The sequence below is a fragment of the Algoriphagus terrigena DSM 22685 genome (assembly GCF_000429445.1).
Classification (GTDB): Bacteria; Bacteroidota; Bacteroidia; order Cytophagales; family Cyclobacteriaceae; genus Algoriphagus; species Algoriphagus terrigena.
The window spans coordinates 1-57,671 of the sequence record NZ_AUBW01000020.1 but is presented as its reverse complement, the minus strand read 5'-3'; the positions used below and the strand labels follow the sequence as shown (position 1 = coordinate 57,671).

At 47.8% G+C, this 57,671-nt stretch carries 46 protein-coding genes (1 of these 46 running past the window's edge); 25 read left to right on the top strand and 21 right to left on the bottom strand.

Going from position 1 to position 57,671, the window contains the following annotated elements:
* The 13 genes from chrA to G459_RS0117725 form a co-directional block, all read left to right on the top strand.
* Positions 1–960 carry the 3' portion of a chromate efflux transporter gene (gene chrA, locus G459_RS0117800; protein ID WP_026968851.1) on the top strand. Its footprint begins 240 nt before the window's first position, so only the last 960 of its 1,200 coding nucleotides appear in the window; the start codon falls outside the window, past its left edge; the stop codon is at positions 958–960.
* A gap of 81 nt (positions 961–1,041) precedes the next feature.
* Entirely contained in the window at positions 1,042–1,707 is a 666-nt protein-coding gene (locus G459_RS0117795) for a CBS domain-containing protein (protein WP_026968850.1), read from the top strand.
* Between the two features lie 180 nt (positions 1,708–1,887).
* Positions 1,888–2,763, top strand: a complete 876-nt coding sequence (locus G459_RS0117790) for an NAD kinase (protein WP_026968849.1) — start codon at positions 1,888–1,890, stop codon at positions 2,761–2,763.
* Between the two features lie 91 nt (positions 2,764–2,854).
* Entirely contained in the window at positions 2,855–3,616 is a 762-nt protein-coding gene (porG, locus tag G459_RS0117785) for a type IX secretion system protein PorG (RefSeq protein WP_026968848.1), read from the top strand.
* 81 nt (positions 3,617–3,697) lie between these two features.
* Positions 3,698–4,435 (top strand): undecaprenyl pyrophosphate synthase, encoded by a 738-nt coding sequence (locus tag G459_RS0117780; protein ID WP_026968847.1) that lies wholly within the window; start codon positions 3,698–3,700, stop codon positions 4,433–4,435.
* A gap of 213 nt (positions 4,436–4,648) precedes the next feature.
* Positions 4,649–7,339, top strand: a complete 2,691-nt coding sequence (locus G459_RS0117775) for a BamA/OMP85 family outer membrane protein (RefSeq protein ID WP_026968846.1) — start codon at positions 4,649–4,651, stop codon at positions 7,337–7,339.
* A 91-nt stretch (positions 7,340–7,430) separates the two neighbouring features.
* Complete coding sequence (locus tag G459_RS0117770) at positions 7,431–7,961, top strand: OmpH/Skp family outer membrane protein (protein ID WP_026968845.1); 531 nt, start codon at positions 7,431–7,433, stop codon at positions 7,959–7,961.
* Between the two features lie 13 nt (positions 7,962–7,974).
* Positions 7,975–8,532 (top strand): OmpH/Skp family outer membrane protein, encoded by a 558-nt coding sequence (locus G459_RS0117765; protein ID WP_026968844.1) that lies wholly within the window; start codon positions 7,975–7,977, stop codon positions 8,530–8,532.
* A gap of 649 nt (positions 8,533–9,181) precedes the next feature.
* Positions 9,182–9,637, top strand: coding sequence for a hypothetical protein (locus tag G459_RS0117750; protein ID WP_157373372.1), 456 nt, complete (start codon positions 9,182–9,184; stop codon positions 9,635–9,637).
* A 79-nt stretch (positions 9,638–9,716) separates the two neighbouring features.
* The gene (locus tag G459_RS0117745; RefSeq protein ID WP_026968841.1) at positions 9,717–10,433 is read left to right on the top strand and encodes a hypothetical protein; all 717 of its coding nucleotides are present in this window, start codon (positions 9,717–9,719) and stop codon (positions 10,431–10,433) included.
* 732 nt (positions 10,434–11,165) lie between these two features.
* Entirely contained in the window at positions 11,166–11,471 is a 306-nt protein-coding gene (gene trxA, locus G459_RS0117735) for a thioredoxin (protein ID WP_026968839.1), read from the top strand.
* A 163-nt stretch (positions 11,472–11,634) separates the two neighbouring features.
* The gene (locus G459_RS0117730) at positions 11,635–12,792 is read left to right on the top strand and encodes a helix-turn-helix domain-containing protein (protein WP_026968838.1); all 1,158 of its coding nucleotides are present in this window, start codon (positions 11,635–11,637) and stop codon (positions 12,790–12,792) included.
* Positions 12,793–12,893: 101 nt separating this feature from the next.
* Positions 12,894–15,782, top strand: a complete 2,889-nt coding sequence (locus G459_RS0117725; protein ID WP_026968837.1) for a M1 family aminopeptidase — start codon at positions 12,894–12,896, stop codon at positions 15,780–15,782.
* A 169-nt stretch (positions 15,783–15,951) separates the two neighbouring features.
* On the opposite strand, the gene G459_RS27860 is transcribed toward G459_RS0117725, so the two are convergent.
* The 7 genes from G459_RS27860 to accD all read right to left on the bottom strand — a co-directional run bounded on the left by G459_RS27860 (position 15,952) and on the right by accD (position 23,514).
* The gene (locus G459_RS27860; RefSeq protein ID WP_084454564.1) at positions 15,952–17,700 is read right to left on the bottom strand and encodes a pseudouridine synthase; all 1,749 of its coding nucleotides are present in this window, start codon (positions 17,698–17,700) and stop codon (positions 15,952–15,954) included.
* Between the two features lie 220 nt (positions 17,701–17,920).
* A complete protein-coding gene (gene murQ, locus G459_RS0117710; RefSeq protein ID WP_026968836.1) occupies positions 17,921–18,733 on the bottom strand; it encodes an N-acetylmuramic acid 6-phosphate etherase in 813 nt (270 codons plus the stop codon).
* A gap of 197 nt (positions 18,734–18,930) precedes the next feature.
* Positions 18,931–19,773 carry an N-acetylglucosamine kinase gene (locus G459_RS0117705; protein WP_026968835.1) on the bottom strand — a complete coding sequence of 281 codons (843 nt, stop codon included), beginning with the start codon at positions 19,771–19,773 and terminating at the stop codon, positions 18,931–18,933.
* Between the two features lie 3 nt (positions 19,774–19,776).
* A complete protein-coding gene (locus G459_RS0117700; protein WP_026968834.1) occupies positions 19,777–20,004 on the bottom strand; it encodes a cytochrome b5 domain-containing protein in 228 nt (75 codons plus the stop codon).
* The gene (locus G459_RS0117695) at positions 20,004–21,155 is read right to left on the bottom strand and encodes a formimidoylglutamase (RefSeq protein WP_026968833.1); all 1,152 of its coding nucleotides are present in this window, start codon (positions 21,153–21,155) and stop codon (positions 20,004–20,006) included. The genes G459_RS0117700 and G459_RS0117695 overlap by 1 nt, the downstream gene beginning before the upstream one ends.
* An 81-nt stretch (positions 21,156–21,236) precedes the next feature.
* Positions 21,237–22,538: an NADH:ubiquinone reductase (Na(+)-transporting) subunit F gene (gene nqrF / locus G459_RS0117690; protein WP_026968832.1), complete on the bottom strand. Its 1,302-nt coding sequence runs from the start codon at positions 22,536–22,538 to the stop codon at positions 21,237–21,239.
* Between the two features lie 133 nt (positions 22,539–22,671).
* The gene (gene accD / locus G459_RS0117685; protein WP_026968831.1) at positions 22,672–23,514 is read right to left on the bottom strand and encodes an acetyl-CoA carboxylase, carboxyltransferase subunit beta; all 843 of its coding nucleotides are present in this window, start codon (positions 23,512–23,514) and stop codon (positions 22,672–22,674) included.
* A 212-nt stretch (positions 23,515–23,726) separates the two neighbouring features.
* On the opposite strand from accD, the gene G459_RS0117680 reads away from it, so the two are divergent.
* Complete coding sequence (locus G459_RS0117680; RefSeq protein WP_026968830.1) at positions 23,727–25,358, top strand: carbon starvation CstA family protein; 1,632 nt, start codon at positions 23,727–23,729, stop codon at positions 25,356–25,358.
* A gap of 36 nt (positions 25,359–25,394) precedes the next feature.
* Here the strand turns inward: G459_RS0117680 and G459_RS0117675 are convergent, their stop codons facing one another.
* From G459_RS0117675 to G459_RS0117610, 13 genes are all read right to left on the bottom strand, one after another.
* Positions 25,395–25,943 (bottom strand): carboxymuconolactone decarboxylase family protein, encoded by a 549-nt coding sequence (locus G459_RS0117675; RefSeq protein ID WP_026968829.1) that lies wholly within the window; start codon positions 25,941–25,943, stop codon positions 25,395–25,397.
* The gene (locus tag G459_RS0117670; RefSeq protein ID WP_026968828.1) at positions 25,931–26,497 is read right to left on the bottom strand and encodes a carboxymuconolactone decarboxylase family protein; all 567 of its coding nucleotides are present in this window, start codon (positions 26,495–26,497) and stop codon (positions 25,931–25,933) included. The genes G459_RS0117675 and G459_RS0117670 overlap by 13 nt, the downstream gene beginning before the upstream one ends.
* A 3-nt stretch (positions 26,498–26,500) precedes the next feature.
* The gene (locus G459_RS27855; RefSeq protein ID WP_051315291.1) at positions 26,501–27,754 is read right to left on the bottom strand and encodes an MFS transporter; all 1,254 of its coding nucleotides are present in this window, start codon (positions 27,752–27,754) and stop codon (positions 26,501–26,503) included.
* Complete coding sequence (locus G459_RS0117660; RefSeq protein ID WP_026968827.1) at positions 27,754–30,519, bottom strand: TonB-dependent receptor; 2,766 nt, start codon at positions 30,517–30,519, stop codon at positions 27,754–27,756. Before G459_RS0117660 ends, G459_RS27855 begins: the two co-directional genes overlap by 1 nt.
* Complete coding sequence (locus G459_RS0117655) at positions 30,516–31,100, bottom strand: carboxymuconolactone decarboxylase family protein (RefSeq protein WP_026968826.1); 585 nt, start codon at positions 31,098–31,100, stop codon at positions 30,516–30,518. Before G459_RS0117655 ends, G459_RS0117660 begins: the two co-directional genes overlap by 4 nt.
* Before the next feature lie 7 nt (positions 31,101–31,107).
* Positions 31,108–32,256 (bottom strand): DUF3179 domain-containing (seleno)protein, encoded by a 1,149-nt coding sequence (locus G459_RS0117650; RefSeq protein WP_026968825.1) that lies wholly within the window; start codon positions 32,254–32,256, stop codon positions 31,108–31,110.
* 102 nt (positions 32,257–32,358) lie between these two features.
* The gene (locus tag G459_RS0117645) at positions 32,359–33,459 is read right to left on the bottom strand and encodes a hypothetical protein (protein WP_026968824.1); all 1,101 of its coding nucleotides are present in this window, start codon (positions 33,457–33,459) and stop codon (positions 32,359–32,361) included.
* 141 nt (positions 33,460–33,600) lie between these two features.
* Positions 33,601–35,142 carry a vanadium-dependent haloperoxidase gene (locus G459_RS0117640; protein ID WP_026968823.1) on the bottom strand — a complete coding sequence of 514 codons (1,542 nt, stop codon included), beginning with the start codon at positions 35,140–35,142 and terminating at the stop codon, positions 33,601–33,603.
* 12 nt (positions 35,143–35,154) lie between these two features.
* Positions 35,155–36,075 (bottom strand): hypothetical protein, encoded by a 921-nt coding sequence (locus G459_RS0117635; protein ID WP_051315290.1) that lies wholly within the window; start codon positions 36,073–36,075, stop codon positions 35,155–35,157.
* Between the two features lie 326 nt (positions 36,076–36,401).
* On the bottom strand, positions 36,402–36,947 hold the full coding sequence (locus tag G459_RS0117630; RefSeq protein WP_026968821.1) for a hypothetical protein: 546 nt from the start codon (positions 36,945–36,947) through the stop codon (positions 36,402–36,404).
* A gap of 384 nt (positions 36,948–37,331) precedes the next feature.
* The gene (infB, locus tag G459_RS0117620) at positions 37,332–40,256 is read right to left on the bottom strand and encodes a translation initiation factor IF-2 (protein ID WP_026968819.1); all 2,925 of its coding nucleotides are present in this window, start codon (positions 40,254–40,256) and stop codon (positions 37,332–37,334) included.
* Between the two features lie 61 nt (positions 40,257–40,317).
* Entirely contained in the window at positions 40,318–41,562 is a 1,245-nt protein-coding gene (gene nusA / locus G459_RS0117615; RefSeq protein ID WP_026968818.1) for a transcription termination factor NusA, read from the bottom strand.
* Positions 41,563–41,567: 5 nt separating this feature from the next.
* Positions 41,568–42,041 (bottom strand): ribosome maturation factor RimP, encoded by a 474-nt coding sequence (locus tag G459_RS0117610; protein WP_026968817.1) that lies wholly within the window; start codon positions 42,039–42,041, stop codon positions 41,568–41,570.
* A 472-nt stretch (positions 42,042–42,513) separates the two neighbouring features.
* Between G459_RS0117610 and G459_RS0117605 the strand changes: the two genes are divergently transcribed.
* The 5 genes from G459_RS0117605 to rodA all read left to right on the top strand — a co-directional run bounded on the left by G459_RS0117605 (position 42,514) and on the right by rodA (position 48,284).
* Positions 42,514–43,542 (top strand): rod shape-determining protein, encoded by a 1,029-nt coding sequence (locus tag G459_RS0117605; protein WP_026968816.1) that lies wholly within the window; start codon positions 42,514–42,516, stop codon positions 43,540–43,542.
* Positions 43,543–43,549: 7 nt separating this feature from the next.
* Positions 43,550–44,389 (top strand): rod shape-determining protein MreC, encoded by an 840-nt coding sequence (mreC, locus tag G459_RS0117600; protein ID WP_026968815.1) that lies wholly within the window; start codon positions 43,550–43,552, stop codon positions 44,387–44,389.
* Positions 44,379–44,900: a hypothetical protein gene (locus tag G459_RS0117595; RefSeq protein WP_051315289.1), complete on the top strand. Its 522-nt coding sequence runs from the start codon at positions 44,379–44,381 to the stop codon at positions 44,898–44,900. Before mreC ends, G459_RS0117595 begins: the two co-directional genes overlap by 11 nt.
* A gap of 307 nt (positions 44,901–45,207) precedes the next feature.
* Positions 45,208–47,010, top strand: coding sequence for a penicillin-binding protein 2 (mrdA, locus tag G459_RS0117590; protein ID WP_026968813.1), 1,803 nt, complete (start codon positions 45,208–45,210; stop codon positions 47,008–47,010).
* On the top strand, positions 47,010–48,284 hold the full coding sequence (gene rodA, locus G459_RS0117585) for a rod shape-determining protein RodA (RefSeq protein WP_026968812.1): 1,275 nt from the start codon (positions 47,010–47,012) through the stop codon (positions 48,282–48,284). Before mrdA ends, rodA begins: the two co-directional genes overlap by 1 nt.
* A 127-nt stretch (positions 48,285–48,411) precedes the next feature.
* Here the strand turns inward: rodA and G459_RS0117580 are convergent, their stop codons facing one another.
* Positions 48,412–49,524 (bottom strand): hypothetical protein, encoded by a 1,113-nt coding sequence (locus G459_RS0117580; protein WP_026968811.1) that lies wholly within the window; start codon positions 49,522–49,524, stop codon positions 48,412–48,414.
* A 33-nt stretch (positions 49,525–49,557) separates the two neighbouring features.
* On the opposite strand from G459_RS0117580, the gene G459_RS0117575 reads away from it, so the two are divergent.
* The 6 genes from G459_RS0117575 to G459_RS29910 form a co-directional block, all read left to right on the top strand.
* Positions 49,558–49,884, top strand: coding sequence for a 2Fe-2S iron-sulfur cluster-binding protein (locus G459_RS0117575; protein ID WP_026968810.1), 327 nt, complete (start codon positions 49,558–49,560; stop codon positions 49,882–49,884).
* A 3-nt stretch (positions 49,885–49,887) separates the two neighbouring features.
* Positions 49,888–50,472, top strand: coding sequence for a thymidine kinase (locus tag G459_RS0117570; RefSeq protein WP_026968809.1), 585 nt, complete (start codon positions 49,888–49,890; stop codon positions 50,470–50,472).
* A 123-nt stretch (positions 50,473–50,595) separates the two neighbouring features.
* Positions 50,596–51,285, top strand: coding sequence for a DNA repair protein RecO (recO, locus tag G459_RS0117565; RefSeq protein WP_026968808.1), 690 nt, complete (start codon positions 50,596–50,598; stop codon positions 51,283–51,285).
* Between the two features lie 379 nt (positions 51,286–51,664).
* A complete protein-coding gene (gene rho / locus G459_RS0117560; protein ID WP_026968807.1) occupies positions 51,665–53,530 on the top strand; it encodes a transcription termination factor Rho in 1,866 nt (621 codons plus the stop codon).
* A 1,187-nt stretch (positions 53,531–54,717) separates the two neighbouring features.
* Entirely contained in the window at positions 54,718–56,085 is a 1,368-nt protein-coding gene (locus tag G459_RS30640; protein WP_425393749.1) for a glycine-rich domain-containing protein, read from the top strand.
* Between the two features lie 612 nt (positions 56,086–56,697).
* Positions 56,698–57,671 (top strand): glycine-rich domain-containing protein (locus G459_RS29910; RefSeq protein ID WP_425393747.1); only part of this gene is annotated, 974 nt, incomplete at its 3' end.

The following is a 57,671-nucleotide window of genomic DNA, read 5'->3' as shown; positions in this document are numbered from 1 at the left end:
GCCTATCTGGCACTTTTTGTATGGATTCTCCCCGCGACTCTGATCATGACGGCGACGGCTGTTTTGATTCAATTTTTGCAGGAAAATACGCCGGGAGCTCTTGGTTTTGCCCGGTTTATCCAGCCGATGGCGATTGGGTTTATCATTTTTGCTGCGCAAAAAACCATTACCAAGATGGTCAAAAGTACCGAAGCAATGATACTGATGCTCATATCGGCCTTTGTCTCATTCTTCTACAGCTCTCCTTACATCTTTCCGGTGATGCTGGTACTCGGCGGCTTGAGCACCTCGATCAAATACAAAAACCAGCCCAAGGCGGAGGAAGAAAAAGCGTTGGTAATCAAGTGGGCAAATTTCTACCTCTGGGGCGGAGTCCTGATCTTGGCTGCGGTCGCTGGTGCTATTACCAACTATCAGCCGATCCTCCTTTTTGAGAACTTCTATCGAAACGGCAGTTTGATATTTGGAGGTGGACAGGTACTCGTCCCCTACCTCTACACCGAGTTTGTCGACTTCAAGCACTTCCTGAGTTCTGAAGAGTTCCTGACCGGATACGCGATATCCCAGGGCATTCCGGGGCCGACTTTTTCCATTTCATCCTACATAGGCGCCCTTTCTATGAGAGAATTTGGATTGAGTGGATTCTTGATGGGCGGACTGATCGCGGCGGCGGGGATATTTCTCCCAGGCATTTTTCTGATATTCTTCGTGATCCGTTTTTGGGATCAGCTCAAGCTCTATCGGCCGGTGCGTGCGGCGCTCGAAGGCATCAATGCCGTATCCTGCGGGATGTTGATTGCGGCGGCATACCTCCTTTTTGAGCCCTTAGAAGCAAATGCGCTCCACATTGTGTTCATCTTGGGCACCTACTCGGTCTTACAGTTTTCCAAGATTTCCTCACCGGTGATTATCCTGGCGGGTATCGTTTTGGGCATCGCAGCCAATTACTTTTCGCTCTAATCATTGGGCCAAAAAACGAAAAGGAACAAGAATACCCAGAAAAGCGTTTTGTGTTCTAAATTCATTTCCTAAATTTCTCTCATGCAAGCCTACGAGTTCATCAATAATCTGATCCCCCCGCTCAAGCTCAGCGACCGAGCCGGGATGGCATTGGCTTGGATGGAAGAAATCCGCACCGATTCGCTCCCGGTATCCGATCAGGGAAGATTTTTGGGGTTTATTGGAGATGAGGTGATCTTTGAGCTGAACAATTCGGATCAACTGATTGGCACGATTGAACTGGAAGCGGGCGACTGCTGGGTCTATTCCGACAAGCATATCTACGATGTACTACGAGTAGCCTCCGAAAATCAATCACATCTGGTCGCTGTGCTGGATCGGGAAAAATCGTACCTCGGCGTGATCACCATGGAAGATGCAATTGCAGCCTTTGCAGACAGTCTGTCGATCAAGTCTCAGGGAAGCGTGCTGATCCTGTCGATGAACATGACAGACTATCATCTCTCCGAAATCTCGCGCCTCGTAGAGTCGGAAAACACCAAAATCCTGAGCTCCTTCATCACCACTGATCCGCTGGACGACAGCAAGATCAAGCTTACGCTGAAGCTGGACAAATTGGAGCTCCGCCATGTCAAAGCCACCCTCGAGCGATTTGGCTATCGGGTGATTGACCACTATCAGGAGGAGTCCGGAATCACCAACGAAGAAGACCGAATCGGTAACTTGCTGAGATTTTTAGATATTTAAGGCATGAAATGCCCCATGAGAATGGCAGGTTACACGCGGGAATTTTTAAGCAGGGCATTCCACGTGACCGCTAAAAACCACTTATAAACACATGAAATGCCCATGAGAAAACCTTTCTCACTCACGGGGATGATTATAAAGGGCATTCCATATGGCCTTTAAAAGACAAATTATAGTCATATGAAAATAGCCTTGCACGGCCTTGTTTTTAAGCCGGAACACATTCCCGACATCGATCGACTCTTTCAGGAACTCGAAAAACACCAGATCGAAATTCTGGTCACCGAACCCATGGATCGGGCATTGAAGATGCTGGGCAAAGCACGGCACACCTACTGGCTCATTGAAAATCAGGAAGATCTTGAGTCAGTTGATTTTTTGATTTCAATCGGAGGGGATGGCACCTTGCTGGACGCCGTCTGCCTGATAGGTCATCTGGAGATCCCAGTATTGGGATTGAATACGGGGCGACTGGGATTCCTCGCCACAGCGGTCACTGACCGGATCGGCGAAGTCATCGAAAATCTGGCTTACGCAAACTTCCAGATCGAAACCCGCTCACTCATTTCACTGGAGTGTAGCCGAAAACTCTTCAACGGGATCAATTTCGCCCTCAATGAATTCACGATTCATAAGCGTGACACCTCCTCGATGATCACCGTCCACACTTACATAGACGGAAAATACCTCAACTCATACTGGGCTGACGGACTGATTGTCTCCACCCCGACTGGATCGACTGGCTACTCACTGAGCTGTGGCGGCCCTTTGATCACTCCGGATACTAAGAGTTTTGTGATCACTCCTGTAAGTCCGCACAACCTAAACGTCCGGCCTATCATTGTGTCAGACGACTGCGAAATCAGCTTTGAGATAGAAGGCCGGTCCGAAAAATTCCTGATTTCACTCGACTCCAGATCTACTTCCATTTCTTCGGAGATAAAACTCAGCGTCAAAAAAGAGTTGTTTTCGGCAAAATTGGTCAAATTGCCTCACTTTCATTTCTTTGACACCTTGCGCCAAAAGCTCAACTGGGGTTTCGATATGAGAAACTGAAAAAACCTACTAAATGAGCTTAACATTAATTAACCCGTCAAATACAAAACGGCGTTTTTTAAACGTTGGGTACTTCATAACTTGCACCGTCTTGAAAAAGGTCAATTTTAAGATTATCAGACACTTACTCGTATTCACCCTAGTTTTGATCGGCTATCTTGGCCCTGTCAACGCACAGAAATATGAGGTAGGTGGAGGTCTCGGTGCAGCAACATACACCGGGGATATAATCCGCAAAGTTGACCCCCGTCAAATTGGACTTCAAGGCACGTTGTTTGGCAAGAGAAATTTTGACAATGTGTGGAGCTTGAGAGTCGCTATCAGCTCTTCCATCCTTCAGGCTGAGGATAGCCTCAGGCCTTTGGACCGCGCAGCTCAGGTTAGAGATGGCAGGTTTAGGGGCGGAGTGATTGAGGGGAGCGCAGTGATGGAATTCAACTTTCTGGATTTCCTGCGCAATGATTCCGAGTTCAGATGGTCGCCGTACGCCTTCTTTGGATTGGGCTATTCCCATTTCATGATGAAAGGCAACACTTACGCGTACCTTCCATCGGAAAAGTACAGCTTGAGTTCTGTGGTCATCCCGTTTGGCGGAGGCGTGAAATACCGGCTGAGCGACCAATGGACTTTGGCGGCTGAACTCGGGTTCCGGCCGACGATGACGGACTATCTTGATAAGATCGACAGCAGCCTGCCGGCGATCCCCAGATACCAGCCGCCGACCGATCCTTCTACCGGACAAATACCTCCCTACGGGATCAATTTTGGCAACCCAAACACCAAGGATTGGTATTACTTCGCGGGGCTGACTATCAGCTATACAATTGCCAATGTGAGGTGCTACGCTTATTAATAAATTGATAGCTAGGGCTGATAATTGGAAAAGAAATAGCATTTTTGTACCTCCAAAAAATTAGGTACCCAAGCCATTGGAATGAAGGAAAAACTAGACCTAAGCAACACCCCAAAACATATTGCAATTATCATGGACGGCAATGGCCGTTGGGCCAAGAAGAAAGGCGCCATGAGGATCTTCGGACATCGACACGCGATTCAGGCGGTCAAAGATGCCATCGAAGGAGCAGATAATCTGGGGGTAAAATACCTGACGCTATTTTCATTTTCCACTGAAAACTGGTCCCGTCCAAAGGACGAGGTGAAAGCGCTGATGCAGCTATTGGTCAAGACAATCATCGACGAGATTTCAATGATGATGAAAAATAACATCCGGTTGATTTCGATCGGGGATCTGAGCAGTCTTCCGAAATCGGCCCAAGAAAAACTGGAGGAAGCCAAGAGACAGACCGAAACCAACACCGGCCTTACCGTGGTGCTCGCGCTGAGCTACAGTGGACAGTGGGAACTCACCCAAGCAACCAAACGCATTGCCCAAAAAATCTCTGAGGGAAAACTGAAACCCGAGGAAATCACCCAGCAGACTATTGCTGATCATTTGGACACGGCCGGAATCCCCGACCCGGAGCTGATGATCCGCACCAGCGGTGAATACCGGATCAGCAACTTTCTGCTCTGGCAGCTGGCCTATACCGAACTGTATTTCACACCGGTACTGTGGCCTGATTTCAGAATAGAGCACCTTTATGCCGCCGTGAAAGATTATCAGCAACGAGAAAGAAGATTCGGAAAGACCGGCGAGCAAGTTAAATCTTAAGTAATCGATCAAATCGAGTAGGATTCAAGTGTCTCGCAGCAGTGTGAGACTATTCCTGCGAGACTCTTCCCGACACCGGGATGGCCTCAATAGGTCAAATTGTAATTTATAAGATCGCGCATGTCGACGACGACGCGCAGTGGGATGCCCCCGATAGCTATCGGGATCCATGTGGGACAGGCTATGTGGCGATTGAAAATATTTATTAAACACATGAAAAGAAGTTTATTAATTCTGTTTTGCTTGATATGGTCTGCTTCGGCATTTTCCCAGATCCGTCTGGGACAAAGCCGGTATGCTTCAACAAAACCAGTCAACATTCTGGAACTGAATTATTCCAAGCCCCAGAAGTTCAGAATTGCAGAAATCAAAGCAGTGGGACTTTCGACGCTGGATGAAATAGCGATTATTTCCCTTTCGGGCCTGAAAGTCGACGACCGGATCGACGTCCCGGGCGACGCTATCTCCAATGCACTGAAGAAACTTTGGGGCCAGGGCATCATCGGAGACGTAAAAATACTCGTGACCAAGATCGAAGGAGACGACATCTACCTCCTGCTTGACCTGACGGAGAGACCCCGTTTTTCCAGAGTGGAATTCAGTGGCATCAACAAAACACAGGAAGGCGAGCTTCGTGACAAAGTAAACATCCGCGGCAGAGTCGTGCGCGATGACGTACTGAATACCGCCAAGCGAAATATCGAAAAATATTACCTGGACAAAGGATATCTCAATACCGACGTTAAGATTTCACAAGTTCGCGATACCACGCTACCCAACAGCGTCAAGCTCAGATTTGACATCGACATCAATTCCAAGGTGAAGATCAATGAGATCCAATTCTACGGAAACTCTGAGCTCACCGACGGTGCCCTCAAGGGCAAGATGAAGAAGACCAAAGAGCATGCGCGCGTTGCGGTGTTCAAAGACGTCTACTCAAGGATCGCGGATGCGGATGCGGCCAGTGTCAAGAATTCCATCATGCATACCGACACTGCCTCCAACGAAGACGTAAAGAACTATATCAACAAGAATTTCAAGCTCAACTTCTTTAGTGGCTCGAAGTATATCCCCAAGGAATACCGAAACGACAAAGACCAAGTCATCGCCTTCTACAATACCAAGGGTTTCCGGGATGCAAAGATCCTGACCGACTCGGTCTACAACTTTGCGGATGACAAGATCAACATCGACATCGATGTGGTCGAAGGGAAAAAATACTACTATCGAAACATCACCTTTGCGGGCAACTACGTCCATCCAAGTGCTGTCCTACAGGCAAAGCTGGGCATCCAGAAAGGCGACGTCTATGACAAAGAAAAACTCGACAAACGATTGAACTACGATCCTCAAAAGGGCGACGACGTCAGCTCCCTGTATCAGGACGATGGCTATCTCTTTTTCGACATCGATCCAGTAGAAGTCAATGTATCGGGCGACTCGATCGACTTGGAGATGAGAATATTCGAAGGGCCTCAAGTGACTGTGAACAGCGTGAACATCACAGGAAACGAACGGACCTCTGATCACGTCGTCATGCGTGAAATCCGAATCCTTCCCGGACAAAAATTTAACCGGGCAGCCTTGGTGAGAACTATCCGGGAACTTTCGACGCTCGGCTACTTTGACCCGGAGAAGATCAATCCTGACCTGAGACCAAACTTCGAAGCAGCGACGGTGGATATCACATTCGAACTGGAAGAAAGACCCAATGACCAGATCGAGCTTTCCGGTGGATGGGGCGGATTCTACGGATTCGTAGGTACAGTCGGCTTGGTGTTCAACAACTTCTCGATCAAAAATATCGGGGACTTCAGCAAGTGGGATCCACTTCCGGTAGGCGATGGACAGAAGCTTTCGCTGCGGGTACAAGCCAACGGAAAGACCTTCCAAAACTATTCGATCTCCCTGACGGAACCTTGGTTTGGCGGCAAAAAGCCTCAAGCGCTTAGCTTCTCTTTCAACCACTCGGTACAAAGAGAGATAAATTACAACAACCCAACCAACTTTGGTAGTGAAGCCGGGTTCTTTAGGATCACCGGTGTGACCCTGGGATTGGCCAAGCGGGTCACCTGGCCGGATGACAACTTCAGCATCAGCAATTCCCTGCAGTTCCAAAACTATGTATTTAACAACTATGGCAATTACTTCGGATTGTCCTACGAGGACGGTACTTCCAAGAGTATTACCTGGAATACCACTATTGCCAGGACCAATATTGACAACATGACCTTCCCAAGGGTGGGCTCCAATATCTCGCTTTCGGTGGCTTTCACCCCCCCTTACTCCTCTCTGAATAAAGATATCAACTCCGAATCTCCCGATCAGGAGAAATACAAGTGGCTGGAGTATCACAAGTGGATGTTTGACGCGGCCTTCTATACACCGCTTTTTGGTTCTTCCAAATTTGTGGGAAGTGCACGGGCACACATGGGCTTCCTGGGCTCTTACGGCGACAAGATCGGCATCATTCCCCTGGAACGCTTCGTAATGGGCGGGGACGGTATGACCTTCAACAACTTTGCCCTCGGCCAAGAGATCATCGGACTAAGAGGCTACGAGAACCAGTCCATAACCCCTGGCTCTGAGACCAGAGGCTCAGGCGAGCCATACGGTGGGGTGGTGTACAACAAGTTTGTGACCGAGGTACGATTCCTGGTTTCTCCTAACCCTTCCGCTACCATCTTCCTCCTGGGCTTTGCTGAGGCAGGGAACAACTGGGGATCATACAAGGAGTACAACCCATACGATCTCAAAAAATCAGCTGGCTTCGGTGCGCGAATCTTTATGCCTGCCTTCGGACTACTTGGGATCGACTGGGGCTACGGGTTTGACCGGGTTCCTGGGCAATTGGAGCGAAGTGGGGCACAGTTCCACTTTACCATCGGTCAGCAATTGAGATAGGCTTGGTTGCAGTGATTCGTTTAGTTAATTTATGCAAAAAATGAAGTGTCTCCAGTCAGCGCTTCAATGGCTATGAAAACAAAACGAACCCATGGATAAATCACTGAAAATTGTACTTTTGCTGCTCATTCTGCTTCAGGCAGGCCCATTGGCTGCTCAAAAGTTTGGATACATTGATTCGGAATACGTCCTGAACAAGCATCCCGACTACAAGGTAGTCCAAGATGAGCTGGCCAAGCTAAGTACCGATTGGAAGAAAGAGGCACAAAGTTTGGATCAGGAGGTCAAAGAATTGACCACCCAGCTCAAGGCAGAGGAGGTTTTGTTGACAGAAGAGATGTACCAGCAGCGACTGGAAGAGATCAAGGCGAAGCAAAAGGCCTCGCAGGAATTTAACAGCAGGATCTTTGGCATTGACGGGATGTATTACCAAAAGCAGGCAGAACTGCTCCAACCCCTCCAGTCCAAGATCTACGATGCAATCGAGCGGGTGTCGAGGCGAAACAACCTCGCGGTTTTGTTTGACAAGGCTGCCGGCCCGTCCGCGATTATTTATACAGATCCAAGACACGACTACTCTGAGTTTGTCCTGGAAGAATTGGGAATTGAAGAAAACAATTAAATACAAACACCAAATGATGAAAGTAAAAGTTATCCTAGCGGCAGTAGCGATGCTATTCGTAGGATTTGCCGCTCAGGCTCAGGAAGTAAAAATCGGCTACACGAGTGTGGAATTTATCATGGACTTGATGCCCGAGATGGAACAAATCGGAGCAGATATCCAGGATTATCAAACTCAGCTGCAAACGAACATCCAAACCAAGGTGGCGGATTTCCAAAAACAGGTACAGGCATATCAGCAAGCTGCGACTACAATGACGGAGGAAGCTCGTGGAGCCAAAGAACAGGAACTGGGTAAACTTGAGCAGGACGTCCAGAAATATCAGCAAGACGCCCAAACATCCTATCAAAGAAAGCTCGGCGAATTGCTGGAGCCGGTACAGACCAAAGTGATCAACGCGATCAATGCGGTGGCGGCTGAAAATGGCTACACACACATCTTTGCCGAGACGGCAGGTCAGTCTCCTATCCTTCTTTATACCAAAGAAGAAGACAAATTTACGGAGCTGGTATTGGCTAAGCTTGGCCTCCAGATGCCGGCTGCACCCGCAGCGACTCCAACTCAAAATTAATTTTCGTTAACCCTTCTGAAACCGACCTTCCCAAGAGGTCGGTTTTTTCATTTAACGCCATGCCCAAAAAGAACCCAAAGGACCTTATCAGCCAAAGTCAGGATGCAGTGCTCGTGGATTTTTATGGCGACCATCGTCTCCCGTTGGTGTAGAAGTCAGATTCTGTCATCTCTTGGGAGATAGTATAAAACTAAATCAATAACAATAAAACAATCATCAAAAACATTCAAAAAATACCCTGTGCAGGGTATTTTTTGAATGTTTTACTATTGAGACCTTTAATTAAACTTAATCTCACATTCACTAAAAATAAAGCTTTGATAACAGTCGTTCTTCTCGGTATAATTTGAAACGCTCTTAGAGCAAACAGATAAAGAATATTAAATATGAGATCATTCCAAATTATAGTTTCCATATTTCTTTTATTGTTCCTAATTGATACTTCGTTCGCCCAAAACGGATTGGCCATTGAGTCGAAAATTGGAACTGGGAATACCAAGCTGGACTATCAGGGGAATTTTCCAGATTTAGCAGCTTCGACAAGTGACCATGTTTTTTTCAGTCTGGGTGTAAGTCCTTGGACAATGGACTGTCCTATGGGTTTGAATGGGAGTATTATAGGTTTGATTTATATCTAACTTATACTCCTTTGGATCCAGAAAGAAATCTGGGGGGATCAAGGTTTGACTATTTTGCATTTGGTCCCAAGGTTCAGAAAGACATCTTCATCCTTCCCAAGGCAGGTGTGAGTTTCTCAACTGTCCTACATCTCACGTATAATTCGGAAAATGATTATGAATTTATGGGAGGGGAATTACAAGCTATTCAACTGCCAAATGGACAGCCAAGAATTCCTGTTAAGCTATATGGACAGAGAAGCATTGAAGAGTTTACAATTCTAATCAAGCCAGAGGTAGGAGTGTTTTATGATCTATCTAGTAAGTCTAGAATAACCCTTTCTGCCCGATGGGGACTTGATTTAAGAGAACCTTCCATTGTTATTGATTTGAACCGGATTGAAGTTGATGGTGCTACTTATCAGAATAAATATTTTTACAGCGGAAATTATTTCTCTACCCTTTTAGGATATCGGCATTCTTTCTAAATATTTTTCCAACCGGCCGATCGAGTGACCAGCCGCTTTTTTTGACATAGTCCATGTGGACGACAAAGGATTATAACCAATGCTCAAAGTCATAGTAACAGCTTTCATATTATGTCTGGTATCTCAATCCGAAGTAGATGCCCAAAACACACTCAATCTTTCGTTTGGATTCCCAAAGATCAATTGGGATTACAGCGGAAACTTTGACGGGTTGAGAACCGTGTATCGAAACGGCTGGTCCATTACCGCTTCTGGATTAAAAATCAAAGAAAATGGATTAATTTATGGAATCGATCTCGGAGTAAACAGATATGGGAATGGATTTCAATTTGAACTTATGCGCTTTGACCTCAAGGAAATTCATCATTTCTCAATTTTGCCATTAGTCGGCTATGAACATCACCTCCCTAAAACAAAATTTTCTATCCGATTTAACTTGGCATTGGGTATTGGAATAGTTCCTATTGACAATAAACATTATGAAAGCGATAGAACCTTCCAAATCAGACGTGTCGCCTATGGCGTCCCTCTTTACGATCTTACTTTCTCAGGGTCACAAGAAGTAAAAAGTCGGATATTCCCTTTGGTAAAACCAAATCTTGAACTTCACTATTCTCTTGGCGAAAGATCAACCCTGTTTGTAAAAGGGACTCTTGGGATTTCTTTGATGGAGGAGGTGATCGTTAGGGATTTCCCAAAAGTTATCTATGAATCTGAGGAATTCTACGTTACCCATTCGACAAATCTAAGTTTCTGGGCGTTAGAATTGGGTTACTCCATGAAGCTGAGAAAGTAGTATTGGGTTAAAAAAGGGGATGTGATATACTCCTTCTTTTTATCCCAAAAACCTCATCATCTCCAATACCACCGTATGGCGATACTTATCAGAATAAATATTTTACAGCGGAAATTTTTTCCCAACCATTTTAGGATATCGTTATTCTTTCTGGATAATTTTAAAACTGACTGATCGAGTGACCAGCCGGTTTTTTTAAACATAGTATACAAGGGGTGAAAAAATTAATTCTCATTTTGTCTTCAATTCTAGCACTCTCTAGCTGCGACGAAAGTCCAGATATTAAGAATTGCAATGAAGGAAATCGATTAGAAGTTCCGAGTCTGGATCTCACCGAATTTGATTTGGAAGTATGTGGGGTTAAACGGGATGACCCTGCCCAGAATTTTAACGTAGTTATCGATTCTCAAGAAAAGCTAGAGCAATACATTCATTGTCCGCAATATCAACAAATTGATTTCGACAAGTATGTCATTTTAGCCGGACTGTATGTACACCACCAATGCATAGGACTTTCCTCCGAAGAGCTATTTATTTGCGAGGGTAAATTAGTCTATCAGATAAATCTATTCCCTATGGATTGTTTAGCAGTGACGGAGATTCCGTATTTCAAACTAGTCGAACGGAAGTATGCAGATTCGGGTGTTTATTTCGACGTCAACGTCGAATAAGACCGCCAGACTCGATTGCTCATATCTTGTCTTGCATGGCAGCCCGTGTGTATATTACCCCATGTCCAAAAAGAACCCAAAGGACCTTATCAGCCAAAGTCAGGATGCCGTGCTGGTGGATTTCTACGCCGACTGGTGTGGGCCTTGCCTGACGATGAATCCGATCTTAGAAGAAGTGCTCGCCGAGTTGGGAGGAAAGATCAAGCTGCTCAAGCTGAACGTGGACAAACACCCCCAGCTCAGTCAGCAGTTTGCCGTCCGGTCAATCCCCCACTACATCCTGTTCAAGCGGGGCAAGATTCTCTGGAGAAAGGGAGGCGTCCTCACGAAGCGGGACTTGCTCCAGCAATTGAAGGGGTTCGTCTGATCTTGGGTTTCTGAAAAGATCGATTGATCCCATTTTCTTGCAAAGGGAAAAACACTCCTTCTCCACATTGAACAAACGTTGACAGTATTCTTTTAACTTAACAGTAAATATTTCCAGCAGACTATTTCCAAAATTCCCAGTTCGTAACCCAAATCCTCCTTGCATGAACCTTGACTTAAGCTTGGTCAATATTCTGATTCTCTTTGGAGCGGTGCAAGGTCTCACGTTTGCGGTAGTTCTTTTCGCAAGCAAACGGCATCCCGGAGCAGTTTATCTTGGCCTCGCTGTGCTGGCGTTGGTGTACAACGGATTGGAGACCTTTAATTGGAGCGCTAATCTCGAGCAATACACGACCTTTTTCGACTATTTCCCCTTTGTGCTGATCTTCCTGGTCGGCCCGTCGTTTTATCTCTATCAGCGTTCTCTCCTAGGTAACGCCCCTGTTTCACGACGGAAAGTACTGCTCTTGTATTCCTTCTCCTTCTTTCAATTCGGCTATCTGTCGATTTGCTGGATCGCCTACTATCTGACTAAAACGGAGATTTTGAACTTCCAGCCTTGGCTGAGAATGGCCGGACAGTTTTATGGCTGGTACAGCGAGCCGCTGAGCGTGTTGGTCTATCTGTTCTTTACCCTATTCTCTGTCCGGCATTTTATCCGCCATTCCAAGGTATTTCGTTCTGATAAAAAAGGTCCAAAAACCAGTAAACCAGCGCTAGCTTGGCTAAAGCAACTGCTGATCTTCCAACTGCTCCTAGCTTTGATTTGGCCACCCACAGTACTGATCTCTTACTTTGACGTCTGGCCTTTCAGTTGGTCGGAATACTACCCCGTCGAGATCCTTTTGGTGTTGTTTCTCTATTGGATCGCGATCGCCGGTTATCTCAAAATTCGATCAATCACTACCGAACCTACCAGAAAACGAAACTTGGCCGATAGAGAGATTTTCACCCAAGATGAAAAATCTCCGCACATGGTTTTGATCCAAACTACCGTGGAATCGGATCAACTGTACCGCAATCCGGAGCTCAGTCTCGCCCTCTTATCCGAGAAAATCGACCTACCACCCAAGCAGATTTCTAAAACGCTTAACCAAGAAGCGGGGATGAATTTCAATGACTTTATAAATTCCTACCGGGTAGAGGCTTTCTGCAGGGAATTGAAAAAAACGGAAAACATCAACCTGACTCTGCTGGGGATCGCCAACAGTTGCGGATTCAATTCTTCGGCGACCTTTCAGCGGACTTTTAAGAAACTCAAAGGAGAAACGCCAGGCACCTATTTCCAGCGCAGGCAGGAAATGGAGGAAAGTGGGAGATAAAAACTCTCAAATCGGGATTTGAGAAGTCAAAGGTCAGGTCGCATCCAATCTAAATGGAACAAATTCCCGTTTTTTGAAAGCGAAAACCGAAACCCACTCCGATGTCCGATTCTTTAAAATTCAAAGCGACCGGCCTCTTCATCCTTTTCACTTTCTTTTCCATCGGGCTAGTCACACAGGCACAGACACTGAAAGGAAAAGTCATCAGTGCCAAGACCAAAGAGCCGATTCCATTTGCGCACATCTATCTCTTAGAAACCGGAAACGGGGCCATCGCAGGACTCAAAGGGGAGTTTGAGATAATTTTAGCCGAACCGATTGACGAACTCAAGATAAAGGTAAGCTGTCTGGGATATACCGAGGCCGAGTTTTCGTGGAGCGCGGGCCAGGATTTTTTGGAAGTCAGTCTGGAAGAAGAATACCTGGAACTTCAAAGTGTAGAAGTCAAGCCTGAAGATCCTGTGGCCTTGCTGCGGGCGGCGGCGCTCAATGTGACCAAAAACTATGGCACGGACAGCGCATTTCTGCAGGGATATTACAGAAACAACACACTGCTAAACAACAAAACGCTGAGATATACCGAGGCTTTCATCGATCTCGTCAAACCTCCTTATGAACTCCACAACGAAGAATGGGATCAGGTGGGAGACTCTATCCATGTGAGGCAGGTGCGGACCAAGCCCACGGAATATGATGACTGGAAAGTGCAAATCATGACTCCCTGGGAAACCAATGTGTATCTTCTGCTCAACCGGGACGTGGCACGGGATTTTACCTCAACGGTACAGCAAGAGCAGTTTATTTCCAATTACCAATTTGAACTGGAAGACAGGGTTTCGATCAACGGACGGCCGACTTACAAGATCTCTTTGGTGCCCAAGACAAAGCATAAAAACGCGATCTGGACCGGGCATTTGTATCTGGACGAAGAGACGCTTGCCTATGTCAAGATTGACTTCATATCCACGGAAAAAGCCTTCAAGAGGATTAAGTCCCAAGCCAGTTTTATCATGGCGACCAATTTGTACAAATTTCACTACAACAGTGGGGAATGGAGGGAAGTCATTCAATATAGATTTGATGGAAACACATGGATTTTGGACGAAATCAATTCAAGCAAGATCTTCGAGATATCCAGCAAACCCAGAGGAATGGACCGTTCTCCGTTGATTCAGACCCTCCATTTCAAAACCGAAAACGCCTCGAATGTTCCTGATGATTACTCCAAACCTTTCCTCTCTAATGACCTCGGCAAGGCCAATACCTATTTTCAGAAAAACTATTCGCCTGAATTTTGGCAGGCTTTTGACCAAAGCAAAGGGATCGAAACCAAGGAAATCTATGGTTTCAAAGACGTCTCTCCCGACCAGAAACCTTATGAGTTTACGCGGCTCGACACGTTGAAAGGAGCGCTGACCCGGTTGAGAACTTCCTATGACGTAGGCTTTTATCATTTGGATGTGGAAGTCTTTCCCGAGGAGGAAATTATCGCGGGGAGCAGCCTGATCCGCTTCAATGTCCTGGAAAATACCGACAAGATCCAAGTCGACCTCTATTCGAAGATGCAGATTGACAGTATCCTGTACAGAGGTGCGCTGCTTGATTTCTCCAGGGAATTTGACGCAGTGACCATTCAGTTTCCGGGCGATCTTTTAAAAGGTTCTGTGGACGAAATTCAAGTGTTTTTTCATGGGAGGCCCTTGGACTACGATCCAAACATTCCTATGTACGCGTCTTTTCTCTGGACAAAAGATGAAAACGACCATCCCTGGATTCAGGCAATCTGTCAGGGATATGGCGCCAGCGGCTGGTGGCCAACCAAAGAGCATCTCTCCGACGAACCCGACTCGGCGCGGATCAGCATCACCCATCCGGCTGATCTCGTATCCATCGCCAATGGGCGAAAGGTCGAAGACAAAGAGCTCGGAAACGGCAAATCACGGACGTCGTGGGCCGTGAGCTATCCGATCAACAACTACAACCTGATCCTCTATCTTGGCAAATATCAGGCATTGCGTGACAAACTCAGCGGCGAAGAAGGTGAAATTGCCTTTGAGATAGATGTATTGTATGATCAGGTGGAAATCGGAAAAAAGAAAATGCCGTTGGTTCAGCCCGTTTTGGACAGTTTTGAAAAGTATTTTGGTCCCTATCCATTCCCCAAAGACGGAATTAGATTCGTCGAGTCGCCTCATGCGATGGAGCATCAAAGCGCCGTGGCGCTTGGAGTTGAGTTCTTCAGGGAGGAAGAAAGACCTTGGGATCAGTTTACGGATGAAAACTTCGCAAAAGGCTGGATTCCTGCGCAGATTCTACTCCATGAGTTTGCCCACGAGTGGTGGGGAAACAGCCTGAGCTGCACGGACAATGCCGAACTGTGGATTCACGAGGGTTTTGCCACCTATGCCGAATCGCTCTTTCTGGAGGATCGCTATGGGTATGAGTCAGGGCAGGTTTATCTGAATTCGATGCGGACAGAGATGAATCACAAAACGCCTTTGATTGGAAACTTTGGGCTCAATCACGTCCATTATGATCTGGGCGATATGTACACCAAGGGAGCTCTTTTTCTGGATGCACTGCGAAAGCTGGCTGGAGATGAAGTTTGGTTTGCCTATATGAAAGAACTCCAGTCGACATTCCGTCACCAAAGCATCACCTCTCAAGACTTGGAGCAGCTGCTCAGCAAGCGAACCGGACAGGATCTGAGCTTGCTTTTTCAGGAATATCTGACGGTAAAAGATCTGCCAAAGCTGGAGTACTATGTAAAAAATCAGGACGAAAAATCTTCGCTCTTTTATCGGATTGACAAAGACTTAGGCGAGGTAAAAATCCCTGTGGTGGTCTTCGATGCCTCCGGAAAAGAGATGAAAATCTATCCTGAAAGGGAATGGCAGGAGTTAGGATTAGAGGCAGGTTTCTCCGGGGAAATAGAGTTTGACCAAAGTAGCTTTCTGCTAGAGTACGTCCCGGTCAGCCCGTTGCAATAATGATCATCTGCAGCAGAACGAGAGAAATATGTCCTTTCATCTGTGAAGATCTGTGGGAGAAAAGCCGAACCGCAAAAAGACGAAATCCAGCTTCTGGAGAAGCAGGATAACAGACAAACCAATCCCAATAAAAATTAAAAAAGGCTCCGTTTCGGGAGCCTTTCTAATCTTAGGTGAAGAATTTCAGTCGAATCACTTCCTGCTCGGTGAGGAAGCGATAGTGTCCTCGCTTCAGGTCTTTCTTGTCGAGCCCGGCGTACATCACGCGATCCAGCGCAGTGACTTCATAGCCCAAGTGGGCGAATAGTCTTCTCACGATGCGGTTCCTTCCGATGTGGATCTCCAAGCCAAGAATGGTCCGATCCAAAGAGAGCACCTTCATGTCATCTACTTTGACGTCTCCATCCTCCAAGGTCAATCCTTCGAGGATTTCTTTCTCATGGTTGTGGGTCAAAGGCATGTCAAGCGTCACCTGATAGATCTTTTTCACTTCATTGGATGGGTGAGAAAGTTTCGCTGTCAGCTCTCCGTCGTTGGTAAAAAGCAAGAGGCCGGTAGTGTTCCGATCCAACCTTCCTACTGGGAACATCCGCTCTTCGCAGGCATTCTCCACGAGAGCCATCACCGTCTTGCGCTCCATCGGATCATCAGTAGTTGTGATGAAATCCTTCGGTTTGTTTAACAACACATAGACAGGCTTCTCAGGATTGACCTTTTTGCCTTGATAAACTACGCGGTCGGTCTTCTTTACTTTGAAACCCATCTCGGTGATTACTTCGCCGTTGACGGTGATCAGTCCTTTCGCGATCAGATCATCCGCTTCTCTTCGTGCGCAAATCCCGGAATTAGCAATGTATTTGTTCAGTCGGAGCAGATCCGTTTCTTCTTTTCCTTTGATCTTTCTGGCTGGGAGCGCATCAAAATTGTAATCCGGTCTATCGGTATTCAATTCCTGACGGTTCGGTCTGTTTTTGCCAAAACCTCTCTTTTCCGTTGGCTTATCCTCGTTGAACTTTGGCGTCTCCGGCGCAAAAACCGGCTGCTGATCACGTCCTCTACCTTTGTAAACCAATCGCTCTCCGGATTCCCCCGGAGCTTTGCCTTCGGAAGAGCTCTTTTTGAAGAAAGGTTTCTCAGAACCGGAGTCTGCGTCTTTTCCAAACTTTCTGTTTCCAGTATCCTCTTTCTTGAATCGGTCCGGCTTATCTCCAAATGATTTTTTGGGATAGTCTGATCCGGCTTTTTTGTCAAAGCTCTTACCAAAAGATCCGGATTTTTCGCCGTAGGATTTCTTCGGAAAATCTCCGCCATCCCGCTTCTCAAACTTCTTTCCTGCGAAATCATCCTTTTTGAATCGATCAGGCTTGTCTCCGAAGGACTTTTTAGGAAAATCTCCTCCGTCACGCTTTTCGAATTTTTTGCCTGCAAAGTCGTCTTTCTTGAAACGATCAGGCTTGTCTCCGTAGGATTTCTTCGCAAAACCTGAGTCGTCCCGCTTCTCGAATTTCTTCTTGAAACCGTCTCCTTTGTTGTCAAAGCGCTTGTCCCCGTAGGATTTTCTCTCAGAATCTCCTGAACTAGGTCGTTTACCGTAGGCCGGCTTGTCTGAGCCTGCTCCATCGGATTTAAAAAATTTACCTTTTGGCTTATCTCCAAAAGACCTCTTGGAATCAGAATCGAAGCCCGGCTTTTTGCCGAAAGAAGGCTTGCTGAAGGAATCGTCCTTTTTGCCGAAGGAGGGTTTGCTATAGGAGTCGTCTTTCTTTCCGAATGACTTTCCTTTTGGGGAAAATTTGCTGTCGCCTCTGTCAGATCGGCCACCTTTCGATGAGAAACCTGATTTTCCGGACGACTTTGAGGAATCAGAATCTTTGCCTCCTTCGTTGAAGAATGGCTTTCTTGAATTGTTCTTTTTCATAAGTATGCAGCATCACTGCTGTAGTTTGTGGTGAATGAATATGCAGCTGAAATCGAGCAGGACGAATGGTCAACCATAGATGTGATTTTCAATTCTGCGGGATCTTATGAGGTCATAACGAATCAGTTATAAACCCATGAATTTCAAACGCTTATTCGGGGTGCAAAGATACGTGCAATGAAAGCAATTATCACTACGCCCTTCAAAATATTCCTAACGATCAGCCCTTGTTTTTATAATAATATTCTGTTGCGTTGCGGACAGAGCCCTGGGAATGCACCAATTCATTAGCTGCCTCATAGTCTAATCCGGTGGCTTCCATGACCATCTTAGTAGCTCTATCGACCAGCTTGATATTGGATAGCTGCATATCCACCATCTTGTTTCCTTTCACCCGTCCCAGTTTGATCATCACGGTGGTGGAGATCATATTTAAAACGAGCTTTTGGGCGGTTCCGGATTTCATCCGGGTACTTCCCGTGACAAACTCCGGCCCGACTACGACTTCGACCGGGTATTCAACCGCTTTTGCCAAAGGTGAATCAGGATTACAAGTGATGCAGCCGGTGAGCAAGCCTTTCTCTCTGGCAGTTTTCACTCCGCCAATCACATAGGGAGTTGATCCGGACGCGGCAATTCCGATCACCGTGTCCAACTCCGAAAAACCATAGGCCTGAATATCCTTCCAGGCCATTTCGGGATCGTCTTCCGCGTTTTCAACCGCCTTCCGGATTGCCGAATCACCGCCAGCGATAAGACCCACAACCCAATCGTGGGGAACACCATAGGTCGGCGGGCATTCGGATGCATCCAATACGCCGAGTCGTCCGCTTGTGCCTGCACCGATGTAAAAAAGCCTTCCGCCTTCCCTCATCCTTGGCACGATCTGATCCACAAGTGCCGTGATTGCGGCAAGTTTTTCCTTTACGGCCGGAGCCACTTTGTGATCCTCCGCATTGATATTTTGGAGCAGGTCGATGGTATCCATCTGCTCCAGGTTCTCATATCCGGAGCTGCTTTCGGTGACTTTCATATGATTATTTTTTTTTCAGCGGCCATATGTAATCTTCGCATAGCTGGTAAACACCACAGTGTATGTTGATTCCAACATGCTCGATTTCATGTCTCTATGTCTTTTCTTTTTATTAGTCGAACGGAATCTCGCATCTGGTATAATTCACCCAGCATGTGAATTACCGTTGAGTCTGTCCGTCTGAGGCAGACTCGATTTTAAAGCTTTTCCTGATGGTAAAGCGTGAGGCCAGCAATCGGACTTTCGATGATGATATTGACGTTAATTCCCGAGTCAGCGGCAGCCTTTCTCAGGATATCAGAGTTGTAGTACGCGATGGACCCCACGAAATTGGCCGACTTATTTTGATATTCCGGGTATTTGAAGATATGCTTCGCAAAGAAATCTTTGAATGAATTGTAGTACAGCCCGTAGCAATAGGGATCTGCTTTGTTTTCGGTGATAAACCTGCAAAAACTCGCCATGTATCTGCTCGGAAACGGCTGGCGATAAACATGATCCTGAATGATATTTTGCGTGATATGGAAGCGTTCAATCGCCGCCTCCCGAATGCTTTCTGGCATCTCTTCATGAATAAAATCAGTCAGAAACTTTCGCCCCACGTAGCATCCTCCCCCTTCGTCTCCCAAGATGTAGCCTGCAGCGGGTCGAGTCGTCAAGATTGTCTTACCATCGTAATCACAACTGTTCGACCCAGTCCCCAAGATGCAGGCAATGCCTGGCTGATGGCCACAGGTCGCATGTGCCGCCGCCGCCAGGTCGTGATCCACATGGATTTTGGCATGACCGAATATGGTAGCCAAGGCATTGACAACCTCCGCATTTCTGTCCGGTGAGGAGCAGCCTGCCCCGTAGAAATAGATCTCTTCAATCTCACTCTCGAGATTAATCAGAAAATCATGGCGCATCTGAATGGCCATCTCCTCCGAGGTCATGTAGTAGGGATTGAATCCCACGCCACGATGCTGGCTGATCTTACCATCGCGATGGATGACTCTCCAGTCTGTTTTGCTGGAACCGCTGTCTGCAATTAGTATCATGTGCTATGCTAGTTGGCCGATGGCCTGAAATTTCTCAAATACTTTCTCCGTATGCGGAGCATCTACCAGCTCGTCTGTCAAATCCTGACCAGCCCAGTGCTCGTAGTGCGTGCCGTTTTTCCAAAGCCGGGAACTCCCCACGTCGTAAATCACTCCCCGATATGCTACCCAAATCTCGGGTCTATCCTGGCCATTTCTCAAGGCCAGCTGTTGCTTGGTGTACACCTTCATCAATACAGCTTGATCTGCGCATTGATCCAGCGCTCGGGGATCTCTCCTTTTTGCGCCAGCTGATAGTCTGCATAGCTACACGGCACCGTGCTCACTCGATCATAGCGTGCGGTGTCGTTGTGGGGGATTTCCATCCACCATTTCCCGCTTCTTTTGCTTTTGTAAAAGACCAAAGTGTTCGGCTTCATATCCAGTGAAACGGTAAACTTGATGTAATCGGCGCTTTTGAAGGAAAGGCTGTCCTTTCTCGCATAGAATCCCTCGATAAAATACCAGATCATGACAGCAGCGACCTTGGCCGTCTTGTTATTTGCATCGTCGAAGTAGGGATCATAGCCATAAAGACCGATAGAGCTCAGCTTCTCATTCATTCCCGCAAACCAAAACACCTGACAGGCTTCTTCTCCACTCAGCCCGAATGGCTGTGCATCGACCGCGCCCGGCGCATCCGCAGACTGGATAGCGCTTAGGTCAAAACTCAGCAAATCCGCATCACGGATCAGCGGTTCGGCCTCTTTGAACTTATCCCGCAGCTGACCGAGACGCACATGATCGAAGTACAGTTTCTCCATCACATTGATGAGTGTGGGATCAACCAGGAAGCTCTGATAGGCGAGATGGGTGTAGGAAAAGAGAAAATTCGGCTGATGGAGCACGATCTCCTGTGTATGGCGGTCGTCTTCAGGCCCAGATTCCTCCATGTCTACTTTGGAGTCCACAGTGACCAGACTGACGAGCTTTTTCAGTTTTTGATAGGAAAGATACTGTCCGTAGTCCAAGTCGTGAGACCCTCCGAAGAAGATGGGCAGGATCTGCTGCTTCATCAAGGCCTCGCCAACTTGACGCATGTTTTGATAGGTATCGTTGAGAGAGTCTCCGGAGATCAAATCCCCCAAATCGGCTATCCGGTAAGGGATCAATCCTTTCTTCAACTCGTAAAGTTTCTCCCGGATTTCAGCACTTCCCCTTTCGATGCTCTCAGATTTCTTAGCCCCACGCTTTTCTTTCATCCCTACCAAGGCAATGTGAACCTCTTTGAGATCGGGGAATTTCTCGCCATGAACTTGAATCTGCCGATAAAATGAATTTTCCGGATATTTTTTGTCAAGCAGGAAATCCGCCACCGGATCAAAAAAGGATTGAATAGTCATAAAGAGGTGAAGTGTTTTTAAAAATACTCAAAAATGGTACTAAACGAAAAATCCCGCCTGAGCGGGATCTTTTGTGAAATTTTATCCTCCGAAGTCATCGAAGCGGATGTTTTCTTTAGGAATACCCAAGTCATCCAGCAACTTCAGCACCGCAGCGTTCATCAAAGGAGGCCCGCAAAGGTAATACTCGATTTCGTCCGGCTCAGGGTGATTCTTGAGATAGTTCTCAAACAAGACCTGGTGGATAAATCCAACGTATCCGTCACCGTCATCGTCCAGAGATTTCTTCACCTTCCAGTTATCCTCCGGAAGCGGTTCGGATAGTCCGATGTAGAATCTGAAATTATCGAAGTCTTTCTCAATATCTCTGAAGTGAGGCACGTAGAACAATTCCTTCTTGGAACGTCCACCGTACCAGTAGGACACTTTTCTGTGGGTCTTCTCAGTATGGAATAAGTGGAAAACGTGCGCTCTCAAAGGTGCCATCCCTGCACCACCACCGATGTAGATCATCTCCCGCTCGGTTGGGTTGATGTGGAATTCACCGTAAGGGCCAGAAATAGTCACTTTGTCACCTGGCTTTCTTCCAAATACATAGGAAGAACAAACACCCGGATTTACGTCCATCCAACGGTTGTTGGCGCGATCCCACGGCGGAGTTGCGATACGGATGGTCAGCATGACGATGTTACCTTCAGCCGGGTGATTGGCCATCGAGTACGCTCTGAAAAGCGGCTCGTCATTCTTCATGACCAGGCTCCAGAGACCGAATTTATCCCAATCGCTCTTGTACACATCCGCAGGGTGACCCAACTCAGGATGCGGAGTGATGTCCATGTCTTTAAACTGCACGGTGATCGCAGGCACATCGACCTGAATATATCCTCCTGCCTCGAAGTGAAGGGTCTCGCCTTCCGGCAGTTTCACCTTGAATTCTTTGATAAAGGTAGAAACGTTGTAGTTGGATATAACCTCACATTCCCACTTCTTGATCCCGAAGATTTCCTCAGGCACGCGGATTTTCATATCCTGCTTCACCTTTACCTGACAGGCAAGTCTCACGTGACCCTGCTGCTCAGCACGGCTTAAGTGGCCGACTTCAGTAGGAAGCACGTCGCCCCCGCCGTCTTCCACTACGCACTTGCACATGGCGCAAGTTCCCCCACCGCCACAGGCGGAAGGAAGGAAGATTTTCTGGTTGCTCAAGGTAGAAAGCAGGCTTGATCCGGCCGAAGCCACGATCGCGTTTTCGCTGTCTCCGTTGATGACAATCTTCACATCTCCTGAGTTGACCAGTTTGGACTGGGCAAAGAGGAGAATAAACACCAGTAGCAGGATGATGACCGTGAACGCTACAATGGAGGTAATAATTACTGAACCCATGAAATTTTAATTTTCTTTTTCGTCTGGATTTGAACCCGATTTGGGAGCACAAATATATTTATTAATCCATAAAACAGGCCAAACAAAAACAATTTTGACCTGAATCGGGGAGGCTTTTTGATGAGGTAAGGGTTTAATTGTTCAGGAGGTTGAGTAATGTGGTCAATCTCGCTTTCAACTGCCGACGATCGATGATGAAGTCAAGAAATCCATGCTCCAATACAAACTCTGAACTTTGGAATCCCTTGGGAAGATCCTTACCGATGGTTTCGCGGATGACACGTGGCCCGGCAAAGCCGATCAACGCCTCCGGTTCGGCGATGTTAAAATCACCCAACATCGCATAGGAAGCAGTCACGCCGCCGGTGGTAGGGTCTGTCAACAACGAAATATAAGGGATCGCCGCCTGATCCAGCAACGCCAGCTTTGCGGAGGTCTTGGCCATCTGCATCAATGAGAATCCAGCTTCCATCATCCTGGCACCGCCTGATTTGGAGATCATCAGAAAAGGAACCTTGTGCTTCAATGAATGGTCAATCGCCCGGGCGATCTTCTCACCTACGACTGATCCCATGGATCCGCCGATGAAATTGAAATCCATACAAGCGACCACGATCTCCAGTCCGTTCATCTTGCCATGCGCAGTACGGACGGCATCATTGAGCTCTGTTTTTTTGATCGTAGCCTCGATTCGGGAGGTGTAGGGTTTGGTATCGGAAAACTTGAGCGGGTCTCCCGACTTCATAGTGGTATCCAGCTCGGTGAATTTGTTGCCGTCAAACAAGATTTCGAAATATTCCTTGGAGCCGATCTTCACATGAAAATCATCGTCAGGGCATACGAAAGAGTTATTTTTGAGCTCCCGGGTGTGGATGATATTTCCGTTTGGAGTTTTAAACCAAAGCCCGTCGGGAGCATCTTTTTTCTCAGCAGTAGAGGTTTTGATGCCTTTGTCAGTTCTTTTAAACCAAGCCATATTGAATTGTTAGGTTATTTTTGACAAGTCAAAGGACGCAAATTTAGACCTAATCTCCATTAAATAAAATTTGGATGAATGATCCTCGGGATTCCTTTTCTGATTTCGTCCGAGAAAATGTACTTTTTACCGAGATGAATTTTACATTATTCTAAATTGCGCCTCGAAGACAGACTTTACGTGATCAAAAGACCAAATCCCCAGAATAAACCATGAGTTTAGCCCTCCTCCTCCTGATTTCTGCAGTACTACTTTTTGTAGCCTACCGGTTTTACGGCGCTTTTGTTTATAAAAAATTTGGGCTGGATGATTCCCAAAAATCCCCAGCCCACCTGCTGCGGGACGGAGTAGACTATGAACCCAGCAAACCAATCGTAGTATTGGGACACCATTTTGCTTCGATTGCCGGTGCCGGACCGATCGTCGGACCGATCATCGCTGTCACCTTTGGGTGGATTCCTGCCGTGATCTGGATCTTGGTGGGCGGCATCTTCTTCGGGGCGGTTCATGATCTGGGAAGTATGGCGGCTTCACTGCGGACTGACGGAAAGTCAATCGGCGTGATCATCCGAAACCAAATTGGACCGAGAGGAAAACAACTTTTCATCCTGTTTAGCTTTTCCACCTTGATTCTGGTGATCGGGGTTTTCTCAGATATCATCGCAAAGACCTTTATCGCAAATCCGGGTGTGGGCTCGGCTTCCATTCTCTTTATATTTTTGGCCGTCGCTTTCGGGTATTTAAACCGGCTTGTGGGAAACGGGAAGATCGCTTTTACAATCATCACCGTCATCGGAGTCGTTCTGATGTACTATTTTGTCTATCTGGGCACTCAGCTGCCGATCAATCTCAGCTACGAAGTCTGGATTATGGCATTACTTGGTTACGCTTTTGTGGCTTCGGTTGCTCCTGTCAGCTTGCTGCTTCAGCCCAGAGATTACCTCAATAGCTACCTGCTCTACGGAATGATGATCGCGGCTGTGGCGGGTGTGTTCATCGCAAATCCACAGATCGAGATGACTACGGAGATTCATACCTCAAGCGAAAGCCTGGGCTTTGTCTTCCCGGTTTTGTTTGTGACCATTGCATGTGGAGCCATCTCCGGTTTTCATTCGCTCGTGGCATCTGGCACGACCTCCAAGCAGCTGGATAAAGTAAGCGACGCAAAAGTCGTGGGATTCGGGGGAATGCTGATCGAGTCCTTCCTCGCGATCATCTCAGTCGGAGCAGTCGCGGTGCTTTCACGTGAAGAATATACGAGTCGACTCGGAGCTGAGGGGCCCGTAGCGCTCTTCTCGAATGGCATCGGGGGAATGATCTCGACCTTGGGAATCTCCGAGACATTCGCCGTAGGATTTGTCGCATTGACCGTTTCCGCTTTTGCCCTGACGACCTTGGACACCTGTACGCGACTTGCGCGTTTTACCCTTCAGGAATACTTCGAAGATATGCCTCAGCCAGCGGCTCAGACACTTGCCAAAAACCGATATCTGTCCACCACGATTGTGGTGATCCTATCTGTCTTGCTGCTGCTATCCGGAGAATTCAGCACGCTCTGGCCGATCTTCGGCTCGGCAAATCAGCTCTTGGCGGCTTTGGCACTCCTAACGATCGCAGTTTGGTTGATCCGAAAAAATATTCCAGCCACCTTTGTCATGATCCCAATGTTCTTCATGTTCACGGTGACTTTGGCATCGCTTGGGCTCTTTGCCTGGAAGAACTTTCAGGAAAAAGGCTACGTCCTGGCTGTGATCGCTGCGTTGCTTTTTATACTGGCGATTGCCCTGATTTTCCTTGCTTTCAAGAGTTTGAAAAGTGAGGCGAAAGTAACTTCAGGAGCCTGAAAAAATTCGTACTCTTGAAGCTCTCCTGAATTTTGGCTAGTTGATTGGGTTATAATTGGAATAGCCCTCCTTGGCCCGCGCTTCTGCGCGGTTTTTGTAAAACTCCCGATCCTGAGGAGCATCTGTCCCCAATCCATCCACATATCGGTTGAACATGCAAAAAGCCGCAGCGATCAAAACTGTGTCGTGAATTTCCCGTTCGGTAGCGCCTTCGCTTTTGGCTCGCTCGATCTGATCCGGAGAAACATGAAGCCCTCCTTTTTGTACACTTCCCGCGATCTTTAGCAGCGCTTTCATCTTAGCCGAAAGTGTCGCTCCTTCCGGATTTGCCTTGACATCATCCAAGAGGTCAAAATCACATTCGAGGTAATAGCCAGCCAACGCCTGATGTGCGTGTTGGCAGAAAAAACAATCATTCAGGTAAGAAACGTGTGTGGCAATCAATTCCCGCTCACCTCGGGTAAGGGAATTTTCTGATCGGAGCAACTCTTCGGCGAGTTGGTTCAGATGCTTGGCGACATCCGGTCGGAAAGCCATCAACCCACGGATTCCGGGAAGATTTTCAGGTAGTTCTATGTATGCCATGGCTTAGGTTGTTGGGTTGGGTGAAACTTATACTCATTGGAAATCATCCGGTGGCCCATCTCTTCAAAAGCCGCCGAATCCTCGGGCAGTGAAGTGCCAAGTCCATCCACGTAGCGATTAAACAAACAGAAAACCGCCGAAATCAGTACCGCATCGTGGATTTCCAAGTCGGTGGCGCCACAGCTTTTCGCTTTGTCTATATCCTCGGGTCTAACTTCCTTGCCACTGACTTGAACCTTTCCGGCGATCTGGAGCAGGGCATTGATTTTTGGACCCAGCGTTTCTGAACTGCCTTTTTCCAAAACTTCATCAACCACTTCTGATTGGTTCTGGAGGAGAATACGAGCCGCCGAAGCGTGGCTTTCTGTGCAAAATGTGCACCCATTGCGGCTGGAGACAAAGGCTGCTATCAATTCTCTTTCGCCTTTGCTCAGCGTAGAAGCGCCGGTCAGGAGTACTCTGACCAACGCATATAAATGTCTTCCGGTCTCCGGACGGTACTGAACCAAACTTCTGATTCCGGGAAGGCTATTCTCCAAATTGATATAGGTCATTGTTTATTTTGGGGTTGATTGTTCCGGTGATTTACTCAATAAGACAAAGAAAAATCCAATTAAAAGGAACCCTGAAAAAAGCAGTAGCGCATTGCCATATCCTCCGAGGAAAAGAACCAAGGATCCAAGCGAAAAAACCGCAATTGCGGTGATCACCCTTCCGGCGTTGAAGCAAAAACCTGTCGCTCCAGCTCGAATGTCCACTGCAAAAAGCTGCGGAATGTAGAAAGACAATAAGCCCTGACTTATTCCGAAGAAAAAGGAAAGGCAGATGATCGCTGGATAAATCCAAAATGAGAATTCCCGGGTAAATCCGTAAAGGAGGATAGAAATACTGAGGGCTCCCGTAAAGCAGACCAACATGGACTTCCTAACACCGATCGCTTTGACAATCCACCCGGATAATATCCCTCCGATAATTCCCCCAAAACCCAAGATCATCATCACAGACCCCCGCTCTGTTTGACCGGAGGAATCTTGGAGTAAACTTTGGACCCAAGTCGGCATCCAGGAAAACGCTGACCAAAGTGCGATCAACATGGTACCGAATACCACAGCTCCATGAAGCAATCCCGGTGCTTTAAAATGAGAATTTCCTGTGATTTTGGCTCCATCAATATTTAATTGGGAAGCCTTCCACTGGGGAGATTCTTTCAACCGTAAAAATGAAACTCCTGCAAGAAGTAGTGGAATTGCTCCGATCAAAAACGCCTGCCGCCAGTCATTTACCCAAAGATTGACCAATCCGGAGGAAAAGATGCCCACAGGAAAACCGATGGAAACCACGCCCATCACAATGGACCGTGTTTTGGCTGGCCAAATCTCAGACAATAGTGTCATGGTGATCACCATCACTCCACCGACTGCAATTCCTCCAAGCAATCGAAGCAAAACCACGATTTCCCATGATCCGGCAAATGAGACCCCGATGGTAAATATTCCTACGGAAGCCAGGCACATCGCCAGAGATTTTGCCCTACCTATTTTATCAGAAATGAGTCCCCAAGTCATCCCGCCAATCGCCCAACCGGCGAGGTAGAGGGCATTGATATAGGCACTGATTTCATTTATTTCTTCGGAAGTGGTGGTAGTGGCCAGTTGGTCGGCAATCACCGGCAGGTAGACGGAGGCAATGGTAGAGATTGTTCCCGCACTTGCATTTCCCAAAAAACAAATCAGGAAAACACTCCAGAGGTAGGCAGAGATCTTGTCTCTACCCACCTCGGAATTGTCCGCTATGGCTAGTGTCTGCGCCATTATCTAAATAGCTCGTCAAAGGTCAAACTGATGTAATACAATCCTCCGACGGTCGGTGAGCCATAGGCTTGATATACCTGATTGTCAAAGAGATTGTTGGCCCCCAACTTTACGACCGATTTCCACTGGGGAAGTCTGTAGCTGAGCTGTGCATCCACCATGGAATAGGCATCAATCCTTCCTGGTCTCAACTGAGTCAAAGTGCCACTCCAGTCGAAGGCATCCTGCCATCTCCAAGCCACATTGAATCCCAATCGCTTGGTCAGCTCAGGATTTCCAAAAGTAACTCCAGTACGGAATTCCGGGGTGTTGAATGCTGCAATATTGCTGGGATCGGCTTCCATCAAATCAAAACAGGCCCAAGTCCCATTTACTCCGAGGGAATATCCCCGAGGCAGCAAATAATTCAAACCTAAAGTTGCTCCCTGGGAAGAAACCACATCGGAAGCATTGGTGTAAAGCTGGAAGGCCTGAATGTTTCCTGATAGGATATCCATCGCAGCCGCTGGATTATAGTCGCCATTATCCAACAAAATCTCGCTGTCCGGCCGGATCACGACGGTGTTGATGATGAAATCCGTGTAACGGCTGTAGTAATAGTTCAGATCTACGGAGAGGTTATCCATCCAAAGTCCGCGATAGCCGATTTCAAAAGTGGAAATACGCTCAGGTTTGATGTAGTCGACATCCGATTTTTCCAGAAGCCCCATGTTATTCATCAAGGCTTGCGGAGGAGGAGTACCGGAACCGACATCCTGTCCAAATGCAGATCCAAATGCCCCAACCGACGCCGCGGTATAGGAGTTTTCATACACATTGAGTCCCTCGCTGTTGCTCGGCACCCCACCCAAGATGATTATCGGACCAACATTCAGGAAAATATATTGGTCACCCGGAGTGGGGTTTCTAAATCCGTTTTGAAATGAGGAACGGAAGCTGTGTCTTTCGGAAGGGGAAAACACACCGGATACTCTTGGGGTAAATCTGCCCTCGAAGTTTTCATTTTTATCGTAACGCTCAGAAAAGGTGAATTTCAACTTATCATTGAGAAATCGCTTTGAAACTTGGACAAATGCGCCACCTTCTTTAATTATGACATCCTTGTCAAGATCGTCATACAAAGTCCCATTGGTGAACATGTCGTAAAGCCTGAAATTCCCACCCACCAAGACATCCACAACCTTGATTTGATTGCTGAAATCATATTGCCCTTCGGCATGGTAAAACTTGCTTTGGCTTAGAATTCCAGCTCCGTCGAGTCCCTGCACGCCAATCAAGCGGTCCTTTTCAGCATTGTAATCTCCTGAGCCTGGGATCATCCTTCCTTCATCTGCAAAAGACCGAGCAAGGCCGTGATTTCCGCCTTCGACAGCTGGAATATTACCTCCGAATGCCGCCGCGTATCGGGTAAACCAAGTATTGTCAGCTTGATCGGAAGAAACTACCTCTCCGTTCAGGTCCCTTACCCAAGTACGGTTGATGTGCTGACCAAGTGCTCTGGTGTTGTAGGAATCATTGGAATTCTCGGTGACGAGATAGCCTCTCAGGAAAAAGTTAGTGCCTTTCAGTTCCAATTTATGCTGCTGCAAAACGAAGTTGTTGAGCATAAATCGGTTGCTGCCCGTGTAGGCTGCCCGGCCTTTCCCGGCTTGATAGCCATAGACCAATTCCATGTTTTCATTGATCCGGTAATGAAGAGAGGTATTGAATCCCAATCCTTTGGAATCATAGTTCATCAGGTCCTTTTCTTCATATCCGGTTCGGGACACTCTTCCGATGCCAGGCAAAGTTCTGGCTACCTCGTCTCCATAGATGTTGAGTGCGTCTCTGGCAGGATTGTTATCTCCTCTGGACTCAACTGGAGTTTGCGCGTCAATATCCTCGTAGTTAGTCGCATACCAATCCAAGCCGGTGAAATAGGATGCGTTCAATTTGAAGGCAAACTTATTGTTGAAAGCCTTGGCATAGCGGATCGAAAAATCGTAAACTCCGCTTGGGTCAGCAAAGGAATCGTTGACGTGATTGATTCCGGTTTTTGCCTGGACACTTAATCCTTGATAGAGAAATGGATCTTTGGTTCGCATCATCAGGACGCCATTGAAAGCCACCGGCCCGTAAAGCGCAGATGCGGCTCCGGGAATCAACTCGACACTTTCCATATCCAGGTCGTTAGAACCAAAGAGGTTTCCGACAGCAAAGTTCAATCCCGGAGTCTGATTGTCAACCCCATCCACCAATTGGAGCATACGCGGATTTCCGATGCTGTTGAAGCCCCGGGTATTGATTTGCTTGTAGGTCAGGCCGCTGGTCACCAGTTCCACTCCTTTTAGGTTTTGAATTCCTTCGTAAAAACTCATGGATGGCGTCTCGCGGATGGTCTTGATATCCATTTTTTCAATACTCACCGGAGATTCAAAGATGGTTTCTTCGATCTTGGAAGCCGAGAAAACCACCTCGCTGAGCAATTCAGTAGCCTGGATTAACTTCACCTCGATCGGCGAATTGGATTGTACCTCCACGCTGGTTTTTTGAAACCCCATGTAGGAAATCTCCAACGTGAGGGGCAATTCCACCCCGGTGTTCAGTTCAAAAATTCCAGAATTGTCAGTTACAGTTCCGGTCAGTTTTCCTTTGATCAGGACAGTGGCTCCGATGATATTTTCACCGGATTCGGCATCGGTTATTTTGCCTGTGAGTTTGGTTTGGGCAGTCAGGCCCAGACTCGAAAAGCCCAGAATCAACAGTATAAGTAGCGTTTTTTTCATTTTGGGTTAATGTTATCGGCAGTTGCCTTCAGATGATCGTATCCAGCCGGGTTTCTGAAATATCCCTGGGAGGCCAGTCTTTCTGCAAGGGATTTGAAATAGGAATTGTCCTTGGGCAGACTGGTTCCTAGGCCATCTACATAGCGGTTGTACAGGCAAAAAAGAGCCGCAATCAGCACGGTGTCATGAATTTCGAGATCTGTTGCTCCTGCTTGCTTGGCTCTTTCGATGTGGGCTGGCTTCACATTTTTCCCGCTTTGCTGTGTCTGTTTAGCGATGATCAGCAGCGCTTTCATTTTTTCAGAAACAGGAGCAGACTCCACATCGCCCAAAACCTGCTGTACCGTATTGGTTTCATGAAGCAGCTCATTAACTGTTTCGGCATGGGCTGTGGTGCAAAACTTGCACTCGTTGCCGTGAGAGACGATCGTGGCGATCAATTCCCTTTCCGCTTCGGTCAGTGTCGAGGGTCCTCTCAGCAACAGTTGCGTAAGATCTCTGATGGGCTGAGCGGTGTCTTTTCTATATTCGAGCAGTCCGGTGATACCGGGCAGGTGCTCTTCGAGTTTGATGTAAGGCATGTTTAGCTTAGTTAGATTTTTCTGTCCCGGGCCTGAAAGTCCGCCAGCTGTGCCAGAATTCCTGGTAGGCCTTGAGGCGTTTCAGATCTGATTGAGTGGGTTCAAGCGATTTTCCGGTAAATGAATAAGCCGCTGAATCCAGGTAAAGTGTGTCTCCCGTCCAGAGATGGTACTTGGTTTCCGAAGGAATCTCGAAAACCACAAAACTTTGAGTGTCTTTGTTTAGTAGGAGAAGGATGTCCTGATCACCCACCCGATCCCGGATGGATTCTGTTTCTTTGAGCCTGTTCCAGTCATAGGCTTTGCCTCCGTTATCAAGGTCCACTCCTACCACCCAAGACTTTTCATTCCAGGAAAACGGGTCTGTACCTGTGAGTTTGCTTTCGCTTTTCCCCTTTTCAAATTTCCCAAGAGAATCGTACTTGGATAGGAAATTTGGATCTGCAGCCATGATTTTTCCATCGGGATAAGCCTTGAAAAATGCCCTTGCAGTCAATTGGATGGACTCGATTTCATCCAGTTTTGTTCCTTTCAACTCGCCTGTAATGGCTTCGCCTGTTGCCTGCTGCCACCAGCTGCCTGTCTGGGAATCTTCAAACATGGCGTTGAAATGATCCATGCCAACCAGTCGGAAGTTTTCGGCGTTACCGTCGACAAATGGAGAGAAAACCCTTCCTGTTCGACAAACTGAGCAATAGGTCACCATCACCGGGGCTCCGCCCAAGGTGTCCCGCACCTGATGATGATAGACGATGAATCGGATCGGATAGGCTTTGGCCTCGCCGTCCTTTTCGATGGCGACCACCAACGTGCTGTCACTTTCTCCGAAAGAAGCTCGATCCAGAAAGCTGAGTTGCTTGGGTTCTTTAAACATAGCATCCGCTGCCATCTTGAAATTGAACATCCCAACCAAGACTAAGCTCAATGCCAAGCAAAGAGCCGGAAGCCATTTTTTCGGAGAAGAAATCGCAGCCTTGAACCCGATGAGGATCAAAATCAGACAGACAATCCTAAATGCCCATCGGTACTGGTGAAGGAAATAGGCAAATTCAATGGAATCCCATTGCTGACTGCCCGGCATGGGCATGATGAAGTAAACTTTCAGGAACTCGAACAGGATCAATCCTGAAATTCCAATGTAAAAAAGGAGTTTCATAGCCAAGGGATTTTAAACAAAGGGAAGGAAGTAACTGACTGGCTTTAAAACCGGCCAGTCAGTTACTCCAGAAGGGATGTTTAGGTGCTGATTTCGGATGAATCAGTTGAATGGGCTGTCTATCTTTTTGGGAATTCTCACCGCCAAGGTGAAATTGATCAGGTAGTCAGCAAAGGCCGCATCGCCATGCACCTCGTTGTCCGGCGTGGAGTTCTCGATATCTGTCACGCTCTGAGTTCTGTTTCTGAATAATGCAATCGGCACGTTCAGCGTCCCGGTCACGTTGCCGAGCATGTAGCTGATTCCTGGCTCCACGGAGATGATGTATCCGGGCCTTCTGAATCCCTCACTACCACCAAAGACATCGCGGACGGGAATCCCTTCAACTCTTCCACCAAGAGAAGCCCCCAGTCCGTGTATTTTTTGAAAAGACTTGAACACGCCTGTTCTCATAGCGAATTGATCCGGTACACTCATGATTGCTTCATTTTCCCGGCTTCTGTTCGTAGGTGTACCATTTGTTTCTTTGGGATTGAACATGTAGAAGCCATCATAATACCAAAAGAAGGTGCTTCCGAGGTTCCAGAGTCCCTGAAAATCCACGATCAATCCCGTGCCACCGTCACCAAGCTGGATGGACTGATCGACGGTCAGTTCAGTAGGCGTCCCCTCGTCTCCCTTGTAGAAAGTACTGGTAGCGGCATAGTCCCCCGTCGGGAATTTGAGTCCGAAACCTACTGCGGTATTCCCTTTTTTGGCTTTCTCCCCCGACAGCAGCCAGTAACCGGCACCGATCCTCATGTCGCTAAAACCTTTGGAATAGGTCGTGTGTCTGTCTGTCCGATTATGCTCATAGAGGGAGCTTCGCTCGTTGTACTGAAAGGGCAAGGAAACGATTCCATACAATCTTTCGGTGAAAGCATAACTGATATTGATATCCAGGCCGTGCTGATAATTGATCACCTCGGTTCCGTTTTCCACTCGGGCGGGCTCTTCGTGGGATCCTCTGAAATGCTTGTAAGATTTAAAATATCGGTAATTCGTACTGATGTTCCATTCGCCTGGATTGAGGATATTTCCCTGTCCGACCGCATTTCCCAGACCGGAAAATTGTCTGATTGCAACACAGCCTTGTGCGATTGTCTCCTGACAAAAGAGACTTAAGCTGAGCGCTAATGCTGAAAGTATTAATATTTTTTTCATGTGTTTCTAATTTTTATGGTCACATAGCCTGTCCCGATTTTTCTTCGGGAGAATCTCGCATGGCTGATAATCATCACAGTGTGTGACGTTCTGTGTCTTGCTCGATTTTATGTTGACTTCAGTTTTTTATTAGTTGGGCAATTAGTCTGCTTGGTCGAGCTTTGCTCTGTTTACAGCGTATGAACCCACTTTTTTGCCTTGGTCCAGCCCCTCTTCCGCATCAAAGCGGTAGTGAATCCCACCATAAACCCGGGACATCGCAGCCTCCTCAGCCTGTTTTCTGAATTGCTCAGCATCGGCGGGGAAGAAGTAAGCCAGCACCTCTGACCCAGCGGCGGAGAATGTGCTGTGTCCGGAAGTATACGCAGGAAAATTCGGCGTACCCAAGATGGTCCTGAATCCCGGGATCGTCTGAATGGGTCTTGGGTAGTGGTAGTAATACTTTGAATCCCAGCAAGCAATCCCCGCATCGACTATCGCCATGTTCATGTATGCAAAAACACGGGCTGTACGGACTGGGCTCAACCGATATTTCACAGCGGTCTCCTTGGCAAACCGATTCCAATGACCGGGAGGGCTGTAGGTGTTCAGGCCATCGTTCCAGAAGTTGGCGATCCGGCGCTGCTCCACTGTCAGGTTATCGGCGTATCTCTTGAGTTCCTCTGCGCTTTCATTAAATTCAGGAGTGCCCGGCGCCGGCGGTACACGCGCCCGCACTTCTTCTACGTTGGGCACGTTCCACATCTTTACTTTTCCGAAAAGCGGAGTCAAGCCAACTGGTCTCACTGGGGTCTCCATGTTGTCCCACTGCCATCCAAAACGCTCGAAAGCCGCATTTTTGATAGAATCTGATTTTGCTTTAGGAGTTTGGGCATTTTTCATCCCATCGGTAGCAGCTCTTGCCAGCGCCTTCTTTGACACTTCAGTGCCGATCAAAATTCCCGCATCTACGTCGCTCTTCACGTTGATCCCGGCGACAACCAGAGATTCCAGGTGTTCGTCTGCCAGTTTTGCGAGATATTCCTTTTCCAAAGGAAACATAGCCGAAAGAACATCCCTCGAAGTGATCGCCACGACAGCTCCGTCAGAGGGGTAAGAATTCAGCCCGTTGTCGGCATACGCAGACATAATCTGCGGATCGAGCACATAAGGTGCCGGACGGCCAAACTTTTGTTTATAATGCCAGGAAGTGATCAACCCGTCATACTGGGCCACACTCAGGTAAGACAGCATCCGGCTGATATAAGGAGGGTGGGCAAAAGGGAAATTGGGAGTTGCGGATGGATCGGCCGGATTTGGAAGCGTATACGTCCCGTCCGGGTTTGGGCCTGGGATCAGATTGTATTTGACGGACAGCTCCAGCGCAATCTCGTTCCATCGGAGCAGAGGATTGTTGGTCCAATAAATGACTGCCGCCCGCTGTTCTGGTGAGGCACCTGCAATCTTGGCTTTTGCCTCAGTCAATTCCTGATTCAGCGCCGCCGAACCTACTGCTGACGGATCCGGAATCACCGCCTCTTCGTTGTTTGTCATCAGGATCAAGTTCCAGTCTCCGGCACTTTCATCCAGATTTGCATATTCATATCCCTCATATGCCAGCTCCGTCGGCAAATTCTCCACGCAGGCGCCTGTAAGCGCCATAAATAATGCAATCAGGGAAATATATCGTAGTTGTATTTTCATATTGTGGTCTCTTTAGAAAGCTTTAAACTGGTAGGTTACGCCGAGGCCATAGCCTGAAAATTGTCCCATGTTTCTGCCTGAGAACATGTGATTGTAATAGGCAAGAAATCCAAGACCGCCGCCTTTTTTGAGGTAGTACTGGGCGAGTCCGCCAACTTGGTCAAATTCCACTTTGTTGGTCGGCTGTGGGGAGTTGTATACCCGGATGTCATCTCCTGAAGTGGAATTCAACATCGTAAGATTCGCTTCCACACGGAGCTTTTTGTCCAAAAACCAAGAGCCAAGCGCGACTTGACCGTTCCAGGCATTCGGTACGTCCATAGTGGAAGTGTAGTAGCTACCGTCTTGGTAGTAATAGTTCCGCTCGGCTTCGGTGGTACCTCTAACCAGATAAGCGACTGAGGCCCTCAGATACGGGCCTTTGTCCAACTCGTATTGGCCGATCAATCTCATACCCAATTCATTGGCGCCAAATCCCAAACTGAATGGCATGTAATCCGATAGGTAATTGGATGCAGGCGTGCTAAAACTGAGGTTTCCAAAAGCCATCAGTCTCGCTTTCTCCATCTTCTTGTCAACAAACCTGGCTTTCAAAGAGATGGCAAAATCCTGGAAGCCGTCGATTCCCGCGATCTGTCCCCCGGAGGCGGAGGTCTTCACGTAAGGCAAGCTGACGATGACGTTGATATCGTCTGTGATGCCGCCGACGATCATCGGCATCAGCATCTTGCGGTCGAAAGTTCCAATGTTGCCATTGGTGCGGAGGTAGGTCCCCTCCCAATAGTGATCCCATTGGGCATCCTCATAGACGACGGCAACGCAGATTTCGCCTTTTGGCATCATGAGTCCGTCGGTGGGTGTCTGGGCACTGGACAGTTGTACGATTCCTGAGCAGGCAAAAAGCAAGCAAAGGAACCTTGATTTTAAGTTCATAGGATAGATCGTGTGATGGGGTAAAAAGACACATTCTGCCTCAAGAGGCGTCGTTCGGCGGAAAAGCGACCCGAAGGGCTTTTGCTCACGCAGACACAAACTCAGAATCTCCAGGGTAATTGGGATTCCTCCACCAATTGAGAATCAGGAACAGAAAAAGGAAATACGATCATCCGCCACTTTGCCTGTAAGTGAGATTGCAATCCGGGTGGTAACGGATAATCGTATGCAGTCTGCTGACAGCTGCCCATAACCACCCGCTTTGAGATTAACAGCAGTGGCGATGAACCCTGACAGGATTCTGCATTTCCATAAATGCTAAAAAATCAGGAAAGCTGAGGAGGGGGAGAGTCTAGTGTGAAATAGGGACTCATGTAAGGTGAAAAAATAAACCCAATCTTATCTTCAGCGGCTCTTGAGCCGACATAGGCCAGTTGAAAAACGGTCGTTTCAATGTAATCTTTTACGAAAAGCTTAAGCTGTGTCTTCCCGTTTTGGTCTTGGGGCACTCCATCCTCAGTCAGGGACGATATCCAACTTTTCACCGTAGATACCAAGGCCTTACGGGCAGTATCCGGCACATAGATGATCTGTAGCGTGTCGTTTTGGTAGCGTTGCTTGATGGCGCGGAAGTATTTTCCGTCCTTTTCAAACCGGGTGTTGGTAGCCTGAAACTCGTCTTGGTTGGACATGTATGGCGCCGAGAGCGGAACCTCCATCAGTCGCTCCTCCAAACTCGCGACTTGCTCCCCATAGATCTTATCCTGCCAGCTACTTTCCATCGCGTACTGATACGAATAATAGAATGCATAGTAGCCAAAGTGATACATGGCGAAGCAAAGTAAAAGAGCTATGGCTACAGCTTTTCTCAAGGGTATTTTGGATTGATGCCGAAAAATAGAAAAAATAATAGGTTATCGGGCAATAAATTGTGATTTCAATCAAACAAAATCTTTTATTTCAAAAATTCATCCGACTAAAAAATTTTATATTGAATAAGCCTCAAATAACTTCAGAATAAACAGTAACAGAATCACGATACCCAGACATTTTCCGTACACGGACAGCACTTTCTGTCTATTAAAACGATCCAGAAACCAAAGGACCAACACCGGCCTGTATAACCCGATACCGATACTCAAAAGAAAGAACACTGAGAGTACCAAGAAAAAGATCTGAAGCGCTGCTACCATGGTTCAAAAATAAAAAGGAACGACTGACGCCGTTCCTTTTTTTATTGCTAATCCTGTTTGGGATTATTTTTTACGCTTGATCTCTTTCATCTCGTAACCTTCGATCGTATCGTCGATCTCGATGTTGTTGAAGTTTTTGATAGAGATACCACACTCGTAGCCTGCCTTCACTTCAGAAACATCGTCTTTGAATCGCTTCAGCTGATCGATCTCTCCTTCGTGGATGACGATACCACCCCGGATCACGCGGATCTTGTTCTTTCTGGTGATGAAACCGTCCGTGACATAAGAACCGGCAACTGTACCGACTTTGGTGATTTTGAAGACCTCTCTAACGATGATGTTACCAGTGATGACTTCTTCAAATTCTGGCTCAAGCATACCCTCGATCGCGTCCTTGATCTGATTGATCGCATCGTAGATGATCGAGTAATGTCTGATTTCGATCTCTTCCTGCTCGGCAAGTTTCTTAGCGTTGGAAGAAGGTCGCACTTGGAAGCCCAAGATGATTGCATCTGAAGCCGAGGCGAGCAATACGTCCGATTCGGAAATCTGACCCACGCCTTTGTGGATGATGGATACTTTGACTTCGTCTTTGGAAAGCTTCAGTAAGGAATCGGAAAGTGCTTCAACCGATCCATCCACGTCACCTTTGATGATGATATTAAGCTCCTTGAAGCTACCGATTGCCAAACGACGACCGATCTCATCCAGGGTAATATGTTTCTTGGTACGCAAGCTTTGCTCCCGCTGAATCTGCTCTCTTGAGTTGGCAATCTCTCTGGCTTCACGCTCGGTGTCGTAGACCTTGATCGTATCACCAGCCTGAGGCGCTCCGCCGAGACCCAACACCTGGACAGGTGTCGAAGGTCCTGCTTCTTTCAGTTTCTTACCAGTGTGGTCAAACATTGCTTTCACACGACCATAATGCTGTCCTGCCAACATGATATCGCCAATTCGAAGCGTACCCGCCTGAATCATGATCGTGGACACATAGCCACGTCCTTTGTCCAGAGACGCTTCGACTACAGTACCTGCAGCATTTTTATTCGGATTTGCTTTCAGTTCCAAGACTTCCGCTTCGAGCAATACCTTTTCCAGCAATTCATCGATGCCTTGACCGGTTTTGGCCGAGATATCCTGAGACTGGTATTTGCCACCCCACTCTTCGATGAGTAGGTTTTGATTTGCCAGTTCTTCCTTGATCTTGGCCGGATTCGCGTTTGGCTTATCTACTTTGTTGATCGCAAAAATCATCGGAACGCCAGCCACCTGAGCGTGGTTAATCGCTTCTTTGGTCTGAGGCATGATGCTATCGTCAGCCGCAATTACAATGATCGCTATATCTGTGATCTTAGCACCACGGGCACGCATCGCGGTAAACGCTTCGTGACCCGGAGTATCCAGGAATGCAATCTTAAATCCAGTCTTGGTCATCACATCGTATGCACCGATGTGCTGGGTGATCCCTCCTGCTTCCGCAGCTGTCACTTTGGACATTCTGATGTAATCGAGCAAGGAAGTCTTACCGTGATCGACGTGACCCATGATCGTTACAATTGGCGCTCTTTCGATCAGATCTTCTTCTTCATCGGCTGCTTCCTCTACCATCTCGTCTTCAATAGACTTGGTAAATTCTACGTCGTAGCCAAATTCATCGGCGATGATCGTGATTGCTTCCGCATCCAATCGCTGGTTGATCGACACAAACATGCCCAAAGACATGCAGGTAGAGATGATCTGATTCACAGACACATCCAACAAGGCCGCCAAGTCATTTGCCGAGATGAACTCGGTCACTTTCAATACTTTGGACTCTTCGCCTTCGACTTCGGTATCACGGTCTCTTTCGGCACGCTTGTCTCTACGGGTCTGAGTTTTCTTCCCTCCGCCCGGTTTGGTTCCCTGAAGACGGGCCAGCGTCTGCTTGATTTGATCCTGAATTTCTTTAGGAGTAGGCTCAGCTTTTTGCACACGCTGCGGAGCATTGCCTCCTGGACGTTGATTTCCACCCGGTCTATTCTGACCTGGTCTGTTTGGTCCTCTTTGATCCTGAGCGGGTCTTGGCCCAGCGCCAGGGCCAGCTTGACCCGGAGTTCCTGGTTTATCTATTCTCTTACGAGGACGTTTCTTATCGCGGTTTCTTTCATCAGACGATGCTACCGGGCCTGATTTTTTCTTCGTGCGATCTACCGGAAGTTCGATCTTTCCGAGGACGGTCAATCCTTTCAGAGAGTCCGCTTTTGCTGCGATCACCTGATCCTGAGGTGCAGGTGCCTGAGGTGTCGTCACTTGAGGTGCCTTAGGCGCTTCAGGTGCCGGAGCCGGCTTCGGCGCAGGAGTTGTTGGAGCACTTGCAGGTCTCGGTGCCTGATAAGCGGGCTTGTTCTGCTGATTAGGCGCTGGCTTCCTTTGATCCTGATTTTTGTCAAATCGCTGCTGCGGCTGCTGCTGGGATTGACCAGGTCTGTTTGGCTGACCCGGCTTAGACCCCTGGTTTGGAGTCTGAGCGGGTTTTTTGCCCAAGTCTATCTTGCCCAAGATCTTGATGCCTTCCAATTTGGGGGCGTCGGGCGCTATTTTCTCTGGCTCTGGCTCTGGTGCAGCCGGTTTCGCAGGGTATGGAACCGGAACAGGCGTCGGAGCTGGTGCTGGAGCTGGTGTTGGAACGGGTGCGGCAGGTTTTGGTTCTTCCTTATGAACCGGAGCAGGAGCCGGTTCTGGGGCTTTTTCCTGCTTGGGTAGTTCAGGTTCGAGCGAGATAGGCTCGTGACGCTTCCCTATTGAAAGGTGGGAAGCTTCCTCTTTATCAAGGGCTGAGGATTTGAACTCCTTTTCCAGCATGGACACTTGTTCCATTGTAATCTTGGAATTGGGATTGTTCTCTACCTCAAAGCCCTTTTTAGCCATTGACTCAACGATGGTTGCCGTACCCACGTTGAGCTTTCTGGCTATCTGGCCTAAACGCATCATTTTCTCTTCTGACATAAGCAAAAACCTCTTTCGAAATCTTAAGTAAAATTAGGGTATTCTTAGGGGGAAGTCCCCCTTATTGTTCAAATTCTTGTCTGAGGATTCTGAAGATCTCATCGACCGTCTCTTCCTCCAATTCTGTACGACGAGTCAGATCTTCTTTGGTCAGCGCCAAGACACTCTTGGCGGTATCCAATCCTGTCTTTTTCAACTCATCGATGATCCATGCGTCGATTTCGTCGACAAACTCATTAAGATCTACATCTTCGTCGTCGTATTCGTTCAATTCTCTGAAGACGTCGATTTCAAATCCTACCAATCGGCTTGCCAACTTGATGTTGAAGCCGCCCTTACCGATAGCAAGTGAAACCTGATCAGGCTTCAAGAACACAGAAATACGCTTTCTCTCCTGATCCACGTTGATCGAGGATACTTTTGCTGGGCTCAAAGCACGGGTCACGTACAGGTCCAGGTTTTCGGTATAGTTGATCACGTCGATGTTCTCATTCTGCAATTCCCGCACCACGGCGTGAATCCTGGAACCTTTCATCCCGACGCAAGCTCCCACCGGATCAATGCGATCGTCGTAAGATTCCACTGCGACCTTAGCTCTTTCGCCCGGTTCGCGGACGATCTTCACGATGGTGATCAGTCCGTCGTACACTTCGGGCACTTCGTTTTCGAACAGTCTCTCCAGGAATACAGGAGAAGTTCTTGACAAAATCACCTTCGGGTTACCGTTGATCATGTCTACGCGATGGACGATTGCTTTCACGCTATCACCTTTTCTGAAGCGATCTTTGGAGATCTGTTCAGCTTTTGGAAGAATCAGTTCATTGCCTTCCCCATCGATCAGGAGGATCTCACGACCCAGGATCTGGTATACTTCAGCAGAGATGATCTCTCCGACCTGCTCTTCATACTTATTATATAGGATGTCTTTTTCAAGATCCTTGATTCGCTGGATCAACGTCTGGCGGGCCATCTGCACGGCACGACGACCAAACTCTTCCAACTCGATTTTCTCGTATACTTCCTCGCCGATTTCGAAATCGGGTTCGATCTTTCGGGCCTCGGTGAAGCTGATTTTATCAAAATCCCAAATGTCTTCAGAGTTGTCGTCGACAATTTCCCTGATCCGGAAAATCTCCAGATCACCTTTGTCAGCATTGATCGTGACGTCGAAATTTTCGTCAGTTTCAAACTTTTTACGGATCATCGCTCTGAACACATCTTCCAGAATACGGATCATGGTAGGGCGATCCACATTTTTAGATCTCGCAAACTCTGCGAAGGATTCTATTAAGATTTTGGCATCCATTTGAGTTATTTAAAAGATACTTGTACGATAGACTTCTTGATTTCTGAGAAAGGGAAAAGAATTTCCTCTTCCGTGGCTTTTTTCCCCTTTTCTTTCTGTTTCACCAGCAACTTCACATTTTCCGAATCTATCCCGATTAATTTACCAGTCACATCAGTCCCGGAGGCCAGAGTCAATTTCAGTTCGCGGCCGATATTTTTCTCATATTGCCTCTTGCTGCTGAGCGGATGGTCAAGTCCTGGAGAAGAGACTTCAATCACATAGGCTTCTCCGATCATTTCTTTGGCCTCCAACTCTTCAGACACCGCACGGCTCACTTTGGAGCAAGCCCGAATGGTGACCCCCTGATCTGCGTCGATTAGAATCAAAAGCTTGGTTGTCCCGGCTTTTTCTTCCACTTTCACCTCTACTACAAAGTGGGATTCATCCGGAAGATGCTTTTCCACCAACTCTTCGATAGCTTGCCTCAGTTCAGTCATAAGTAAGAATAATGAAAGAGGGGACTTGTTGTCCCCTCCAGAAACTTTCGAATACGGTGCAAAAGTAATAGAAAGAAATCCGAAATGCAAAACACAACGCCCTATTACAAATAGAATAGCATATAAATGAGCGCGATCAGGGGCTCCCACGAATTGCCAAACGAATCGGAAAAATTTGTCGCAAAATCGTAACATCTGGACCTCCCTCCAAGATCGTCCAGCGTCGCAGCCGATTCACGGACGGAATCGGCAGAGGAATTAGGTGTCAGCCACCACAGCAATCGAGCTCAAGGAGGACTATCTTTTTGAGTTACAACCCGAGAAATCATTTACCCCTGGGGAACAAAAAAAACTTCATTATCCGAGTTTTGTCGATATAAGATAATAATTTTGCCGACCCGCGTTTAAAAACGGTACTCAGGTACTATCTTAAACATCAGACTCCAACAAAAAGCCAATCAATCAGTATAAAATGGGATTATTTGATTTTTTCTCTAGTGATATAGCCATTGATTTGGGTACCGCAAATACCCTGATCATTCACAAGGATAAAATAGTGGTGGACGAACCCTCCATCATTGCCATCGATAAGACAACCAACCGCGTGCTTGCAGTCGGCCGAGAGGCGATGAACATGCACGAAAAGACTCACGAAAACATCAAAACCATCCGTCCTCTCAAAGACGGTGTGATTGCAGACTTCTTTGCAGCCGAGCAGATGATTCGCGGATTGATCAAGATGATCCCGGGGCAGAAGAAAGGCATGTTTCCCCAATCTCACCGGATGGTGATCTGTATCCCGTCCGGGATTACCGAGGTGGAAAAAAGGGCTGTCCGCGACTCCGCCGAGCATGCTGGCGCCAAGGAGGTCTATATGATCTATGAGCCGATCGCTGCGGCAATCGGTATCGGGATCGACATCGAGAAGCCCATGGGTTCTATGATCGTGGATATCGGAGGCGGTACCACAGAGATCGCTTTGATCGCGCTGTCCGGCATCGTAGCCGATCAGTCTATCCGCGTGGCGGGAGATACCTTCACCAAAGACATCCTCGACTACATGCGCCGACAGCATAACTTGCTGATCGGAGAGCGGTCTGCAGAAAAGGTGAAAATCGCCATCGGATCCGCATTGACTGAGCTGGACGAAGCTCCAGACGATTACGAAATCAGAGGCCGCGACTTGATGACCGGTATTCCAAAGGTCATCAAGGTATCCTATTCCGAGATTGCTTTTGCATTGGACAAGTCAGTATCCAAGATCGAAGAAGCTGTGTTGAAGGCCTTGGAGATCGCGCCACCGGAACTTTCTGCGGATATCTATGACAACGGAATTCACCTGACAGGCGGTGGAGCCTTGCTCAAAGGTCTCGACAAAAGACTGCATCAAAAGACCAAACTGCCGATCCACATCGCCGAAGATCCACTGAGAGCGGTCGTGAGAGGCACAGGCACTGCCCTGAAAAATATCCAAAACTTCCGAACCGTCCTGATGACTTAAGTACTGAATGCTACGCATCCTCCAGTTCCTTTACCGAATAAGAGCCTTTATCTTATTCGTTTTTCTTGAAGTGGCGGCAGTCTGGATGATTGTCTCCAACAATTCTCCACAGGGTGCAGCTTTCTTCAACAGTTCCAATGCGCTGGTAGGCTCACTACTGAAGCAGCAGGCAGACGTGGTTCAGTTTTTTTCTCTCGCTGAGGTCAACGAAGCCCTGACCGATGAAAATGCCGAAATCCTTGAGAAACTTCTGGCGCTCCAAGTCCCGGCAGACAGTATGCCGATCCCCTTGGACTCGGCTTTTGCTGCTACTTATCAGTTCAGGGGAGCCCGCGTGATTGGCACTTCCCTGAGATTTTCGCAAAACTACCTGACGCTGAACAAAGGTGCCAAAGACGGCATCAAACCCGGGATGGGTATCTTCAATCCGTACGGTGTAGTCGGCCGGGTGAAGTCAGTTTCAGAAAATTACTCGGTGGCGTTTTCTTTGCTCAATACCGGCTTGATGATTTCTTCCAAGATCAAATCCACCGATGTATTTGGCTCTGTGCAATGGGACGGAAAAAACTCGACTGAAGCCCGTTTGCTCTTCGTACCCCGGCACGTCGTCGCGACAGCGGGAGACACGGTGGTCACTTCCGGGTTCAACGCGGTCTTTCCTGAAGGGATTCACATCGGCATCATCTCCAATGTGGCACCGGACGAAAAAGATCCAAACTACCTCAATCTGACTGTCAAACTAAGTACGGACTTCAGCAAGGTCAGCTACGTGTACCTGGTAGAAAACACCCAATTCAACGAACTGGATTCGCTTCACCGCCAATCTGAGATAAGCAATGAATATTAGAAATCTGATTTCCTACCTGCTGCTGATCATTTTCCTCGGAGTGGTTCAGATCTTCTTTCTAAAAAACCTCGCGCTTTTTGGGGTTGCATTTGCGTTCGTTTATCTGCTTGGAATCTTGGTTTTGCCGATTTCTATCCGAACCGTCCCCCTGCTTTTTATAGCCTTTGCCCTGGGGTTTCTGATCGACCTGTTCTACGAGACGATCGGGATGCACACCGCTGCGGCTACCTTTCTCGCCTTTGCCAGATCCATCTGGCTGCGGTCGATCAGCCCGACCGGCGGCTACGCAGAGATGGAAGAGCCATCGCTTGCTGAGATGGGATTTGGATGGTTTTTAAGCTATTCGTTTCCTTTGATTTTTGGCTATTCGCTCGTCTTCTTCACTGCTGATCAGTGGGGGACGGGAGGCTTGTGGAGTATCCTGAACAAAAGCCTTTTTTCCTCCATTTTCACCTGCCTTTTGGTTATACTTGTGCAACTACTGTTCTTCAAACGCAGAAGGGGAATCTGATGAAATCGAGCATGCCGTCGTCGCTAGAAATTGGGATAAATATCATCCATGCGAGATTCTCCCGAAGAAAAATCGGGACAGGCTATGTGGCCTTTGAGCAACAATGATAACCACATGAAATCGAGCATGTCGTCATCGTCAGAAACCGGGATGATCTTCCATGCGGCCTTTGAGAAAGAATTTTAATCACATGAAATCGAGCATGGCTCAGGCGTCACACAAAGCGGTGACAGTAATACATGCGAAGATTCTCCCGAGAAAAAATCGGGACAGGCTATCTGACCGTTAAAAAACAAATTGTAAACAGGTGAAAGACCAAAGACCCGTAGTCATCCTCATCTTTATTTTCTTGGTGAGCATCGTATTGCTTGTCAAGCTGTTCATGATCCAAGTGGTGGACGACAGCTTCATGAAAAGAGCTGAAAGCAACGCCATCCAGCGGATCGTGGATCACCCCTATCGTGGACTGGTGAAAGACCGGAACGGAAAGTTGCTCGTGTTCAACAATCCGATCTTTGACGTGATGATCGTGCCCAAAGAGTTCAAAGTCGGAGATACGGCGCGGTTCTGCGAACTTTTCAAGATCTCCAAGGAACAGTTTATCGAATCGTATACCGCTGCGCGAAAGTATTCCTCGGTGAAGCCTTCCACCCTGATCAAGCAATTTTCCACCATGGATTTTGCGAGAATCCAGGACTTTTTGGTCGATTATCCGGGTCTCTTCATCACCACACGATCCGTACGCTCCTACCCCAACGCCACCGCCGGGCACGCACTGGGCTATATCGGAGAGATCAGCGCCGGACAACTCGAGCGAGACACGCTGAAATACTATGCACAAGGCGACTATGTAGGCTTGAGTGGTTTGGAGCGCTACTACGAAAATGACCTACGGGGTAAAAAAGGCGTCAAGTACAAGATGGTCAATGTCCGCGGCGTGGACAAAGGCCCGTTCAAAGACGGGGAGTATGATACCGCATCCGTAGCCGGAAAAAACATCACCTCCACCATCGACATGGATCTCCAGCTCTATGGTGAAATGTTGATGGCCGGAAAAACCGGATCGGTGGTAGCCATCGAGCCAAAAACCGGCGAGATCCTGGCAATGATCTCCGCTCCCAACTACGACCCAAATGGATTGACCGGTGCAGAGTTTTCCAAAAACTACCGAAAGCTAAATAACGACCCGAGCATGCCGCTTTTCAACCGGCCGATCATGGCGATGTACCCTCCGGGTTCCATCTTCAAGATTGTCCAGAGTTTGATAGGCCTTCAGGACGGTATCTTATTTCCTGAGACGACCTTTGCCTGCAACAAATCGCTCGTAGCCTGCCACAACCACCCCAGTCCCGTCAATCTATTCGGTGCCATCCGAAACTCCTGCAATCCCTATTACCACCAGGCTTTTAGAATGCTTATCAACCGTGAGGTCTCTTCCAACACCTTCAAAGACACACAAATTGGACTGGATGCCTGGCGGGAAAAAGTCATGAAATTTGGTCTGGGGAGTGCCTTGGGAGTGGATATGCCCAATGAGAAAAAGGGGTCCATCCCCTCCAGCCAGTACTACGACCGGGTATACGGAGCAGGACATTGGAAATACTCCACCATCTATTCACTGTCCATCGGTCAGGGTGAGCTGATGGTCACTCCGCTCCAGATGGCCAATCTGTCGGCGATTTTTGCCAACAAAGGGTACTATTATACCCCTCACCTGATCAAGGAAGTGGATGGTGATCCAACTCAGATCCCTGCAAAATATCAGGTCAAGCATGAGGTAGGAATCGACGCCCACCATTTTAACTTGATCCAGGATGCCATGGCCGAGGCCATCTACGGTACGGCCGCCCGGGCCGTGCTGAAAGACATCACCATCGCCGGCAAGACCGGTACCGCCCAAAATCCGCACGGAGAGGACCACTCGGTATTCTTTGCTTTCGCACCTAAGGAAGATCCAAAGATCGCCATCGCGGTCTATGTGGAAAATGCCGGCTGGGGTGGACGTGCAGCTGCCAGTACTGCATCGCTGATGATTGAAAAATACATCCGTGGCTCGATCACAAGGCCTGCGCTCGAGGAATATGTGCTCGCCGGAAACTTCATCTACTAATGAGAGAATCTGACATCCATATCAATCGGGTAGACTGGGTCACCGTACTAATATATTTTTTACTGGTCATGATCGGCTGGTTCAATATCTATGCTGCCGTGTATGACGGCCAAGCCGAGAAAAGCATCTTTGACTTTTCGATCAACTCGGGAAAACAACTGGTCTGGATCGGTACGGCCATCATGCTGATCACGATCATCATGGTAGCCGATCCCCGCTTCTTTGAGAATCTATCTCTTTATATCTACTTGGTATTCTTGGCTTTGCTGGTGATCACCCCCTTTGTCGGCAAGGAGGTCAATGGCCAGACACTAACCATCGGATTCGGCGATTTTAGGATCCAGCCGGGAGAGTTTGCAAAATTTGCCACGGGTCTTGCGCTGGCCAAAGTCATGGAACGGCCGACTTTTGACCTTTCCAAAAAGAACTACCAGCTGATTGCCTTCGGCGTGCTTCTCTTGCCGGTGATCCTGATCCTCCTACAGCCGGACACGGGTACCGCGATGGTGTATTTTGCGCTGCTTTTGATGTTTTACCGGGAAGGCCTGCCTTCTATTTACTACATCTTGGGATTTGGGCTTACAGCCGTTGTCCTATTGGCATTGGGGATCGAAAACAACCTTTTCCTTGCTGGAGCCATCGTGTTGGTAGTCGTGGCGCTCATCTTTCTGGGAAAAAGGACTTGGCAACGGATTGTTGCTTTTTCACTGATCGGACTCGGTCTGATTGCTCTGATCTATTCGATTGACTTTGTGGTCTCCAAGCTTCCCGAACACCAACAGAACCGGGTCATGGTACTCTTTAACCCTAACTTGGATCCACTCGGAGTGGGGTGGAACGTGACCCAATCCAAGATCGCCATCGGATCGGGTGGTCTTTTGGGAAAAGGCTACCTCGAAGGAACCCAAACCAAATTTGACTTTGTACCCGAGCAGCACACCGATTTTATCTTCTGTACGCTTGGTGAGGAATTTGGCTGGGTAGGTAGCTTGGTCGTCATCTCTCTTTTTGTAGCGCTACTCTATCGGTTGGTCATCATGGCGGAGCGCCAAAAGACGCGATTCACCAGGATCTATGGCTATAGCGTCGTGTCGATCATCCTTTTCCACTTTATGGTCAACATTGCGATGACCATCGGTCTGTTTCCGGTCGTCGGCATTCCCCTGCCCTTCTTCAGCTATGGGGGATCTTCGCTTTGGTCATTTACCGTGTTGCTCTTCATCTTTATCAAGATGGATTCCTCCCGGGCGACTCAGCTTGGACGATTGGGGTGATAGCAGAGTTCAGTTGGCAGTGGGCCAGTGATCAGTTTGCAGTGTACAGCAGTCAGTCCTAGTCCAGTCTTTGTGAGAGGCTGTTTTTTAGAGTTCCAGTGCCTTGAAGCAATTCCGTACCTACCTCTCAGTCCGCATATTTTCTGTAGACTAGCTGCATAAACTCCCGCACCACGTCCGAGTTGGCATCCCAACCTAATTCTGAGACATATCTGGAGTTGATCAGGTCAACGGCGGCATTGAAGGACCCCGCCTCGTCGATTGACTTGAGCGCATGGCGGAGCAAGTCTGCGTTGCCGTCAAACAACTCCTTGGTAAACATAAACCGCTGATTCAGCGCCAGGCTTTCGGATAGCTCGCCTACGATTCCGGCCATTCCTTTGTAAGATTCGGAGGCAAAATGTCGCTTCAGCTTAGCTCCATCCAGTTGAGTCCCGTTACTTGAGGGACTGCTTTTGGTAGCAGAGGCAGATTCTACTACCGGCTTTGCTACCGTCGGCTCAGCCATTACCGGCGTCACAGTTCGAGCTGGCTCAGCCATTTCCACCTGCTCAAAGAAGGAGGATTCATTTTCCGCCACAGGTACCGGCTTCGGCTCTACCCTGGCAACCTCTGCTCCATCGACCAGGTACGAGTCCAAGTCAAAGGCCTTTACATCGCCCAGGGTTGCCAAGAGCAGATTCACAGACTCGAAGGAGTCCTTCATCACCTGATAATTTGCCGAAATTGCTCTCAGATAGGAATCCGAATCGTGTCCAAAGCCGGTCTTATCGATCAGGAAAACCACGGCTTTGTCGTGCCACTTGTAGTATTTCTTGTTTTCTTTTAGGTAGTCGTTGATCTTTCCCTGAGGGGCTTTGCTGACTTCTTTTTGATAAAACGCAACCGGATCGGTCGCTACAAATATCGCCTGCTCCACCGCTATCTTCACCAAAGGCTCCAAGTTGGATCGCTCGACTTTGATCCTGCGCGAAAGCACATTCATAAACTGCGTCAGCGCTTCGTGCACAGCAATATCACGGTAGTCGAAGTAGGGGCTACTTTTGAGCTTTGCGAGCTCTTCCTGCCAAAGTTCAAACAGACTCTTGATGATAAAAAAATTGACCTGGGTACTGCTCGTCAGCTGGATGATATCCTGACCGGTGATAAATTGCCGGTTGGAGAAAAATCGCCCGCAAACTGTCTGCGCATACTCTTTGGAATAATTTTCTAAATAATTGCTGTTAATTTGAACTGTCATGGGTGGGTCTTGTTTTCAAACACAAACGAATAAATGCCCCGAATCGTCATTCAAAACCTCGGAAATCTTACGATTGAGTCGGAACAGGTAGATTGTAAAGTTATCGAAATAATTCATCAAAACGGCACGGACTGGATGCATGCCTGCGGGAAAAAAGGCCGGTGTACGACCTGCAAGATGATCGTGGTCCGCGGCGCTGAAAACCTCAGTCCAGAGACCGAACCCGAGCTGGTCTATCGTAATCAAAACCGGCTAAGGTCCAACGAGCGTCTTTCCTGCCAAAGCCAACTTATGAAAGGAGAATTGACTGTCCGGGTAGCCGAAGTCAACAAATTCCCCCATTTAGCCTACACTGAGTAGATCATGTTTATAGAACCGTCCCTGAACAGTCGCAGACAATCCGAACGAAAAGGACAGATCGAGGTCATCTGTGGCTCCATGTTTTCGGGAAAAACCGAAGAGCTGATCCGACGGCTTACCCGGGCCAAACTGGCCAGGCAAAAGGTGGAAATCTTCAAGCCCTCCGTTGACAAAAGATACCATGATTCGGACGTAGTCTCCCACAACGAGAACACCATCCGATCCACTCCGGTCCATTTTGCGGGTGACATCCTGCTGCTCACGGGAGATTGCGACGTGGTCGGCATCGACGAGACGCAGTTTTTCGATGAGGAGATCGTCCACGTCGTGCAGTTGCTTGCCAATCAGGGAAAACGGGTGATATTGGCCGGCTTGGATATGGATTTCGAGGGAAAGCCCTTTGAACCGATGCCCCGGCTGATGGCAATTGCGGAATACGTGACCAAAGTTCACGCGATATGCATGAAGTGCGGTGAGCTGGCGGCATTTTCTCTCAGGCTTTCGAGTGCCAAAGAAAAGGTCGTCTTAGGCGAAAAAGAATCCTACGAGGCCCGCTGCCGCAAGTGTTTTTTGGAAGACAAGAAGTAGGAATGCGGATGAGGAATGTTCTGGATTGGAAAATTGAAAGATTGGAAAATTGGAAAATTAGGTGTGGGGAGATGAGATGTCCAATCTCGAATCTCAAATCTCAAATCTCTAGTCTGTAATCCCATGATCCGAAAAACTTCCGGAATTGTGCTCAGTTCGATCCGTTACAAGGACACGAGCATCATCGTGAAGATCTTCACCCGGGAACTCGGACTCAAATCCTACCTGGTCAACGGCGTGAGGACCATGGGAAAAGGCTCTAAGATGGCACTTTACCAGCCGCTTACTTTGCTGGACCTGGTCGTCTATGACAAGGAAAATGCGGGACTCAATCGAATTTCCGAAGCCAAACTCAGGCAAGCCCACCAGCGGATTCCTTTTGAATTTAGCCGTACGAGCATCGCGCTCTTCATCACAGAGGTGATCAGCAGGAGTATTTATGAAAACTACCAAAACGAAGGGCTTTTTGATTTCCTTCAGGAAAGTGTCGTATTTCTAGATCAGCAGGACACCAAGCTGTCTGTCTTTCCGCTCGTTTTTCTGATCGAAAATGCCGCCTTCTTGGGTTTTTCACCCGAGGATGCAGGGGGATTTATTGCCGAGTCCAAAAACCAACCTTTCAGTCAGGCGGAATTGCCCGTCACCATCAGCTACCTGAGAGTACTACAGAGCGAAAAGTACCGAAGCCAGGTGAAAATCCCGATAGCGCTCAGAAGAAAGCTGCTCGATCACCTGTTGGATTTCTATGCCGAGCACCTTGACAATCCCAGCCTGTTCAAATCGCTGACCGTCATCCGCCAGCTGATGGAGTGACGACCCCGGGAGTTTTGACAAAATTTGTTATCAGATTGTCCGCTGAAGCTGTTGTCTAGTCTATTGCTTCTTGTTTCTTTTCGCTAGCGTCCTGTTTCTCACTTCTCGATACTAATGTGTTGATACTTGATACTATTATCCTGCTATCTGATACTGAGTCACAATCCCTAATCCAAATCCCCTGACTTTCAAAAACCTGCGTTGAAAAACAAAAATTTGTTAAATCCATCTACATCGGTTAATATTGTGCCATCACCGTGTATGTGCAAGTCAGCCCGCTTTGACTTGAGCTTTTCCTGCAGACCTTTTTTGCTCAGAAAAACATCCACGATCCCAAGAACCGCATACTACAATATCTTATTTATCTCATACCCTCTTTATGTATAACATAGAAGAACTCAGAATCAGGCTATTATCTGAACTGAAGGAGATTGCTGAGGAGCTCGGAGTGAAAAACTTCAAAAGTCAAAAGAAAGACGAGCTCGTCTACGCAATCCTTGACCAGCAGGCCATCACCCCGGAGCAGGCCCTCCCTAAGAAAAAGCCATCTGCAGTGGAAACACCTCCCACAGAAGCAGAAAACACCTCCCCTCCCCCCGCTCCAAGCACCACCCCGACACCTACAGCAGAAGATCCTGCCGAATTCAAGCCGAAGTTTAGAAGACAAAACGTAACTGAAGTACCGCCTGCTCCTGCAGCCGAGAAAACAGAAACCACCAATCCTGAAGCTCCCGCAGAACCAAAGCCTGCCAAGCCGGAATGGAAGCAGAAAAGAGAAGAACGGCCAAGCTTCGAAAAAAGGGAGCCTAGACCAGCACAGGAACGACCTGCCCAGGAAAAAAAAGAAGCTCAACCGGAAAAGGCCGAAGCACCCGCCGGTGAGGAGCCAAAGACTTTTAGACCACGCCGGAGAGCTTTCGAAGAAGTGGATGTCGCCGCAAATACCGGCACCGAAACGCCTGCCAGCCCCAGCCCAGCTGCACCGGTAGAAGCTTCTGCTCCAAGACACGACGCAGAGATAGAATTACCAAAGCGCAAAAATTTCAGATCTCCGGATGAGGTCATGGCACCGGCTGCGGAGACTTTTCACAATCCCAACCGCAAGAAACCTTTCGTAAGCCCGAGAGAATTTGACGGAGTCATCGACAACGAAGGCGTACTCGAAATCATGCAGGAAGGCTACGGCTTCCTCCGCTCCCTGGATTACAACTACCTGGCTTCTCCGGATGATATCTACGTATCTCCAAGCCAGATCAAGCTGTTTGGCCTGAAGACCGGTGACCACATCAAAGGCTCCATTCGTCCTCCAAAAGAAGGCGAGAAGTATTTTGCACTGTTGAAGATCGCGACCTGTAATGGCAAGACCACAGACGAAATCCGTGACCGTGTTCCTTTCGAATACCTCACACCACTTTTCCCTGAAGAAAGATTAAACCTTTCCACCAAACCTGACGGCTACTCTACCCGAATCCTGGATCTCTTTGCTCCAATCGGAAAAGGCCAGCGGGGGATGATCGTGGCGCAGCCAAAGACCGGAAAGACGGTATTGCTGCAGCAGATCGCCAACGCCATCACCAAAAATCACCCGGAAGTACACCTGATGATCCTGCTGATCGACGAACGTCCGGAAGAAGTTACAGACATGGCCCGTTCGGTAAAGGCTGAGGTAATCTCCTCCACCTTTGACGAGACGGCAGACCGCCACGTGAAAGTATCCAATATCGTATTGGAGAAAGCGAAGCGTATGGTCGAAGTCGGTCATGATGTGGTGATCCTCTTGGATTCCATTACCAGACTTGCCCGCGCCCACAACACCGTGGTACCAAGCTCAGGCAAGATCCTCTCAGGCGGTGTGGATGCGAACGCACTTCACAAGCCAAAGCGTTTCTTTGGTGCAGCTCGAAATGTCGAGAACGGCGGCTCACTGACGATCATCGCAACGGCACTGGTAGAGACCGGCTCCAAGATGGACGAGGTAATCTTCGAAGAATTCAAGGGTACGGGCAACATGGAACTGGCGCTTGACCGCAAACTTGCCAACCGAAGAATCTATCCTGCGATCGACGTCTTGGGATCTGGTACCAGAAGAGAAGACCTGCTCATGGACAAGGAAGAGATGCAGCGCGTGTGGATCCTCCGCAAGCTGATGAGCGATATGAACTCTCAGGAATCAATGGAATTCCTCCTCAACAGAATGAAGGGAACCCGCGACAACGCCGAGTTTTTGATCAGTATGAATGGGTAAGGCTCATTTTTAAAAATAAACAGATAGCCCCCTTGGTTTGAGCAAATCAAGGGGGCTTTTGTTTTTACGGCATAATTCGTTCAGAGACCTTAATTACCGTTTGTTTTAACTAAATATGAAATGTGTTTTCCTGTAATCGATCTACATTATTTCGTGAACTTATTTCGGTTTAGAAATAGACTACTTATCTTTGCGCGCCCTTAATAGCTTAATCACTAACCATTTGGGTTCCCCTAACCCTAAAAACTTAACACTACTTGATGAGAAGTAAATTCAAACTACTTCTTCTGGCTATTTTTTGCGCTTTTTTCTCCGCGACGGAGGTGAATGGACAGTGCACTGCCTGCGACGTAACTATCGTGGGAAACAACAGCCCAAGCCAAACGATTCAATCAAATAACGTCGTCTGTGTTTCAGGAAACCGAACCACCTCCATCCCAGTCCAAAATTTGAATAACATTACGTTGTGCATACATCCCGACGCCACAGTTAATTCAAATCTTCTCACAAATATTGGCTCTCTGAAGGCCGTAAACAACTATGGCACTTTTGTACTTTCCAATCAGCCCAACCAAAATAACTGGATTGTAAGCAATTTTGGGACAATGTCCCTGACGACAAGTCTCAACAGTAATGCGTCAATCTACAACTACGCCACGTTAAATGTTTCCAACAATCCTGATATCAATGGGAGCTTAATAAGTTTCGGTTCCTTGAACGTAAACGGGAATATCAGATTCCAGAGCAATACCGGAGCGATTATTTCAGGTACTGCAACGATTTCGGGACAGCTCGAAAACAACTCTTCAATCTCTCTCGCCGGAGCGCTAACCGCGGGCTCTCTCAAGATGGGTGGGGGAAAAAAAATCGAAGCATTAAATGCCAACCAATGCAACTCTATCACGGTCTCGGGAGAGTTCTATTCAGACGCAAACCAGGGCATTACAGGCAACAATCTTAACTATGCCGGAACTGGCTCCGCTCTGGTTGTCAATAAAATGCCGACGGGAAATGCCAATCCCAAACTGTCCGGGGGCGCAACTGTCGGCTCCTGCCCTGCGGTAGATTGCCTGACCTCACGAGTAATCACCACAAGCAATGGATTCGATATAGTCTACATCTACAAATGTTCAGATACGTTTGTTTTGCCTAGCCTATTAGAAGGAGAAGAACTTTTAGACATTCAAGTGTTGGCCATTGGCGGTGGTGGTGGCGGTGGATTCGGAGATGCAGCTGGAGGTGGCGGAGCCGGAGCGATTACATACAGGAACGATCTTTCGATCATCCCTCTCCAACCTTATGACGTGATTGTCGGCAGAGGAGAATTAGGCGCATTCAATGGAAATATGCCCGGGCTCAATGGCCAGTCTTCAGATTTTAACAGTTCGATGCTGGCTTTAGGCGGTGGCGGCGGCGGATCCACGAATTTCAACAATGGAAACGGAAACTCGGGGGGCTATGGTGGGGGTGGCGCGTTTAACGGATCTTCCAATGGAAATGGCGGTGTATCGCAGGCAAACAACTCCAACAAAGGCGGAAATGCCGGAAACTCGGGAAATGGAAACCAACGGTCTGGAGGCGGGGGCGGTGGTGCGTCGGGTCCAGGAAATAATGGAAACGGCAATAGCGGGGGCAACGGGTCCAATGGAGCATTAGTCGCCACCAGCTGCACCAATTGTAATTCCTTTTCCGGTATTCTACTCGATGTAGACCAAAGCTTCTTGTCTTCAAATGGAATCAGGACTGTACTGGCAGCCGGCGGAGGCGGTGTAGGCAGCAATCCCGGCCAGGGAAACGGCGGCGGGATACCCTCCGCTGGCAATGGTGGCTCCTCGATAGGAGGAAATGGAAACCGAAGCGGAAAGGGAAATAACGGTTTAAAAAATACCGGTTCCGGAGGAGGAGCAGGCCGGGACGGCGGCGGAAGCGGAGGGGATGGAGTGGTCATTATCAGGATCACCTACCGGATCTTGCCGGTTGAATTTCTAAATTTCACCGCTGCATTTCAAAGTGAAGATCGTTCCGGAAACCTGAGATGGACGATTGGAAAGGAATGGGAAAACTCCCATTTTGAGATTGAGAGAGCGGTTAACTCCATTAAAACCTGGGAAAAAATCGGGGAGGTCGAGGGGCAAGGCTTTTCTGAAAAGCCCGTGGACTACACGTTTGACGACCTCGCATTACCACTCTCAGGAGGCACGTTTTTTTATCGTATCAAGCAGGTAGACTTCGATGGAGACTACACCTACAGCATCACCCGATCGATTCAGGTAGCACCTTCCAAGACAAACGAATCTTGGAGAGCCTCTCCTAATCCCAGCAACACAGGTTCCAGAATCCAGATAGACCTGCTCCATCCGGAACGGTATAATGATGAGAAAATCGCCATTTCCCTCGTCAACCAAATGGGCAATGCCAGAAGTGCGGAATCAGATTCTCCGGAGCATATATCGTCCTTCGTCTCAGAATGGCTGCGAGATTCCCCTCCGGGGATGTATGTAGTCCATATCCAATGGGGTGCCCACAGCGAGCAGATCAAGTTGCTCAGGAGGTAACTGCTGCCATAAACCCTGAATTCACATACTGGCAGCCGAAAACGAATTCGCTATACGCAACAAAAAGACTAGAGGCCTTCTTTTGAGTATAGGTTATTCTTAATTCTAAACCTATGCTGGAGTTCTCCACAAAAAGCCGGCTTGACCTGGAAGCCCATCGCTTTTTGTCAAAGATCTGTATCAGAAAGATTTTCAGCCATTTGTGATAGCCATGAATTTAATTTCGTAGTGCAGCGTCTGGTGACTGTACTTTGTTTCGCCCCTTTTAGCAATATCCCAGAAAAGCAGCATCTTTGTTTCCGGTAAAATATTTTTGGCAGAAAAACGAAACAATATTTTATCCTGTTTCAAACAATGAACTATTAGTTCGATTTTACAAGAAATATAAAATAATATTCTAGATAAGCCGCTTCTTTAAGATCACCTCGTATATCTAAAAATGTAAGGATTAACCAATTCGCAGCACCCCCAAAAGATGATAAGTGTCTAGGCTTGATTACCAGAAGATTAGGCAAGATAAATTTCTTGAAAAAATTCACCGTCAGGAAATTTTTGTATATTTGAAATACGTTTTTATGTTTATAAAAAGCAAATGAATCCAAGTAGAGCATAATGAGGAGAATATTACTCTTCGCCTTTTCACTTTTTCTGATTCTTATCGGCTGGGAGGCGTATGGACAGAATCCAAGAATCGTAACTACAGGATCTTCATTTACTGTCCCTGCGAATACAAAAGCCATGAAAGTAGAAGCTTGGGGAGGCGGGGGATCTGGAGGCAGAGACAGCGGAGGAGGAGGAGGTGCCGGTAGCTATTCAAGATCTTCCATTTCAGCTCCATTTGCAGCTTCTTATCCCTATGTAATTGGTGCTGGCGGCATTGCGAATGGAGCGAATGGAGGTGCCACGACTTTTGGCACTGGCCCTTTGGTTTTAGCAAATGGTGGAACTGCTGCTATTACCCCTAGTGGCGGCGGTGGTGGTGCCGCAGGGACAGGTAATGAAGTAAGTTCTCCAGGTGGAAATGGAATTAATGGAGTTGCAAACGCGGGTGGAAATGGCGGAAATTCACCAAATGGCGGACTAGGAGGATCAGGCGGATCAAATACCGGTAATTCGGGAACAGCTGGTACTGCCCCTGGTGGGGGTGGGGGTGGTGCCGGAAAAAATTCAAATACAAATGCTTCTGGTGGATTAGGCCGAATTAGAATTTCCTATATAGCACTTACCTCCGCTACCAATTCAGACGCTCAGACGGTTTGTTCGGGAAGTTCTATAACAACCACCACCTATAGTATTCCCACTGGATCCCCCACAGTTAATGTCACTAATCTACCCACAGGAGTGACATTTTCCCATAACAGCGGCACAGGTACGATTTCAATTTCAGGAAACCCTACAACCTCCACCACTTATACTATTTCACTTACAACATCTTATGGCGTTTCTTTAGCGACAACAGGATCAATTTCTGTTAACCCAATTGCCTCAATAATCAACATGGCCACCACCGTTTGTAGCGGAGATGCATTTTCCCTTACTCCGGCCAACGGTACCAATGGCGTTATTCCAGCGGGCACAACCTATGC

Bases quoted from the DNA above. Each gene is read 5' to 3' on its own strand.
- G459_RS0117795 (WP_026968850.1), top strand. From the start codon at position 1,042: ATGCAAGCCTACGAGTTCATCAATAATCTGATCCCCCCGCTCAAGCTC.
- G459_RS0117790 (WP_026968849.1), top strand. From the start codon at position 1,888: ATGAAAATAGCCTTGCACGGCCTTGTTTTTAAGCCGGAACACATTCCC.
- G459_RS0117780 (WP_026968847.1), top strand. From the start codon at position 3,698: ATGAAGGAAAAACTAGACCTAAGCAACACCCCAAAACATATTGCAATT.
- G459_RS0117775 (WP_026968846.1), top strand. From the start codon at position 4,649: ATGAAAAGAAGTTTATTAATTCTGTTTTGCTTGATATGGTCTGCTTCG.
- G459_RS0117770 (WP_026968845.1), top strand. From the start codon at position 7,431: ATGGATAAATCACTGAAAATTGTACTTTTGCTGCTCATTCTGCTTCAG.
- G459_RS0117765 (WP_026968844.1), top strand. From the start codon at position 7,975: ATGATGAAAGTAAAAGTTATCCTAGCGGCAGTAGCGATGCTATTCGTA.
- G459_RS0117745 (WP_026968841.1), top strand. From the start codon at position 9,717: ATGCTCAAAGTCATAGTAACAGCTTTCATATTATGTCTGGTATCTCAA.
- trxA (WP_026968839.1), top strand. From the start codon at position 11,166: ATGTCCAAAAAGAACCCAAAGGACCTTATCAGCCAAAGTCAGGATGCC.
- G459_RS0117730 (WP_026968838.1), top strand. From the start codon at position 11,635: ATGAACCTTGACTTAAGCTTGGTCAATATTCTGATTCTCTTTGGAGCG.
- G459_RS0117725 (WP_026968837.1), top strand. From the start codon at position 12,894: ATGTCCGATTCTTTAAAATTCAAAGCGACCGGCCTCTTCATCCTTTTC.
- G459_RS27860 (WP_084454564.1), bottom strand. From the start codon at position 17,700: ATGAAAAAGAACAATTCAAGAAAGCCATTCTTCAACGAAGGAGGCAAA.
- murQ (WP_026968836.1), bottom strand. From the start codon at position 18,733: ATGAAAGTCACCGAAAGCAGCTCCGGATATGAGAACCTGGAGCAGATG.
- G459_RS0117705 (WP_026968835.1), bottom strand. From the start codon at position 19,773: ATGATACTAATTGCAGACAGCGGTTCCAGCAAAACAGACTGGAGAGTC.
- G459_RS0117700 (WP_026968834.1), bottom strand. From the start codon at position 20,004: ATGAAGGTGTACACCAAGCAACAGCTGGCCTTGAGAAATGGCCAGGAT.
- G459_RS0117695 (WP_026968833.1), bottom strand. From the start codon at position 21,155: ATGACTATTCAATCCTTTTTTGATCCGGTGGCGGATTTCCTGCTTGAC.
- nqrF (WP_026968832.1), bottom strand. From the start codon at position 22,538: ATGGGTTCAGTAATTATTACCTCCATTGTAGCGTTCACGGTCATCATC.
- accD (WP_026968831.1), bottom strand. From the start codon at position 23,514: ATGGCTTGGTTTAAAAGAACTGACAAAGGCATCAAAACCTCTACTGCT.
- G459_RS0117680 (WP_026968830.1), top strand. From the start codon at position 23,727: ATGAGTTTAGCCCTCCTCCTCCTGATTTCTGCAGTACTACTTTTTGTA.
- G459_RS0117675 (WP_026968829.1), bottom strand. From the start codon at position 25,943: ATGGCATACATAGAACTACCTGAAAATCTTCCCGGAATCCGTGGGTTG.
- G459_RS0117670 (WP_026968828.1), bottom strand. From the start codon at position 26,497: ATGACCTATATCAATTTGGAGAATAGCCTTCCCGGAATCAGAAGTTTG.
- G459_RS27855 (WP_051315291.1), bottom strand. From the start codon at position 27,754: ATGGCGCAGACACTAGCCATAGCGGACAATTCCGAGGTGGGTAGAGAC.
- G459_RS0117660 (WP_026968827.1), bottom strand. From the start codon at position 30,519: ATGAAAAAAACGCTACTTATACTGTTGATTCTGGGCTTTTCGAGTCTG.
- G459_RS0117655 (WP_026968826.1), bottom strand. From the start codon at position 31,100: ATGCCTTACATCAAACTCGAAGAGCACCTGCCCGGTATCACCGGACTG.
- G459_RS0117650 (WP_026968825.1), bottom strand. From the start codon at position 32,256: ATGAAACTCCTTTTTTACATTGGAATTTCAGGATTGATCCTGTTCGAG.
- G459_RS0117645 (WP_026968824.1), bottom strand. From the start codon at position 33,459: ATGAAAAAAATATTAATACTTTCAGCATTAGCGCTCAGCTTAAGTCTC.
- G459_RS0117640 (WP_026968823.1), bottom strand. From the start codon at position 35,142: ATGAAAATACAACTACGATATATTTCCCTGATTGCATTATTTATGGCG.
- G459_RS0117635 (WP_051315290.1), bottom strand. From the start codon at position 36,075: ATGAACTTAAAATCAAGGTTCCTTTGCTTGCTTTTTGCCTGCTCAGGA.
- infB (WP_026968819.1), bottom strand. From the start codon at position 40,256: ATGTCAGAAGAGAAAATGATGCGTTTAGGCCAGATAGCCAGAAAGCTC.
- nusA (WP_026968818.1), bottom strand. From the start codon at position 41,562: ATGGATGCCAAAATCTTAATAGAATCCTTCGCAGAGTTTGCGAGATCT.
- G459_RS0117610 (WP_026968817.1), bottom strand. From the start codon at position 42,041: ATGACTGAACTGAGGCAAGCTATCGAAGAGTTGGTGGAAAAGCATCTT.
- G459_RS0117605 (WP_026968816.1), top strand. From the start codon at position 42,514: ATGGGATTATTTGATTTTTTCTCTAGTGATATAGCCATTGATTTGGGT.
- mreC (WP_026968815.1), top strand. From the start codon at position 43,550: ATGCTACGCATCCTCCAGTTCCTTTACCGAATAAGAGCCTTTATCTTA.
- G459_RS0117595 (WP_051315289.1), top strand. From the start codon at position 44,379: ATGAATATTAGAAATCTGATTTCCTACCTGCTGCTGATCATTTTCCTC.
- rodA (WP_026968812.1), top strand. From the start codon at position 47,010: ATGAGAGAATCTGACATCCATATCAATCGGGTAGACTGGGTCACCGTA.
- G459_RS0117580 (WP_026968811.1), bottom strand. From the start codon at position 49,524: ATGACAGTTCAAATTAACAGCAATTATTTAGAAAATTATTCCAAAGAG.
- G459_RS0117575 (WP_026968810.1), top strand. From the start codon at position 49,558: ATGCCCCGAATCGTCATTCAAAACCTCGGAAATCTTACGATTGAGTCG.
- G459_RS0117570 (WP_026968809.1), top strand. From the start codon at position 49,888: ATGTTTATAGAACCGTCCCTGAACAGTCGCAGACAATCCGAACGAAAA.
- recO (WP_026968808.1), top strand. From the start codon at position 50,596: ATGATCCGAAAAACTTCCGGAATTGTGCTCAGTTCGATCCGTTACAAG.
- rho (WP_026968807.1), top strand. From the start codon at position 51,665: ATGTATAACATAGAAGAACTCAGAATCAGGCTATTATCTGAACTGAAG.